46 protein-coding genes and 2 tRNA genes (1 of these 48 running past the window's edge) are annotated in these 57,671 nt (G+C 34.6%); 8 read left to right on the forward strand and 40 right to left on the reverse strand.

All coding sequences use genetic code 11. From position 1 onward, the window contains the following. From ftsA to murG, 4 genes are all read right to left on the reverse strand, one after another. A protein-coding gene (gene ftsA, locus HLK68_RS13445; protein WP_237701289.1) for a cell division protein FtsA crosses the window boundary here: on the reverse strand, window positions 1–311 show its 5' end (the start). It extends 1,015 nt beyond the left edge of the window; only the first 311 of its 1,326 coding nucleotides appear in the window; the start codon lies at window positions 309–311; the stop codon falls past the left edge of the window. A 177-nt stretch (window positions 312–488) separates the two neighbouring features. Beyond that, window positions 489–1,301, reverse strand: coding sequence for a cell division protein FtsQ/DivIB (locus HLK68_RS13450; RefSeq protein WP_006785440.1), 813 nt, complete (start codon window positions 1,299–1,301; stop codon window positions 489–491). Window positions 1,302–1,309: 8 nt separating this feature from the next. After that, a complete protein-coding gene (gene murB / locus HLK68_RS13455) occupies window positions 1,310–2,218 on the reverse strand; it encodes a UDP-N-acetylmuramate dehydrogenase (protein ID WP_006785439.1) in 909 nt (302 codons plus the stop codon). A 9-nt stretch (window positions 2,219–2,227) separates the two neighbouring features. After that, the gene (murG, locus tag HLK68_RS13460; protein WP_006785438.1) at window positions 2,228–3,322 is read right to left on the reverse strand and encodes an undecaprenyldiphospho-muramoylpentapeptide beta-N-acetylglucosaminyltransferase; all 1,095 of its coding nucleotides are present in this window, start codon (window positions 3,320–3,322) and stop codon (window positions 2,228–2,230) included. A 252-nt stretch (window positions 3,323–3,574) separates the two neighbouring features. On the opposite strand from murG, the gene spoVE reads away from it, so the two are divergent. Further along, window positions 3,575–4,675 carry a stage V sporulation protein E gene (gene spoVE / locus HLK68_RS13465; protein WP_009607330.1) on the forward strand — a complete coding sequence of 367 codons (1,101 nt, stop codon included), beginning with the start codon at window positions 3,575–3,577 and terminating at the stop codon, window positions 4,673–4,675. A gap of 196 nt (window positions 4,676–4,871) precedes the next feature. On the opposite strand, the gene murD is transcribed toward spoVE, so the two are convergent. The 15 genes from murD to HLK68_RS13540 all read right to left on the reverse strand — a co-directional run bounded on the left by murD (window position 4,872) and on the right by HLK68_RS13540 (window position 23,052). Next, window positions 4,872–6,221: a UDP-N-acetylmuramoyl-L-alanine--D-glutamate ligase gene (murD, locus tag HLK68_RS13470; RefSeq protein WP_006785059.1), complete on the reverse strand. Its 1,350-nt coding sequence runs from the start codon at window positions 6,219–6,221 to the stop codon at window positions 4,872–4,874. A 38-nt stretch (window positions 6,222–6,259) separates the two neighbouring features. Beyond that, window positions 6,260–7,228: a phospho-N-acetylmuramoyl-pentapeptide-transferase gene (gene mraY, locus HLK68_RS13475; RefSeq protein WP_006785058.1), complete on the reverse strand. Its 969-nt coding sequence runs from the start codon at window positions 7,226–7,228 to the stop codon at window positions 6,260–6,262. A 1-nt stretch (window position 7,229) separates the two neighbouring features. Beyond that, on the reverse strand, window positions 7,230–8,681 hold the full coding sequence (locus HLK68_RS13480; protein WP_009607284.1) for a UDP-N-acetylmuramoyl-L-alanyl-D-glutamate--2,6-diaminopimelate ligase: 1,452 nt from the start codon (window positions 8,679–8,681) through the stop codon (window positions 7,230–7,232). A gap of 24 nt (window positions 8,682–8,705) precedes the next feature. Beyond that, window positions 8,706–10,613 (reverse strand): stage V sporulation protein D, encoded by a 1,908-nt coding sequence (locus tag HLK68_RS13485; RefSeq protein ID WP_006785056.1) that lies wholly within the window; start codon window positions 10,611–10,613, stop codon window positions 8,706–8,708. 211 nt (window positions 10,614–10,824) lie between these two features. Further along, window positions 10,825–13,038 carry a penicillin-binding protein gene (locus HLK68_RS13490; protein ID WP_132942901.1) on the reverse strand — a complete coding sequence of 738 codons (2,214 nt, stop codon included), beginning with the start codon at window positions 13,036–13,038 and terminating at the stop codon, window positions 10,825–10,827. A gap of 51 nt (window positions 13,039–13,089) precedes the next feature. Further along, complete coding sequence (locus tag HLK68_RS13495) at window positions 13,090–13,443, reverse strand: hypothetical protein (protein ID WP_006785054.1); 354 nt, start codon at window positions 13,441–13,443, stop codon at window positions 13,090–13,092. Window positions 13,444–13,463: 20 nt separating this feature from the next. Continuing rightward, on the reverse strand, window positions 13,464–14,396 hold the full coding sequence (rsmH, locus tag HLK68_RS13500; RefSeq protein WP_006785053.1) for a 16S rRNA (cytosine(1402)-N(4))-methyltransferase RsmH: 933 nt from the start codon (window positions 14,394–14,396) through the stop codon (window positions 13,464–13,466). Window positions 14,397–14,408: 12 nt separating this feature from the next. After that, window positions 14,409–14,837: a division/cell wall cluster transcriptional repressor MraZ gene (gene mraZ, locus HLK68_RS13505; protein WP_006785052.1), complete on the reverse strand. Its 429-nt coding sequence runs from the start codon at window positions 14,835–14,837 to the stop codon at window positions 14,409–14,411. Between the two features lie 260 nt (window positions 14,838–15,097). After that, window positions 15,098–15,724 carry a ribosome biogenesis GTP-binding protein YihA/YsxC gene (yihA, locus tag HLK68_RS13510; protein WP_132942900.1) on the reverse strand — a complete coding sequence of 209 codons (627 nt, stop codon included), beginning with the start codon at window positions 15,722–15,724 and terminating at the stop codon, window positions 15,098–15,100. A 12-nt stretch (window positions 15,725–15,736) separates the two neighbouring features. After that, window positions 15,737–18,061, reverse strand: a complete 2,325-nt coding sequence (gene lon, locus HLK68_RS13515; RefSeq protein ID WP_006785050.1) for an endopeptidase La — start codon at window positions 18,059–18,061, stop codon at window positions 15,737–15,739. A 216-nt stretch (window positions 18,062–18,277) separates the two neighbouring features. Continuing rightward, entirely contained in the window at window positions 18,278–19,504 is a 1,227-nt protein-coding gene (clpX, locus tag HLK68_RS13520; RefSeq protein ID WP_006785049.1) for an ATP-dependent protease ATP-binding subunit ClpX, read from the reverse strand. 177 nt (window positions 19,505–19,681) lie between these two features. Continuing rightward, on the reverse strand, window positions 19,682–20,965 hold the full coding sequence (tig, locus tag HLK68_RS13525; protein WP_006785048.1) for a trigger factor: 1,284 nt from the start codon (window positions 20,963–20,965) through the stop codon (window positions 19,682–19,684). An 80-nt stretch (window positions 20,966–21,045) separates the two neighbouring features. Further along, a complete protein-coding gene (locus tag HLK68_RS13530) occupies window positions 21,046–22,014 on the reverse strand; it encodes a hypothetical protein (protein WP_006785047.1) in 969 nt (322 codons plus the stop codon). 82 nt (window positions 22,015–22,096) lie between these two features. Then, window positions 22,097–22,173, reverse strand: a tRNA-Arg gene (locus tag HLK68_RS13535). Between the two features lie 489 nt (window positions 22,174–22,662). Then, window positions 22,663–23,052: a hypothetical protein gene (locus HLK68_RS13540; RefSeq protein ID WP_006785046.1), complete on the reverse strand. Its 390-nt coding sequence runs from the start codon at window positions 23,050–23,052 to the stop codon at window positions 22,663–22,665. 333 nt (window positions 23,053–23,385) lie between these two features. On the opposite strand from HLK68_RS13540, the gene HLK68_RS13545 reads away from it, so the two are divergent. Together HLK68_RS13545 and HLK68_RS13550 are read left to right on the forward strand one after the other, a co-directional pair. After that, window positions 23,386–23,472, forward strand: a tRNA-Leu gene (locus HLK68_RS13545). A gap of 140 nt (window positions 23,473–23,612) precedes the next feature. Next, a complete protein-coding gene (locus tag HLK68_RS13550) occupies window positions 23,613–24,245 on the forward strand; it encodes a thioredoxin domain-containing protein (protein ID WP_006785045.1) in 633 nt (210 codons plus the stop codon). A 217-nt stretch (window positions 24,246–24,462) separates the two neighbouring features. On the opposite strand, the gene HLK68_RS13555 is transcribed toward HLK68_RS13550, so the two are convergent. From HLK68_RS13555 to HLK68_RS13580, 6 genes are all read right to left on the reverse strand, one after another. Then, a complete protein-coding gene (locus tag HLK68_RS13555) occupies window positions 24,463–25,197 on the reverse strand; it encodes a hypothetical protein (protein WP_006785044.1) in 735 nt (244 codons plus the stop codon). A gap of 85 nt (window positions 25,198–25,282) precedes the next feature. Next, window positions 25,283–25,786 carry a GNAT family N-acetyltransferase gene (locus tag HLK68_RS13560; RefSeq protein ID WP_006785043.1) on the reverse strand — a complete coding sequence of 168 codons (504 nt, stop codon included), beginning with the start codon at window positions 25,784–25,786 and terminating at the stop codon, window positions 25,283–25,285. Window positions 25,787–25,814: 28 nt separating this feature from the next. Further along, a complete protein-coding gene (locus HLK68_RS13565; protein ID WP_006785042.1) occupies window positions 25,815–26,870 on the reverse strand; it encodes a hypothetical protein in 1,056 nt (351 codons plus the stop codon). Between the two features lie 132 nt (window positions 26,871–27,002). Further along, the gene (locus HLK68_RS13570; protein WP_006785041.1) at window positions 27,003–27,569 is read right to left on the reverse strand and encodes a hypothetical protein; all 567 of its coding nucleotides are present in this window, start codon (window positions 27,567–27,569) and stop codon (window positions 27,003–27,005) included. A 92-nt stretch (window positions 27,570–27,661) separates the two neighbouring features. Next, window positions 27,662–29,011, reverse strand: a complete 1,350-nt coding sequence (gene dcuC, locus HLK68_RS13575) for a C4-dicarboxylate transporter DcuC (protein WP_229059691.1) — start codon at window positions 29,009–29,011, stop codon at window positions 27,662–27,664. Between the two features lie 153 nt (window positions 29,012–29,164). Beyond that, entirely contained in the window at window positions 29,165–29,545 is a 381-nt protein-coding gene (locus HLK68_RS13580; RefSeq protein ID WP_006785039.1) for a zinc-ribbon domain-containing protein, read from the reverse strand. A gap of 159 nt (window positions 29,546–29,704) precedes the next feature. Between HLK68_RS13580 and HLK68_RS13585 the strand changes: the two genes are divergently transcribed. Next, the gene (locus tag HLK68_RS13585) at window positions 29,705–31,885 is read left to right on the forward strand and encodes an ATP-dependent helicase (RefSeq protein WP_170837682.1); all 2,181 of its coding nucleotides are present in this window, start codon (window positions 29,705–29,707) and stop codon (window positions 31,883–31,885) included. Between the two features lie 43 nt (window positions 31,886–31,928). Here the strand turns inward: HLK68_RS13585 and HLK68_RS13590 are convergent, their stop codons facing one another. Next, a complete protein-coding gene (locus tag HLK68_RS13590) occupies window positions 31,929–32,084 on the reverse strand; it encodes a hypothetical protein (protein WP_006784928.1) in 156 nt (51 codons plus the stop codon). Window positions 32,085–32,334: 250 nt separating this feature from the next. Between HLK68_RS13590 and HLK68_RS13595 the strand changes: the two genes are divergently transcribed. Then, a complete protein-coding gene (locus tag HLK68_RS13595; protein ID WP_006784927.1) occupies window positions 32,335–33,429 on the forward strand; it encodes a glycerol dehydrogenase in 1,095 nt (364 codons plus the stop codon). A 45-nt stretch (window positions 33,430–33,474) separates the two neighbouring features. Here HLK68_RS13595 and hcp read toward each other — a convergent pair whose 3' ends face one another. The 5 genes from hcp to HLK68_RS13620 all read right to left on the reverse strand — a co-directional run bounded on the left by hcp (window position 33,475) and on the right by HLK68_RS13620 (window position 39,232). After that, a complete protein-coding gene (gene hcp, locus HLK68_RS13600; RefSeq protein WP_006784926.1) occupies window positions 33,475–35,109 on the reverse strand; it encodes a hydroxylamine reductase in 1,635 nt (544 codons plus the stop codon). A gap of 115 nt (window positions 35,110–35,224) precedes the next feature. Then, entirely contained in the window at window positions 35,225–35,878 is a 654-nt protein-coding gene (locus HLK68_RS13605; RefSeq protein WP_006784925.1) for a Crp/Fnr family transcriptional regulator, read from the reverse strand. 11 nt (window positions 35,879–35,889) lie between these two features. Next, window positions 35,890–36,885, reverse strand: coding sequence for a Gfo/Idh/MocA family protein (locus HLK68_RS13610; RefSeq protein ID WP_006784924.1), 996 nt, complete (start codon window positions 36,883–36,885; stop codon window positions 35,890–35,892). Window positions 36,886–36,967: 82 nt separating this feature from the next. Then, on the reverse strand, window positions 36,968–38,248 hold the full coding sequence (gene brnQ, locus HLK68_RS13615; RefSeq protein ID WP_006784923.1) for a branched-chain amino acid transport system II carrier protein: 1,281 nt from the start codon (window positions 38,246–38,248) through the stop codon (window positions 36,968–36,970). A 42-nt stretch (window positions 38,249–38,290) separates the two neighbouring features. After that, the gene (locus tag HLK68_RS13620; protein ID WP_006784922.1) at window positions 38,291–39,232 is read right to left on the reverse strand and encodes a TRM11 family SAM-dependent methyltransferase; all 942 of its coding nucleotides are present in this window, start codon (window positions 39,230–39,232) and stop codon (window positions 38,291–38,293) included. 153 nt (window positions 39,233–39,385) lie between these two features. Here HLK68_RS13620 and HLK68_RS13625 point away from each other — a divergent pair, with 153 nt between their 5' ends. Next, the gene (locus tag HLK68_RS13625; protein ID WP_006784921.1) at window positions 39,386–41,383 is read left to right on the forward strand and encodes an aryl-sulfate sulfotransferase; all 1,998 of its coding nucleotides are present in this window, start codon (window positions 39,386–39,388) and stop codon (window positions 41,381–41,383) included. Window positions 41,384–41,416: 33 nt separating this feature from the next. Here HLK68_RS13625 and HLK68_RS13630 read toward each other — a convergent pair whose 3' ends face one another. From HLK68_RS13630 to HLK68_RS13650, 5 genes are all read right to left on the reverse strand, one after another. Next, window positions 41,417–42,637, reverse strand: a complete 1,221-nt coding sequence (locus tag HLK68_RS13630; protein WP_039930851.1) for a cation:proton antiporter — start codon at window positions 42,635–42,637, stop codon at window positions 41,417–41,419. Between the two features lie 170 nt (window positions 42,638–42,807). Further along, on the reverse strand, window positions 42,808–43,848 hold the full coding sequence (locus HLK68_RS13635; protein ID WP_238843602.1) for a hypothetical protein: 1,041 nt from the start codon (window positions 43,846–43,848) through the stop codon (window positions 42,808–42,810). Window positions 43,849–44,006: 158 nt separating this feature from the next. Beyond that, window positions 44,007–44,570: a chromate transporter gene (locus HLK68_RS13640; RefSeq protein ID WP_006784918.1), complete on the reverse strand. Its 564-nt coding sequence runs from the start codon at window positions 44,568–44,570 to the stop codon at window positions 44,007–44,009. Further along, a complete protein-coding gene (locus tag HLK68_RS13645; RefSeq protein ID WP_006784917.1) occupies window positions 44,570–45,130 on the reverse strand; it encodes a chromate transporter in 561 nt (186 codons plus the stop codon). The genes HLK68_RS13640 and HLK68_RS13645 overlap by 1 nt, the downstream gene beginning before the upstream one ends. A gap of 124 nt (window positions 45,131–45,254) precedes the next feature. Beyond that, complete coding sequence (locus HLK68_RS13650; protein ID WP_006783757.1) at window positions 45,255–46,172, reverse strand: manganese-dependent inorganic pyrophosphatase; 918 nt, start codon at window positions 46,170–46,172, stop codon at window positions 45,255–45,257. A 167-nt stretch (window positions 46,173–46,339) separates the two neighbouring features. Here HLK68_RS13650 and HLK68_RS13655 point away from each other — a divergent pair, with 167 nt between their 5' ends. After that, on the forward strand, window positions 46,340–48,133 hold the full coding sequence (locus HLK68_RS13655) for a M3 family oligoendopeptidase (RefSeq protein ID WP_006783758.1): 1,794 nt from the start codon (window positions 46,340–46,342) through the stop codon (window positions 48,131–48,133). A 129-nt stretch (window positions 48,134–48,262) separates the two neighbouring features. Then, window positions 48,263–49,567, forward strand: a complete 1,305-nt coding sequence (locus HLK68_RS13660) for an MFS transporter (protein ID WP_055163668.1) — start codon at window positions 48,263–48,265, stop codon at window positions 49,565–49,567. Window positions 49,568–49,583: 16 nt separating this feature from the next. On the opposite strand, the gene HLK68_RS13665 is transcribed toward HLK68_RS13660, so the two are convergent. From HLK68_RS13665 to proS, 4 genes are all read right to left on the reverse strand, one after another. Then, complete coding sequence (locus HLK68_RS13665) at window positions 49,584–50,498, reverse strand: alpha/beta hydrolase (protein WP_055163665.1); 915 nt, start codon at window positions 50,496–50,498, stop codon at window positions 49,584–49,586. 117 nt (window positions 50,499–50,615) lie between these two features. Beyond that, window positions 50,616–51,365: a hypothetical protein gene (locus tag HLK68_RS13670; protein ID WP_006783761.1), complete on the reverse strand. Its 750-nt coding sequence runs from the start codon at window positions 51,363–51,365 to the stop codon at window positions 50,616–50,618. Between the two features lie 134 nt (window positions 51,366–51,499). After that, window positions 51,500–56,086 carry a PolC-type DNA polymerase III gene (locus HLK68_RS13675; protein WP_009607161.1) on the reverse strand — a complete coding sequence of 1,529 codons (4,587 nt, stop codon included), beginning with the start codon at window positions 56,084–56,086 and terminating at the stop codon, window positions 51,500–51,502. Between the two features lie 210 nt (window positions 56,087–56,296). Further along, window positions 56,297–57,559 (reverse strand): proline--tRNA ligase, encoded by a 1,263-nt coding sequence (gene proS, locus HLK68_RS13680; protein ID WP_006783763.1) that lies wholly within the window; start codon window positions 57,557–57,559, stop codon window positions 56,297–56,299. Between the last annotated feature and the right edge of the window lie 112 nt (window positions 57,560–57,671).

The raw sequence follows: 57,671 nt of genomic DNA on the forward strand, positions 1-57,671 counted from the left end.
TTAGCGGGACTAATTGGTTTATTAGCCTCAACTGATAACGTAGTTGTTATATTTTCAATATTAACATCTACACTTGGTATCGCTAATAATACACTTTGAATTTCTTGATGAAGATCTTTTTCAACCTTCTCTTTTAAATTTTTAAGTATTTCAACGATTTGATTCACATTAATGACATTTCCATTTTCAATTCCTTCAGCTAGAATTTCTTGTTGCGATAGGACATAAAGACGTTCTTGTCTTATATTACAGACTAAAATTCTAGCTTCCGAGGACCCTATTTCTAAGCAAGCATAAATATTATTTTTCACCTCAAACCACTCCACTAACATATGGTATTATTACCACAATATCATATTTTATTTTACTATATTTTTCACCCAATGAAAAGACTATTTGACAAATATCCCCCTGATAATAATGGTTATCTATCTAGCGAAACTCTATTTAAATTAGACACTGGAAAAAACCTGCCAAATGAATTGTTTTTACGACATTTCTCCCTCATTTTTAGCATCAATCGACATCTTTTCATAAGGTTCAAAATGATCCCCAACATCTAAGTGATAAATGCCTTTTACTTCCCCATTCAGACTTTGGACTTTATCTGCCATCGTTTGATAGTATTTTAACTTGTTCACCATGGTATAACTATTAACAATAATCGTATTCCCATCCATTAAAAATAATGAAAATCTATTATTATCTCCATATAAAGGGCTATAATGAATCTCTTTTATAATATTACGAAAAACAAGATCAACCTTCATCAACGATTTAACGAACAATTTTAACACAGATTGATTTTCTTCATAATCAGGTAATCCATAAATCATCAGCCCTTCACACTGCGCTTTGAGATTATACTGATTTTGAATCGTTTGACCATCACTTAAAACAAATTCAAATTGATTATTGATTTGCGCACATCCAACAATATCTTTTTCCGTTACATCAATCTTTAATCGATTCAATCCATCTCTCGTCACGTTAACTTCTTTAATCAATGGATGTGATTGAATCGTGTTTTGAATGTCTTTCAAATCCAAACTCAAAAATAACTCATCATAATTTAACTGTGTCATTTCAAGTAACTCAGAACGCTTGACATAATTTAATCCGTTAAAATAAATAACCGATAATCGACTAACTGGCGATGCAAAATAAAACATCCCTCCAATCACCATCATAATAAATAGACTAAAAAAGAAGCCTTTAATCTTCTTTTTTAGTCTTTTTTTCGGCTTATTCACCTTTTGATTTTTAATTCTTGAAAATTCAACAACCTTCCCTTTTTCCATCTCTCCACCTACCAGTTAAACATCTCAACTTCTGGGTGCAATTGTATACCATGCTTTTCAAATACGACTGCTTGAACATGTTGGATTAATTCATAAATATCTGTCGCAGTCGCCCCACCTACATTGACAATGAAATTACAATGTTTCTGTGAAACTTCTGCTCCACCGATACGAACTCCTCGTAATCCTGACTTTTCAATTAACTGCCATGAATAATGAGGCAGTGGATTTCTAAAAGTACTTCCTGCCGATGGTAGGTTTGTTGGTTGTGATTCGATTCGTCTTACTTTTCTTGCCTTCATTAGTTCCATAATCTCTTCATATGAACCCTTCTCTAACTGTAAGACTGCTTCTACAACAATCCAATTTCTATGAGTCTGCAGAATAGATTGACGATATGAAAACCCCATTTCCTCAACCGTTAACCACTTTAATTCTCCCGCTTCATCTAAAATTAACGCTTTAACCAAAACATCTTGAATTTCACGATTATATGCACCTGCGTTCATATAAATCGCTCCACCGACTGACCCTGGTACCCCTGAGATAAACTCTAACCCTGCTAGTTCACATTTTGCTACTTTATTCGCTAATAAAATAGTCGAAACACCAGCGCCTACGGTCACTTGTGTTCCATCAATTTCAACATGATCTAATCCTTTATCACATTTAACAATAATTCCTTCAAATAAACGATCTGAAGGTAATAAATTAGACCCTCTTCCAATGACTTTAAAAGGTAATTCATATTTGTTAATTAATTTCATCGTTTCAACCAATGATTGTTTAGAGTTTGGTATCACTAAGCAACGTGCAGGACCTCCTACACGAAAAGTCGTATGTTTTGACAATGGCTCATTTTCTAATAATAAACCAATATTCTTCCCTTTATACTCCTCTATAAAACTCTTAAACATTTAAAACACCTACTTTTTCTCAATAATTTCGTTCATAACTGTAATCATACGTTGTGCTGCATCTGGAATACCTAGTTGTTTTGAGGTGTTTTGCATTTGATAACGAAGTTCACTATTTTGCATAATGCGTTCAATTTCCTGATATAACTTTTCACCTGTCAAATCTTTTTCTAAAATTAAAACGCCCCCACCATGATCCGTTACACTTCTTGCATTATACTCTTGATGGTTTGCTGTGACATATGGCGAAGGAATTAATATACTTGGTACGCCTAGTGCGGTGATTTCTGACAAGAAAGTTGCTCCTGATCTTCCCACAAATAAATCAACACTCACTAAATATTGAGGCATATTATTAATAAATGGTAAAATGTGTACATTTTTTAAAGAATCAACGTTCTCAATTTGATTTTTAATACTGTCATAATGTTTATTTCCTGTCACAAACACAACTTCATAATCAGCCTTTTCATATTTTTGAATCATTGATACAACAGCCTCATTAATAGGTTCAGCGCCACGACTTCCTCCACTAATCATAACAGTTTTCTTATGAGGATTTAACCCTAATGCACCTTTACCAATTTTCATTGTTTTCACGACTTCAGAGGCACGTGGATTTCCAGTTAAAACAACTTTTTCTGCTGGAAAATAAGGTCTCGCCTCCTCAAAACAAATACCTACTTTATTGACATACCGAGCTAAAAACTTATTCGTTACCCCTGGTAAACTATTTTGTTCATGTATAATCGTTGGAATTTTAAGTTTTGCAGCTCCATATACAACAGGTCCACAAACATATCCACCAGTTCCAATCACCACATCAGGATTGAATTCTTTAATATACTGTTTTGAGACCGATACTGATTTAAAAAATTTAAAGATTGTTTTAAGGTTATCCAAAGATAACGATCGTTTAAATCCAGATATTTCAATATGTTTAAATGGAATCCCTTCATGAGTTACAATCTCTTTTTCTAGTCCATTTTCAGTTCCAATATATAGTACTTCTACTTGATTATCTAATTCTTGAAGTGCTCTAACCATTGCAAGTGCTGGGTAGATATGTCCACCAGTCCCACCACCAGTCACAAGGATGCGCATAATACCACTCCTTATTAGACTATAATTAGTCTTTTTTTTCATTTTATATTTTAACATACTTTAAACAAATTCCGTTAGATTAAATTAAAATAAGTCTAAATATTATCTAAATTTGACTCATCTCTCATTATTTCCAAAATATCTGCCTGTCATTTTAAATAAAAATTTAATTTTTTATTCTATCTAATGAAAGTTTATCAACTCACCTCATATATTTTATTATAGATTTTAAATAAAAAAAGGGGAGTTCTAATGAAAAATAAACAGTCTTCAATTGATTTGCTAACACTCCTATTAGCACTCAGTATTACAACTATTGGATTAATCTTTGTCCTATCTTCCTCTTATATCTGGGCTGAATATAAATTTGATGACGCCTTTTATTTCTTTAAACGTCAATTCCTATTTGCTTCAATCGGGGTCATTGGGATGATTGCTGTTTCAAGAATTGATTATCAAATTTATAAAAAGTATGCCACCCCTTTCTTTCTAGTGAGTTTGGTCTTACTTATTCTAGTATTAGTTCCAGGTATTGGTTTAGTTCGTGGGGGAGCAAGAAGTTGGATTGGAATTGGAGCTTTTTCACTTCAACCTTCTGAATTCATGAAGCTAGGATTAATCGTCTTTTTAGCACGTTATATGAGCAACTATGTCGAAGATGCTAAAACATTTAAAAAAGGCGTTATTCCACTCTTATTTTTAATTCTTTTAGTCTTTGGAGTCATCATGTTACAACCAGACTTCGGAAGTGGGATGGTTATTGTTGCCACAGGTTTTGTCATGCTATTTATCTGTGGGGTTCCCATTCGATACTTTGTCTACTTCATCTTAACAGGTATTGCTGGGATTGTCGTTTTAATTATCTCTGCACCTTATCGTCTTCAACGTATTACCGCCTACCTTGATCCATGGAGCGACCCTATTGGATCTGGATTCCAAATTATCCAATCACTTTATGCCATTGCACCAGGTGGATTATTCGGAACGGGTCTTGGAAATAGTGTTCAGAAGTATTTCTACCTACCCGAGCCACAAACTGATTTTATTTTCGCTATTGTTTCAGAAGAATTAGGATTTATTGGTTCTGTTGGAACTCTTATACTATTTATATTATTTTTTGCAAGATGCTCCTACATTATCCTTAAAACGGATGATCTTTTTGGGAAATATATCGTTGTTGGAATTATGTCCATGCTGATTATCCAAGTCATGATTAATATCGGAGTTGTCATTGGGTTAATTCCAGTTACCGGAATCACTTTACCCTTTATGAGTTATGGAGGTTCTTCTTTAACGATTACACTTCTTTCAATTGGTATTGTCTTAAATATCAGCCGTCATATGAAACCTTAAAGCCAATCCATGGATAGGCATTTGAGATAAAATGTTATAAAAATGTTGGCTTATCCCCTATTAATGTATTCAATCACTCTTGAAATGTCCTATCTAGTTAAACACAGACTCACCAAATGGGTGAGTTTTTTTCTTAAACACCTTCAGATTGATGAGTTCTGATTCATAAAAAAAATTAGGCATCGCCTAATTTTTTTTATTTAAGTCCTTCTACCAACCCTATAAAATGATCGCCTCTTTGTTCAAAGTTTTGATATTGATCCCAACTTGCACAAGCTGGAGCGAATAAAACAATATCACCTGCTATAGCCTGCTCATAGGCATCTTCAACTGCTTGATCTAAATGATCATAGACAGTACATGGCATTAAATGCTCATCTGCTAATGCTTTAAATCGATGCTTTGTCTCTCCATAGGTCACAATAGATTTGATTTTATTGAAATATGGGACTAATCCACTTAAATCATGACCTCGATCTAACCCACCAGCAATTAAAATAATAGGGCCATCAAAGGCTTTTAATGCCGTTTGCGTTGCAATAATATTAGTTGCTTTAGAATTATTATAATACTTAACTCCCTTAATCTCACCAACAAATTGAAGACGATGTTTAACGCCAGCAAATCGTTTTAAAACCGTTCGAATAGCTTCTAAATCACATCCATATAAGAGACTAACTGCAACTGCACCTAAAACATCTTGAAGATTATGATCTCCTTTTAATAAAATATCTTTAACATCTATAATCCATTCTTCTTTAAAATAAACTGCTCCCTCTAAAATATAAGCACCCTCTACTTTCTCTGATAAAGAAAACGGAATACAAGTGGCCTTTGTTTGTTTAATCCCTTCCACAATCACATCATCTTCACTATTATAAACACAATAATCATCACTTGTTTGATTTTTAATTAAATTTAATTTGGCTTGTCGATACTCATCAAGATTCAAATGATAATCTAAATGTGCTTCTGTGATATTTAACAACAATGAAATACGTGGTCTAAATAAAGGCATTCCCATTAATTGAAAAGACGAAAGTTCCGTCACTAAAACTTGATTTGCCTGAGCAACTTTAGCAACCTCTGTTGCGACTTCTCCAATATTTCCAGCAATTAATGGATTTAACGTACTTTCTTTTAACATTTCATAGATAAGGGTTGTCGTCGTCGTTTTACCGTTTGTTCCCGTAATACCGATAAACGGTGCTTCACAAATTTCAAAAGCTAACTCAACTTCCGTGATAATCGGAATCTTTAATTCTTGAGCACGTTTTAGAAGGGGCACTTTTAGGTAAGGGATTCCCGGATTCTTAACAATTAAATCAAAATCTCGATCTAACAATTCTAATGGATGACCACCTGTTATCACTTCGAATCCTTCTGCTACCATTTCTTTTGCATCTTCATTTTCACTAAGTGGCGTTCGATCATTAATCACAACCTCAGCGTTTAACTCTTTAAGCATTCGAGCCGCTGCTTTCCCACTTTTTGCTAACCCCATCACAAGAACTCGTTTATTTACATAGCTATTTATTTTATTCATATCAAATCTTCCTTTTATTAAAAGATAAGCCATCTATATTAGATGGCAATGATTAATCCTAAAATCGCACAGATGAAACCAACAGCCCAGAGGAAAGTCACAACTTTCCACTCTCCCCATCCGCATAATTCAAAATGGTGATGAATTGGAGCCATTTTAAATAATCTTTTCTTTGTGCGTTTGAAATAGGCAACTTGAAGAATAACTGATAAAGTTTCCATAACATAAACTAAACCAATAATAACAAGAATTAATTCTTGCTTTAATAAAATCGAAACAGCTGCAATAGCTGCCCCTAGTGCTAATGAACCAGTATCACCCATAAACACTTTAGCAGGATTTAAGTTAAACACTAAAAACCCAAGTAAGGCTCCTACCACTGTAAAACAGAATAATGCAATATCCGTTTGTTGTTGAGCTAACGCAATCATTCCAAAAGCTCCGAATGAAATAACACTAACTCCACCACATAATCCATCTAATCCATCTGTCAGATTGACGGCATTTGAAAAACCAACCATCCAGAATAAAATAAATAATCCATAAATCCAGTATAAATTTAAGTCAAATAAATTAAAGAACGAAATTGTTGTTGGATAGCCATTTCTTAAGTATAAATAGAAAAATACTGCTGCTAGAACAAGCTGTGCAAATAATTTTTGCTTTGGTTTCAACCCTTCGTTATTTTTACGAACGACAATAATAAAATCATCAACAAAACCAATAGCTCCAAATCCTACTAATGTTAAGAGTAGCATGATTAATTGATGACTCATTGTGGCATAGCCCGTAACAAATACCGTTACTAATACCGTCACAACAATTGAAGTCATAAAAATAATTCCACCCATCGTTGGCGTTCCCGATTTTTTACGATGAGACTTTGGACCTTCTTCACGAATGGCCTGTCCAAATTTTAAACGTCGTAAAAAAGGAATAAAAAATGGACCTATAATCGTCGCGATGAAAAACGAAACGATTAATACAAATAAAATTGATTTTAACATGTTAAATACCCCTTTTTCTAATCACTTCTTCAACGACTATTTTATCATTAAATGGAACAATTTTACCATTAATATTTTGCGTTTTTTCATGTCCCTTTCCTAAAATAACAACAAAGTCATTTGGTTTTGCTTTTTTTAAGGCTGCCTCAATTGCTTTTTCACGATCGACAATGACGGTATAATTAACACTACTCGTTCCTGATAACAAATCATAAATAATACTTAATGGATCTTCATTACGTGGATTATCACTAGTAAAGAAGACATGATCCGATAAATAAGTGGCGTGACGGCCCATAATTTTTCGTTTAGCTTTATCGCGATTTCCACCTGCCCCTAGCACCGTAATAATATTTCCTGTCGAAATAACATTTAAGCAAGATAACACTTGAAAAATAGCATCCGGATTATGGGCATAATCAATCACAACAGTGACCCCAGAAGGTGCCTGAATATACTCAAATCTTCCTTCAATGACTGAAACATTCTCAATAAATGGGACAATTTGTTCCGGGGCGTAACCTAATGAATAAAAATAAGCTAAGACAGATAACACATTATATACATTATACTTTCCAAATAAAGGGATTGTCATTTGACAGATAAACTGACCTTTTACATACAATGAAAAATTTGTTCTTTCTAAACTATACTCAATGTCTTTTGCAAAAATATCTGCTTTTGCTTGACATCCATAAGTTAATATCTTGCTATTTGTTACACTAATAAAGGATGAGGCATGCTCATCATCACAATTTATAATTGCCATTTTTTTATCATCATAATCACTAAATTGAATAAACGGTCGCATCTTTGTAAATAAATAATCTTCAAACGTTTTATGATAATCTAAATGTTCTTCTGTAATATTCGTAAAAATTAAGCGATCGAAGTCCAACTGATCCACTCTATTTTCTTTTATCCCATGAGAAGAAACCTCCATCACAACATATGGGAGGTTATGCCGAACCCCTTCTTGAAGCAACTCATTCAAATCTGGACTTAAAGGCGTGGTACGAGACGCTTTTTTCTTTTGTCCCACCCACGAACCATTCGTTCCGATTAAGCCACTATCAATGCCTAAACATTCAAAAACATGTTGAATTAAATACGTAATGGTTGTTTTTCCATTGGTTCCTATTACCCCTACTAAATTCATATTTTTAGATGGCTCACCATAAAACTTAGACGAAATAATAGCCAACGCTTTTTTTGTATTAAACACCTCAAAATATAAACACGCTGGATTTAAAGACTCTTCTCCAACAACTGCAATAGCACCATTACGAACTGCATCTTCAATATATTGATGCCCATCACTATCTTGCCCTTTGATAGCGAAAAACACACTTCCTTTCGTTACCTGCCGTGAATCATACACTAAATTTTTAATTTCCTGATTCTCATGTTCTAACGTATATCCTAACAGTTCACTCATCTGTTTTAAATCCATCCTCATTCATCCTTTCCTCAATTATTATTCACCTAAATATAATCGAATAGTTCCGCCCTCTATCGTTCTAGTGTATGCTTCGGGTTGCTGTGAAATGACTTTTGTTCCTTCTCCATAATATTCAATATTATATAAATATGATGTTTCGATATTTTTCTTTTCTTGTCCTACAAAATCTGGAATTGTTACATACTGAGTATCCAGCCAGTTATATTTCTTTTCAATCTGTTCTTCTCTTGGTTCTACCCCAATATAGGGTAGTGCTTCAGCTAAAATAGAACGTGCAATTGGAGCAGCCACAACCCCTCCATATTGAATCGTATTTTTAGGATTATCAATCGCCACATAAACAACTAACTGAGGATCATCCATTGGAGCAATTCCAACAAATGACAAAATATATTCCCCGCTAACGTAGGCCCCATTTCGAGCTTTTTGAGCCGTTCCGGTTTTTCCACCTACACGATAACCATCAATATAAGCTCCTTTACCACTACCTTGCGCGCCAACCATTTCAAGTGCATATCTCATTGTATCTGATGTTTCCTGTGAAATAACTTGTCTTTTAATCGTTGGCTGACGCTCATATAAAATTTCATTTGTATAAGGGTGAATCATACGTTTCACGATATAAGGTTGCATCAAATTCCCACCATTAACTGCTGCACTGACCGCTGTTACTAACTGAATTGGCGTGACAGAGTTCCCTTGTCCAAATGAAGAAGTTGCTAACTCAACATTTCCAATATTATCAGGATTAAAAATAATCCCTTGTGATTCTCCAAGCATATCAACCCCCGTTTTTTCATTGAATCCATATGCTTTTATATATTCAAATAATTTCTCTTTACCAAGTCTCATTCCGAGTTCAATGAATCCCGGGTTACAAGAATTCATAATGACTTCAAGCATCGATTGATCGCCATGACCCCCTGCTTTCCAGTCACGTATTCTGACACCATCAACCATTGCATATCCGGGATCAAAGAATCGATCTTCAAGAGTCATCACCCCTTCTTCTAGGGCTGCTGAGAACGTTACAATTTTAAATGTTGAACCTGGTTCATACGTTGACCAAATCGGTAAGTTACGATTAAAAATCTCTTGATCATAGTCCTGATAATTTTCTGGTTCATATGTTGGACGTGACGATAAAGCCAAAATCTCTCCTGTTTTCGGATCCATAATAATCCCAATCATTTGATCTGGATCATATTTTGCCACAGCATTATCAAATTCTCGATCAAGAATTTGTTGTAAATGCAAATCAATCGTCAATTCAATATCTAATCCACGAGATGCAGGGGAATAAGAATCTGAAAACTGTGGAAGTGGATTCCCTTTTGCATCTGAAAAGTATTGCCAGACCCCATTAGCTCCCATTAAATAATCATTATAAACATACTCAAGTCCTGTAATTCCTTGATTATCAATTCCTGTAAATCCAATGGTTTGAGCGAGCAAACTTCCATATGGATAACTACGTTTGACATCATTAACTAAGTAAACCCCATCTAAATTCGCTTCCTGAATCGCAACCACTTGCTCGTTTGATAACTTTCTTCCTTCTGGTTGAATTCTTTCGACTGAAACTCGGTGCGTGACATGTCGATTAGCCTCTTCAACCGACACACCTAATATTTCAGCTAATACCTCAGAAGTATGCTCAACATCTGTTACCTGCCTTGGAATAACAATCACAGATGGCGCTACTTCATTACCAACAATCACTTCGTGATTACGATCATAAATAATTCCTCTTTGTCCCTCTATCGGTAAATTCCGTGACCAAAGTTCTTCTGCTTTTTGTACCAATTCATTTGAGTCAAAAATTTGCAAGTAACCAAGTCGAATAAATAATGCTATAAAATAAATTAGTACAATTGATAAAAAGATAAGTAATCGTCGTTGTATGACTCCTGCTTGTTTCATCCATTGCTCCCCCTTCATGTAAAATTTAATATGACAATTATGATCACTTTGAACCTACATAATAACTATATGAGTCTTTTTCTTAGTAAATACGTAATCGTCTCTACACATTACTTTTTTATTCAACTTTATTACAATTCTATTTAATTTATGCAGAATTTAAATAAAAAAAAGCCTAATAACGCTATTCAAAGCGTTATTAGGCTAAAATTTAGTCATTTACTGGTTCATTTTCTTGAGATATTTCTATCTCGGCAGAAGAATCTTCAGATTCGTTTTCTTCATGCGCCTCTTCTGTCACATTTTGAGATGGGGTTTTCGTCAACTCAATCACAATCTCAGTAGTAGACTGAATCTTTTGTTCAGGAGCTAATGATTGCGATGTCACAAATCCTTCTCCATTAAAGGTAACCTTTAATGAAGCTAATTCAGCAAAACGAACGACTTCATCTTTCGTCCAACCTTCAAAATTAGGTAATTCATATGTTTTACCTGTTTGTAAAAAGACTTTACTCCCACTCACCACTATATTTCCTGCTGAAGGAGATTGTGCAAAAACTTGATTTCCTGATCCAATCACAATCGGTTGCAAACCAGCCTCAATCAAACGTTGACTGGCCACTTCAACATTTTGATTAATGTATTGATTCACTTCAACATTTTGATAGACATCTTCAATGTTTGAAATAGGTGTTTTTTCTGCTCCTAAATACGTTAATCCTGTTTGCATGACGTAACGGTAAATTTGTCCAAGTTGGTCGTGTCCACCTGTTTCAGGTCTTGACATGGCCACATACATCACAAGCTCTGGATCATCTGCGGGTGCAAATCCGATATAACTATACAAATATTCATTAGCAAGATATCCATTAGCACCATCCGCAATCTGAGCCGTTCCGGTTTTCCCACCACTTGTAAAACCATCTAAACTATAAGCAAGACGTCCTGAACCATCTTCCTCGGCTACAACACCAACCATCAAATCTTTTACTTGTTTTGCCGTTTGTGCCGTAATAGGATTATCTAGCTTAATCGGCTCAAATTGATAAACATCTTTTTCCTGATTAGGATCATAAACACGTTCAATCAGTTGAGGTTGAATTAACTGTCCTTCATTTAAAATAGCTGTAATGGCCTGAATATGTTGAATCGGAGTCGTTAAAATCCCTTGACCAAATCCAGCTGTTATTTTTTGTGTCACATCCCAATCAGTCGGTAATGTTCCTGCTGATTCACTTGGTAAGGGTAATCCTACTTGACTTCCAAAACCGAATTTTTCAAGATATTCAATATTCGTCTCAGGCGTAATTCCATTCGTTAAAAGATCGATAATTGCCGTATTTGACGAACGATAGAACCCCTGATCGTAGGTAATCGTCCCCCAAGTCTGGGTCCAATCTCGTATAGTAGAACCATTCACTAAGCGTGATCCCGATTGAAAGTACTGACTTCCATTATATTTTCCTTCATTAATAGCAGCAGCATAGGTATAAATCTTCATCGTCGATCCCGGTTCAAATGAATCAGAGATCACTGGATTATTATAATTTTCAATATCTCTTATATTAGGATCAAAACTTGAACGGCTTCCCATTGCCAAAATCTCTCCTGTTTTAGGATTAGCGACAACGGCAACTAAACTCTGTGGATTCGCACTTTCCCAAACATTATCCATGGCTTCTTCTAATAAGGTTTGAATCGTCGAATCAAGTGTTAAATAGATATCTAAGCCATCACTTGCCTCTTCTAATACAAATTCTTCTTTATTTGGTTGAACATATCCCTTTTTATCTCTTAAATATTGAATACGTCCATTTTTTCCTTGCAAATACTCATCAAAGTACGATTCAATTCCCATCTCGCCTTCAAGGACACGATTGACTTCATCCCACTTCGTATATCCAAGCGTATGAGAGGCAAACATCCCATTAGGATAAAACCGTTTGATGTTTTCCGTAAACTTAATCCCTTTTAAATTCATCTGTTCTATTTTTTCTTTTTCTAAATAGGTTAATTGACGACCGGCATTTCCAAATTCAACCTGTTTTCGATCTTTAGATAAAATTTCTTTTATTTCAACTGCTGATAAATCGATGACCGTACTTAACTTATTAGCCGTATCATCAATATCTTCTACCACATCTCCATAACCTTCATATAGGTTAGCATATAAGGTATATGACGTTAACTGTTCTGCTAAAGCAACACCACTACGATCATAAATGGTTCCACGTTTACCCTGCACTTGTTCTTCAACTAAATAGACATTAAGCGCATACTGATATAAATCATGACCTTTTTTCTCACCCGTGAGTGCCATCTCGATAAAATGATAGGCAATGGATAAAAAAAAGACCAAGAAGAAAGCTGTTATAATGACTAGCATCTTTCTTCCTGTGTGATTGAGTCGTCTTTCTTTTTTCATACTAATCATCCTCACCATACATTTGCTTCTTGATTTATTTCTATGAGGATTTTACTCTCCAATGTTTACAATGTTATTATAAGTCGAAAGTCCATTTTGTTTGGCAATTTCCATAGCACGTGAATAAGTTGAAAGTTCCGCAATTTTTGAATACAATTCTTCATTCACAACAATCTGGTTCGAAATTTTTAATTTTAACGCCTCTGTTTCATAATGAATTTGAGTCATTTGAGCGTCTAAATAGAGTCTCCCAGCAATCAAACAAAAAGCTCCAACTCCTGTTAAAATTGCTAAATTAGTAAAATTGTATAAACTTTTTTTCTTACGTTTAACGACTGTTCTTTTGACGTGTTGCGATGAATGCGAAACCTCAATTTGTTCTAATTGCTTAACCGCAGTATTCATGATTTCTCTTCCCCCTTATTCTACTTCATTTTCATAGCTACCCTTAATTTTGCTGAATGAGAACGATTATTTTCCGTTAACTCTGTTTCATCTGCCACAATTGGTTTGCGAGTAATTAATTTAAATTCTGGCTGGAATTCTTGTGGAATAACTGGCAATCCTCTTGGAAGATCTTTTGCTTCACTTCGTTCTTTAAACATATGTTTACAAATACGATCTTCTAAAGAATGGAAGGTAATAACAGCCACTCGCCCTTCAACATTTAACATATCCATGGCATCTTTTAATGCCTTTTCAAATACTTTCAATTCATCATTTACCGCAATACGTAATGCTTGGAAGGTACGTTTAGCAGGATGACCACCTTTTCGTCTTGCCGGCGCTGGAATCGCAGATTTGATAATTTCTACTAACTCAAAAGTCGTTTCAATCGGTTGTTTTTCGCGATAACGTTCAATGGCACGTGCAATTTGTTTTGAAAATTTTTCATCGCTATAAACACGGAAAATATATTCTAAATTTTTATATTCCCACTCATTGACAATCTCATATGCTGATAATTCAGCCTCTTGATCCATACGCATATCTAACTTCGCATCATGATTATAACTAAATCCACGTTCAGGTGTATCAAACTGTGGCGATGATACGCCTAAATCAAAAATAATACCATCTATTTTCATTACCCCACGTGCATTTAATTCTTCTTTCAAATGAACAAAATTACTTTTAATAATTGTAAAATTGTCTCCAATTTCTTTTAAACGTTTCGTTGCATTCTCAATTGCAAATGAATCTTGATCAAATGAATACAGATGTCCTGTAGTTAATCTTTTTAAGATTTCACTACTATGTCCGCCACCACCTAAGGTGCAATCAACATAAATACCATCTTCTTTTATCTCTAAATTCTCAATTGATTCACGAAGTAAAACTGAGTAGTGATTAAACATGGTTGTAACCTCCTATAAATCAAATCCTATATTTTCGGCAATATCTAAAATAGAATCTACAGAGAAATCAAAATATTGCGTCCATTTTTCTTTCTCCCAAATTTCAATTCGATTTGAGACACCAATGATAACACAATCTTTACTAAGCCCTGCATAATTCATTAAGGGTGTTGATAGATTAATTCTTCCCTGTTTATCAAATTCACATTCACACGCACCAGAAAGAAAAAAGCGTGAAAATTGGCGGGCATCTTTACGATTAACAGGTAACCCATTCACTTTTTCAAGCAATATCTTCCATTCCTCTATCGGATAAATAAATAGACATTGGTCAATCCCTCTAGTAATAACACAACATTCGTTTAACTGCTCTCTAAACTTAGCAGGCATAATCAAACGACCCTTAGCATCTATACTATGATGAAACTCACCAATAAACATTTATATTCACCACTTATCTCCACAATCTCTATCTAACTATCCACATTTCACCATTAATTATACATTATCTAAGGTTGATTTAAAACAAAATTAAAAATTTTTTAAGGAAAAAGTTCTATAATATTTCCTTTTTTCATATAATAAAGTTTTTCTTTTGATATTTCCAAAAAATAACGCTACTTTATCGTTTAATCTGTCATTTTTTGTTTTATTTTCTCACATTAAAAAGCTATCTCTTGTTTCGAGATAGCTTCTTTATTTTATTCTTCCTCATGTTCGATTTCTTGAATAATATCATTGTATTGTTGGATTAAGTCTAAGAAAATTTCCCAAACCTCATCACGACCTTCATGAGTTTCTGAAGAGTAAGCCACAAAAACATCATCTTGATCAAATCCAAGCGTCTCCTTAATGAGTTTTTCTTGTTTTTTATACTGACTACGGTTCACTTTATCCTTTTTCGTTCCAATCACAACACTTGGGATTTCATAGTATTTGTATAACTGATACATTGCAATATCTTCCGCTGTTGGTTTATGACGATAATCCACCAATAAAACACCTAAGATTAATTCATCACGTTCAACTAAATATTCTTCAATCATACGTCCAAATGACTCTTTTAACGAGCGATTCACTTTGGCGTAACCGTATCCCGGAACATCAACTAAATACATCATATCATTAATGTTATAGAAATTTAATGTTTGAGTTTTCCCTGGACGGCTTGAAACACGTGCTAAGTGTTTACGATTTGTCAGTGAATTGATAAATGAGGATTTTCCAACATTCGAACGTCCTGCAAAAATCATTTCTGGTAATCCATCTGTTGGATAATGTTCCGCTTTGACACAACTTTTTATATATTCTGCTTTTGTTATATGCATATTCTCAACACCTTATCGTAACGCATGCTGTAAAACTTCATCTATCGTTGAAACAGGAATAAACGTCATTTGACTTTTTACGCTTTGCGGTATTTCATCTAAATCTTTTTCATTATCTTTTGGCATAATGATAGTTGTTAATCCTGCTCGATGAGCTGAAATTGATTTTTCTTTTAATCCACCTATTGGTAAAACACGACCTCTGAGTGTCACTTCTCCTGTCATTCCCACTTCGCGTTTTACAAATTTTTGACTTAAAGCAGAGACTAACGCTGTAACCATGGTCACCCCTGCAGATGGGCCATCTTTCGGAGTTGCTCCTTCTGGCACATGAATATGAATGTCATGATCTTTAAATAAATCTGGGTCAATGCCATACTTTTTAGCATTTGCACGAACAAAACTAATCGCAGCCTGCCCTGATTCTTTCATAACATCACCTAGTTTACCTGTTAAAACCATTTTGCCCGTCCCTTTATAATATGTGACTTCAACAGGTAAAATATCTCCTCCAAATTGAGTATACGCAAGTCCTGTCACGACACCAATTTGATCTTCTGTTTCAATCAATCCATGTGTATATTTATGTTTTCCTAATAACTCAACAAGCATAGAAGAATCCACATGTAATGATTCTACTTTTTCGGCTAATAATTTTCTAGCAACTTTTCGACAAATAGAGCCAATTTGGCGTTCTAACTGACGCACACCAGCTTCTCGAGTATAATATTGAATTAACTCTAAAATCACCGCTTCATCAATCGAAAGCTGTTCCTTCGTTAAGCCATGAGCCTCTAACTGTCTCTGTAGCAAATAACGTTTCGCAATTTCCGTTTTTTCCTGTTCTGTATAACTATCTACATGAATCATATCCATACGGTCACGAAGTGGTGCCGGAATATTTTCTAAATAGTTAGCTGTTGCAATAAACAAGACATTTGATAAATCATATTCTTCTTCTAAGTAATGATCACTAAAATGACTGTTTTGTTCAGGATCTAAAACCTCAAGCATCGCAGAAGCCGGATCTCCTTTATAATCACTCGCCATCTTATCAATTTCATCTAACAAGAAGACTGGATTTGTCGTTCCCGCTTTCTTCATCGCTTGAATCATTCGCCCTGGTAATGCTCCTAAATAAGTACGGCGATGTCCTCTAATTTCAGATTCATCCTTAACACCACCAAGTGATATCTTGACAAATTTTCGTCCTAAAGCATCTGCAATCGATTTTGCAAGTGATGTTTTCCCAACCCCAGGAGGTCCAACTAAACATAAAATAGTCGAAGGATTTTTACCTGTCATCGTTTTAACCGCTAAATATTCTAAAATGCGATCTTTAACTTTTTCTAATCCAAAATGTTGATTATTTAAAGTTTCTTCTGCAAATAAAATATCTGTATTATCGGTTGTTTGAATCGACCATGGTAGAGCTAGAATCCACTCAATATACGTTCTAACCACACCTGATTCACTTGAATTAGAGGGTAACATTTCAAAGCGTCGAATCTCCTCTAAAGCCTTAGCTTTAACTGCTTCAGGAACTCCTAATGCTTCTAACTTTTCTCTGAATTCTTGACTGACCGCCTCTTTTGAGTAATCATCACCTAATTCTTTTTGGATTGCTTTTGCTTTTTCTCGTAAATAAAATTCTTTTTGATGAGCATCTACCGAACGTTTAACTTCTTGATTAATTTTCATTTCAAGATCAGCGATGTATTTTTCTTTCTCGATATCTTTTAATAATAAGGTTAAACGCTCCTCAACATTTGTTTCTTGAAGATATTTTACCTTTTCTTCTTCTGATATACGTAAATAGAAGGCAACAATATCCGTTGCTTGATCTGCATTCGTTGCACTCTCAACCAATTCTTTTACATCATTTGGATGAACAAATAAAGAACTTCCATGTTCAACAACCGCTTCTTTTAATAGACGCATAATCGCGATTTCTTGTTCTTCTTGTAAAGGAGTTGATGGCATCGTCTGAACTGTCGCCATGAAATAAGGCTCTAACTGAGTATATTCTTGTATTTCAACTCGTGTTAAAGTATTAAACTTTACTTTATAATGTCCATTTGGTAACTTAATTTTCATCGTTACCTTGGCAATTGTTCCGTATTGGAGTAAATCTTCACTTTGCGGAACTTCCACATTTGGATCAACTTGTGAAACTAAAATAACATAGTTTGAGTATTCTTCACAAACCTCTAACGCTTCGATTGATTGTGGACGTCCAATTTCTAAACGAATTTCTGTATTAGGTAAAGAAATCACACCTCTCACAGGTAACACTGGAAGTGTATGTGTCTCCACACTGTTTACATCTATTCTCATTTCCACTCACCTCACTAGTACTTTGCATACGACGTATCATGCTACATATCACAATATCGGATTGTGTCTGTCTTTGTTTGCTTTTCATGTTTATCATGGACGGACAGTTTCATTGATATAGAAAAGGAAGCGATTCGCTTCCCATTCTCTACTACTATTATAACATAAAAAACTTTTGATATTTTATACGAAATAAAATAATTACTTCTTCCTTCATTAAGCAACGCCATCTTTAAAGATAAGTGTTGGTTTTGTATTATCAACAATAACATCACGTGTGATGATACATTTTTCAATATTCTCAGTTGAAGGAATCTCAAACATTACATCTGTCATGATAGATTCGATTATAGAACGAAGTCCACGTGCACCTGTTTTACGTTCAACGGCTTTTTCAGCAATGGCTGTAATAGCTCCTTCGTCAAACACCAGTTCCACATTATCCATTTTAAAGATTTTTTCATATTGCTTCGTTAATGCATTTTTAGGTTCTGTTAAAATACGAATTAAATCCTCTACTTCTAACGGATTTAAGGCACCAATAATTGGGAAACGACCGATAAATTCTGGAATCAAACCAAATTTCAATAGGTCATCTGGCTGAATATGAGCATAAATTTCTTTTTTAGTTAAATTATTAGCTTTAGAATCAGCACCAAATCCAATAACTTTTTTACCAATACGACGTTTAACCACTTCTTCAATACCAGCGAAAGCCCCACCTGCCATGAATAAAATGTTCGTTGTATCAATTTGAATAAATTCTTGATTTGGATGTTTACGCCCACCTTGTGGCGGTACATTAGCAACAGATCCTTCTAAAATTTTTAATAAAGCTTGCTGTACGCCTTCTCCAGATACATCACGTGTAATGGATGGATTATCTGAACGACGTGCAATTTTATCAATCTCATCAATGTAGATAATCCCTCTTTGGGCCTTTTCAACATTGAAATCAGCTGCTTGTAACAGTCGAAGTAAGATATTTTCAACATCTTCTCCTACGTATCCTGCCTCAGTTAATGAGGTTGCATCTGCAATAGCAAATGGAACATCTAATACCTTAGCTAACGTTTGAGCTAATAATGTCTTTCCACTTCCAGTTGATCCAAGTAATAAAATATTACTTTTTGAAATTTCAACACCATCACTATCATCTTGATTAGATGTTAAACGCTTATAATGATTGTAAACTGCAACCGCAAGAACTTTCTTAACATCTTCTTGACCAATCACATACTCGTTTAATAAATCAAAAATTTCTTTTGGTTTCGGTAATGTTTTAAACTCTTCACATAATTCATCTGACTGCTCATTTTCAATAATCTCTGAACACATCTGGATACATTCATCACAGATATACACACCAGGCCCCGCAATAATTTTGTTTACTTCGTCATGGCTTTTACCACAGAACGAACACGTAATATCGATGTTATTCATTCTTTACACCTCCATATACAGATAACTGATATCATCCATGTATTAGTATATATATTCAGTAGCATTGCATTTTATTAACGTCGTTTTTAGACATTTTTTGCAAATGCTTAAATTGCAAAAAATGAGGCACGAAGGATACGCGCCTCATTAAGTACTATCTATTACTATAGACTGTTATTATTTGCAAATTGCTTTTTCAACGATGAAATCAACAGCTTTTTGTACTTTTAAATCTTCTTTTAACATGGCTAAGCTTGGTAACGCAGCTTTTAACTCTTGAACGTCACGTCCATAAGCTCCTGCAATTTCAACTAATTTAGCATCTACTTCTTCTTCTGTTACATCGATGTTTTCAGCTTTAACGATTGCTTCTAATGTTAAGTTATAGCTTAAACGTTTTTCAGCTTCTGGACGTAATTGTGCTTTGAATCCTTCTAAATCAGTTCCAGTGAATTGGAAGTATAAATCTAAGTTGAATCCTTGCATTTGGAAACGTTGTTCTGCTTCTTTAACCATTTGCGCCACTTCAGCATCGATCATTTCAACTGGAATGTCAAATTTAGCATTTTCAGTTGCTTTTTCTACAACTGTATCAATCACGTGATTACGTGCTGCTGTTTCTTTACGTTCTTTGATTACTTTTTCTAAATCAGCTTTTAACTCTTCAACTGTTTCGATTCCGTCACGATCTAAATCTTTAACGAATTCATCATCTAATTGTGGTAATTCACGAGTTTTCACTTCATGAACTTTTACTTTAAATGTTGCTTCAGCTCCAGCTAAATCTGCTGAATGATAAGCTTCAGGGAATGTAACGTTGATTTCTTTTTCTTCACCAGCAGTCATTCCGATTAATTGTTCTTCAAATCCTGGGATGAAAGAGTTAGATCCGATAACTAATGGATGGTTTTCCCCTTTTCCACCTTCGAATGCTACACCATCTTTAAATCCTTCATAATCGATAACAGCTGTATCTCCATTTTCTACTGCTCCATCTTTTACAACGATTTCAGCTTGACGTTCTAATAACCCGTTTAATTCTGATTGAACATCTTCTTCAGTTACGTCAGTTGATAATTTTTCAACTTCGATTCCTGCATATTGTCCTAATTCAACTTCTGGTTTAACTACAACAGTTGCTGATGCAATTAACTCTTGCCCTTTACCGATTTGTTCGATATCCCAAGATGGCGCAGCAACAGGTGCAATATTTGTTTCTTGAATTGCTTGCATATATGCTCCTGGTAATACAACCTCTAATGCATCTTCATATAATGCTTCTACACCAAATTTTTGTTCGAACATTTGACGTGGCATTTTCCCTTTACGGAATCCTGGTACTGCTAAATTTTTAGATACTTTTTTGAATGCTGTATCTAATGCTTTATCAAATGATTCTGCAGAAATAGTCATCGTTAATTTTACTTTATTTGTTTCTACTGTTTCAACTTTAACTGCCATAATGTATACCTCCATCTATTAACCTTGCGTTTACATCTTTGTAACAACTTTTAAATTATAACATAGGCTTTTCCTAATTTCTACATTAATGATGATAAACTTAGTATATACTGACTCAATTTACAAGTTGTGTAATTTATTATAGAGCTATTCGTCGAACTTAAATCATCTCTTGCTAAAAAATCGTCATTTTCTCCCATAATTAACGCTAATAACCGCTCGATGACAAGCGATAAATCTAGGGTTTCATAGTTAGGAAAACAAAACTGATAAAAGAGATTCACTTGTAAAGACAAAAGAACCTTAACCTCATCAAATAAGTCCATTTGTTCGATTATTTCATTCACTTGCTCTAATTTTTTATTAAATGGCATTAACGTCTGTAAATTAGTCAAAATCATTCCTTCAGATTCTCCTGAATCATTAGCCCGTGGCAAACTCCAATTCAATTCTTTTTTGGCTAACAACTCAAACAGAATCGTTTTCAAAATAGGAGAGGGTGCTTGTTCATAAAATGTGATTAAGGGTTGTTTAAAATAGCCTAATTCCTCATTTGAATATTGGGACAAATCCGAAAGAATTAACAAAGACTGTTCAAATGAACACCCTTCATTTAAGCGAACAACTTGTTTTTCAATGGATTGAACCCAATATTCTTCGTAAAATGTTTTAAGCTGAGCGATTAACTCCTGCAAATTTTTATAGGCAAAAACTGATAAGTTTTTTTTACAGTCCGCTTCTAGCTCAGTTAATAAAACATCATTCTGATCAAAATGATAAAGTAAAAAACGATGAGCAAGTATCGATAAGTCTCCTAAACCAACAGGCATTTGACTCAAAACGTCCTCAACACTATCAAACTCTTTTTTTATAAAATAACAGGTTAATAACTTTTTTTGAAGCAATTCCTTCCCTTGACTTGGATTCGATTGTTCAATAAAATCCTCAATCAGACAAATCGCTTGATCAATATATCCTTTATCAATCAATTCATCCGCCTTGTTTATTTTTTGTTCATAGTTTGTAGGAAAATCAATAACTCGAGACATGTTTCACCTCTGGATCTAGCATTTTTATTAATTATAATAAAAAAAAGAACTACTAATGCAGTTCTCAAAATTTACTTTTTAATGGCATCCCGGGAGGGATTCGAACCCCCGACCGACGGCTTAGAAGGCCGTTGCTCTATCCTGCTGAGCTACCGAGACATGTTGTTGTTTTCCACATTGACTATATTAAACCATTTCAACACTTTTGTAAATAACTTTTTGAATATTTTTATTAAGAAATTTTTTCCATTTAATCGCAACGACTCAAAAGATAATAAGGAATACTAAAGTTAGAGTATGATCTTCCTACTGATACGGATTCTTTATTCCTCAACATAGAGTTTAGCTTTCAATCTATGAATGAGTATCTTAATTTTTTCCTAACTAACGTCTAAGGTCTAGTTTATCTTCCTCTTTATAAACAATTACGATTGTTAGATCATCTACAGACTCTCATCGAGATTTTAAACCTTATTGAAGGTTAACAAACACTTCATTTCCTCTTATCTCATTTCAAGGTTAAGAAAGAGGCTTAAAGATAAAAAGATTTATCATTTTTAAATCAGAGCCTTTTCCTACTTAATCAAGCGACTCGCTAAAAAGGATTGCGCTATGAATCGCAATCCTTTTACTCTTGAATGAATTAAATTAGACTAAAGGTAATTCTTTATGATCAAGTAATTTACTTTCGACTCTGACACTTTGAATGTCGTATTCACCATAATGAATATTTTCAAGTTTTTGAACCCAAGCCCATCGATCATAAGGGAATAAGGAAATAATTTCCGAATGTTCTTCATAAAACTTTTCAAGGTACTCTCGACAAAACGCTTCCGATTCAAATGGTAAACTTACTTTAAGGTAGGAGCGTGTGTATTCTTCTACTTTATCAGTAACAAAATCTTCGAGTAACTGATTTTGTAAATGCAACTCATTTTCAGCCCAATCTGAAATTTTTTGTTTAACCCCAGCTTGTGACGCTAAAAATTCTTCTTCACTTACTATTTTATTTGATGCTGACTGCCAGTACATAATCATATAAAATCCCTCCAAATTATTTTTTGTGCTTTTTTCTTATGACACTCTACATCCCAACACACCGTCGTCCGACAAAATTCAGCTTTATTTTATTTTCGAATGTTTCAAGTGCTCTAAGAAAACGCTTTATATTCATAATATACGTTTAAAAAATTAAAAAATTCATCATTTTATCTTTTTTCTTGTACAAATTTCAAATAAAAATAATCATTGCTACGATTTTTCAATTTCCTTCTCCTTTAAACTTTGTAAATCAAAAAATCTTATTTTTAAAAATATATTTAGGAAAAATATTGAAATTTATAAAATTCATGCTATAATTAATTTTGTAAAGCCAGTGTGGCGAAATTGGTAGACGCAGTGGACTCAAAATCCACCGGAGTTTACTCCTTGCCGGTTCGAATCCGGCCACTGGTACCAACAAGCCATTCATTCATTTAAATAGATTAGACAACCTACTACATGTAGGTTGTCTTTTTTTTGTTTCACTTTAAATGATTGAATTTTATTCCAAAAAGTGGTAAAATTATCAATCATGTTTTATATTCGTGGGGGGAAATATGAACTACTTGAAAAACTATTCTTTATTAGCAAGTTTAATCGTCTTAATTTATTTTTTTTACACCTCATTAATCTATCAAAACCAGCCCGAAACCCTTTCAGCGCCTAATCTTCCTTTATTCAGCAATCATGAAGTTAAAAAATCTACAATTATTATTGAAAGCTTTGGAAGAACAGGATGTCCTTATTGTACGATTTTAAAAGAAAATCTATATCGGGAACTGTTTCATCCTAATTCTGACCTCTTAGGCATTTCAGCAAGATACTATAATATAAAAAATAAAAAAATTAAAAGTTATTTTAATGAGTGGCTAGAAAAATTCAATCTTCCTGAAAATCTAAAAGGGGCCGTTCCCGCTACCATCGTTAATGGAACTTACTTACTTCTTGGTTATAACGAAGAATCTACCTCTTTTTACCTGAATATTTTAGATCAAATCTCAAACGGTGAAACAATTGAGGAAAATCCGGATCAATATTTGTTTTTAATCAAAGATGAATATCGTCATTCATTAACGACTCCAACTTATTATTTACACTCATCCTTTCTTCCATTAAATCTATCGCTTCTAACTTATTCAGTCTTACTTACTATTTATTCCTGTCGAAAACCCAAGTCGTTAATAAACTAAATCTATCTTAAAAAGGTGAAGTCTAGCTATAGACTTCACCTTTTTAAAAGAATAGTTCACATAAAAGTAGATACGTAATACACATTTCAAAAATAGCACCAAAAATAAAAGCTTCAATTGTCATATTATTCACTCCAAGATTTCCTTTGCAATTTTACTTTTATTATTTGTCTTTTTTTTCTCTTTACTCTATAAATTGTTAGAATCTCTATTTTTTTTACTGAGAAACTAAAATCTTGTAAACATGATATTTTTCATTATCAAAAACTAGATAAGCTGAAACATATCCTAGCGTGTCATTGTGAGAACGCCCTAATATACGGTGAGTTAAAATCAAATCGCTACCTTGATCAAACATTTTACTCTCAATTGAATCCGCATCGCTAACATGTGCTACGATGCCCTGAATCGGTTCTTTTAACATTCCCTGTTCATCATAAATCACCTTTAAATATTCAGGTGATTTATCTTTTAAATTAATTAACCTTGTTTGTTCTGAATTTAAATTTTTGACCTCAACTTGGTATCGATCTAAATATTGAACTTGATACTTCATTTTTTCCTCATACATGTCACTACTAAAAGCTAAACAAAATTCATGATTATGATTGAGTAACAAGTAATACTTCAATTCATTTCCGGTTCCACCACTTAAAATATACACACCAATATCTAATTGTCCATCATGATTGAAATCTTCCACATGTATCCCGCCACCCATTCCACTTGAAGTTGGAATGGCGTAATAACGACGTTCTTTATCCTTTCCATTTTCAATCACTAACGTTATTTCATTAATAATTAAGTCATCATTATTTTTAATTCCCAATAAATAAATCGTTTCAGCAACTCCATCTCCGGATAAATCACTTTGATGTTTATCTAACTGGACAACAGTTTTGGTTCGATAATGATTCTGGCTAGAGCGGTAACCGCTAATTCCATATTCCATACTATCCCCTCACTTTGCCTGCTTACCTTTTTAGTATATGCCAATCCATTAGGAGTGAGACAGGTAACAGTTCAAAAATTTCAAACTAAACCCCAACCTTTAAACTTCTTCTTTCCATAAACAAAACATCTCTAAAGACGCCTTCTCTTGTTTTCCCCATCTTTTCGCGATATCCCACATATCTAAATCCACATTTTTGATGTAACCTAAGACTTGCTACATTTTCTGGAAATATACCTGAAATCAAACTCCAAATCCCATTTTGTTCAGATTCTGTAATTAAATAATTTAATAATTGCTCTCCAATCCCTTGTCCGATTACGTGTTGATCCAAATAAATACTGACTTCAGCGACGCCTTCAAAACAAGATCGCGAACTCGTTTGACTCAAGGCAGTCCATCCTATGACCTCTTCTCTTTCATTTAAGACCACAAACCGACAAAAGGGAAGATGGTTCGCGTCAAACCCTTCCCAAGTTGGGACATCCGATTCAAACGTACAATGATGAGAATCAATCCCCTGCTTATAAATAGTTCCTACTCTTTCATAGTGCTTTGGTTGCATGTTATGAATAGTAATTTGCATCATGAACTTCCCCCTTCTAGATCTTTAAATGTTAATTAAATAAATCATGATTAGCTTGAATAAAAAAACCTTCACTCATCATTAACCCCATTAAATTAAAAGGAGTAAATGAATCGTTATTATTTTTTTCAAAGAATTGATTTAATTCTAGAAACAACTGCTCTTGCCAAGTTTTCATTCCGACCTTTAGTTGTTTTTTATTTTTATTGATGAATCGCTCTAATTTTTCGAGTGTAAAAGCATCTTTTAAGATGACGAATTCAAACAAAATAATGGAACTCGGACTTAACTCCTTTTTTAATCTGATTTTTTGAAGTGGCATTAATGAATGATAAAATTGTCTCAAATAACCAAAATAACGAATTGACATTAAAGCATAAATAACATCCTCTGACGATGTCAGAGGATACTGATTTTTAATGATGACTTTCAAGGTAGACCTTTCAAAGTTTTTAATAAATTTCTTTAATGACTTGCCTCCCTCAATCAAAAAATCCGTTGATGAGTCTTTACGACCTTCGACCCAATTCGCATGTGGTAAGTATAATCCTGAATAGATTTCAGAATTTAAATCATACAACTCTATGATTAACTTTAAACACTCTCTTTTATAAAGCAACGTTCTAAATGGATTTTTTACTTTTCGACAACATTGTTGTTCTTTTGATGATTGAATCTCCAGTAAGTACTGCATTCTTTCACCATGTAATACCCCAATGGATTGAAGTGAATCAACCAAACAAATTCCAGCATCATTAAATAAAACATTTTCAATTTTAAAACAACCAAAATCTAATTGAGTCACATTATATAAAAAATTAGGTATCACCAAATCAAATAAATACTTAGGACTGGTGTACCTCAAGGATCTCATTTTTCTTTCAGCACCGTTTAAAAATCTTGGATACATACAGATTAAAACAATTAAACTAATCGACAATCCAAAAATAAAACAATAACTTAGAGCCGTTTTTATTTCAAACAGTAAGATTATTAAACTAATAAAAAAAATAAAACACAAGATTTGAATTTCCATCTTCCTTTTGTTTTTTAAATAGGTCAAACATGGATGACTATCTACCACCATGAGGATTCCTCCTAATAATAATTATTTCTATTATAGCTTATTTCCAAAAAATAATTCCTATTTTTCTAAAATTTTACATGCTGTTTGATTCTTTTTTATGAACCATAAAAAAAAAGACATTAACATGTCTTTTTAAATAAGGCCTTTAACCATCTGGTCAAATGTTTCTTTATCGCTATATTCGATTTGATCGACTTCCCAGTGATATAAAAACGCAATAAGCGGACTTTCTGTTTGTTTAATCAAATTGAATCGAATATATTGTTCATCAACCGTTTTAATAATAATTGAAATTTGATTAAATGTCTGTTGGCCTAAAGCTAATTTAATTTTCATCTGTCGATACTGATCGGTTTTTGCACAACAATTACCATAATAAAAAAATTGGTAATTAGCACTTTGAATAAAACGATTGGATAAATAAGTTTTATTTTTTTCATTATAATCTTCATCATTATTTTCATCAACTCGATGTCTCATAATGAGATTGACATGATAGGCAACAATTTCAAGTGGAGTTGGATGACAAAACGTCAAATAACTTAACCCAATCAAAACAACGGTTACCACCACTAAAGTTAGCCAAAAACACCAAGTTGAATTAAATAAAACAGGTCCTATTAAGATATATCGTAACATAAATGCAAAGGCTATTAAACTATCATAAACTAATAAAAATGTTCGATTGATTCTAAGCATCTCTTTCCCTCCTCTAGCATTTAGCTTCTTACTCACCCTTTACTTCATTATATGAAAAGAGGCTTGATATGCTACTAAGGAGAAAGAGAATCCTAAAGAATCACATACGTTAAAACAATCGATAACACCATTCCAACAAGGACTGGAACGATGGTTCTCTTAATGAGTCGCACGGGAGAAACATTCATCATCGACGAGATAATAATAACCGTTGGGGAAACTGGAGAAATACTTTTGACTAAATGAGAAACAAATTGCATTGGAATTGCTAAACTTATGGCTGAAATTCCCACAGACTCGGCAAAGGATGGCATTAGCTCAACAAATGCGTAAAAGATTGCTAATCCACTTCCACTTAATAACCCAACAAATAAAGCCAGTAAACAAAAAGCGAGAGTCAACATTAGACCAGCTGCATTTAAATGATTTATAACCTCCCCCATTAAATCGATCACGCCTAAAATCTTTAATCCCTCTACAAAGGTTAAAGCCGCTACAACCTGAGCCACAACAGTCGTTAGTCCAACGCCCATCCCATTAAAGAAGGCTTGAATCTCAGCGGTTCCCTTTTGAAATGAACGCATTCGAATCACTTCACACAATATACTCACCATCAATGAGAAAAAGATGACTTCAGAAATACCTAAATTCACATCCGATACAAAATAAAAAATCAGCATTAAGAGTAACGGTAACATAGGAAGGATTGCATAAAACATCGGTAGCTGATCCGTTACTTCCTTAAGTTTTGGCAATGTTGAAGTGATTTCACTTCTTTCTAAATGATCTTGACGTTTTTGCCAAATAAAATGAACGATTGCCATCATTAAGATAATAGGAATGGAAATTTTAGCATGATAATTAAACACATAGTCTGTAACAGGAAGACCAAGTGCTTCAGATGCTAGTAAATTATCAGCACCTAATGGTGTTGGGGCAATCGTTGCTGATGTAGCAATCACAGCTCCCACAGCTAAAGGGGAAACACCTGCACTCGTTAAGATAGGGAAGGCTGTTGCCATCAACATCACTGACAAACTCGAAGAACTTGGAATAATGATACACAAAAAATTTCCAATCAAATAAAATATAGGAATTAATAACGCTTTGATTTTAATGTGCTTTAAGGGGGCTGATAACACGCTAACAGTTTTTTCATCTGCCCTAATGGCCTTCATATACGCCGTATAACCAAATAATAATAACAGTGTAAAGCTAGCGCCACTTAATTGTTTGGTAAAGAGATTCCCCATCACCTTGAAAATATCAAAAAAAGGAACTCCACTACTACTTTCACTCGGTAGAATAACTTTATTCATCAATAAAGCACTCAACATCAACAGGATTCCACTACCGAACATGACTAATTTAATGTCATACTTTTTCTTAATTAAATAAGCTGCCAATATAATCACAATCAATGCAATGATTAACTCACTCATTTTCTCACCCTTTCCTTTACATGTTGTTAACATTTTGCTTCACGTGATAAAATCCTGTGTCATTATACTTTATTTTTAATTTTTTCGCCACCATTCGACAGCATTTACAAAAAAAAGTTCTTATGAAGTCAATTTCTTCATAAGAACTTTCTCTTAAATTCTCCAATCAATTTGATTGGATTGAGGAGCTGAACAATATGGACAATATTTCGTGTTAGCATCAATCTCAGCCCCACATTGCTCACAATGATACTTGCTCCTCATTTGATTAAGTTGTGCTTGAATTTCTCTTATCTTCATTTTTTGTTGAGACACTTCATGAAATAATTCTTGTAATTCATCACTTTGCTTCACATCAACTATTTTATTTTGGTAAACATATTCACCGATTCGCTCATAAAGATCATTCAAATCTAGTTTAGCCGCATTCAACGCCACATTTAATTTTCCAATTTCAATCCATTTACTCGTCGTTTTAATCGAAGCATTGGCTGTTTTATTCATATTTTTTTGAAAGTCATCCCAAAATGCCATCGCGCTCACCTTCCTTTCTACTGTATCATATTAAGAAGACGAGTGAATGGTCCTCATTCTCTAAATGAAACCAAACAAGCAATGAAATTTTTAGTCAAATTGGGACTCATCTTGTATAATAAAGATAAACAAAATGTGTCATTAGGAGGAATTTTCATCATGGACTTATATACCTACCTCAATCAATATCATCAAATTGTATTAACTGATGATCAATTAGCAGCGACTCAAGCCCTTGATGGTCCCATTTGTGTGATTAGCTGTCCAGGAAGCGGGAAAACGACAGTAACCGTAATTCGGTTAGCTAATTTGATTTTAAGTGGAAAGGTTCATCCTCAACAAATTCTAGCCTTAACCTTCTCAAAAGCATCGGCACGTGATCTGAATGAGCGATTCCAAGCATTATTCCCCAAACTCTCAAAACAAGTTCAATTTTCAACGATTCATAGTTTCGCTTTTCAACTGATTAAACACTACCAACAACTGAGTGGGGTAATGTATCAATTTATTGAAGGAAATCAGACGACTCTTCATAAAAAGCAACTCTTAACACAATTTTACATCGAAACAACTGAACGTTATCCAAGCGACGATGATTTAGAAACGCTCACTGGCCAAATCAGTTTACTTAAAAACTTGATGATAGAACCGCATCATACGAAAGAAATCAAACAATACGTCGAAACAGAAGTTGAGGAATTCATTCAACTTTATAAAAAATATGAAGCCTTCAAAGAATCGAGATATTTACTCGACTACGATGATCTACTCACTACAGCCTTCTCTATCCTTAAACATCACGATTACCTTTTAAATTTTTATCAAACCCGTTATACCCACATTCAAATCGATGAGGCGCAAGATACCTCAAAAATCCAATACGAACTCATCAAACTCATTGCCAGTCGCCATCATAACATTTTTTTAGTAGGAGATGATGATCAAAGTATCTATGCATTTCGAGGAGCTTATCCAAAACAGCTATTAACTTTTAAAGAAACCTTTAAAGAAGCTCGCATCCTCTATATGAATCAAAATTTCCGTTCAACAGCCTCTATTGTATCAACGAGCTCTCAATTCATCCAACATAATAAAAGTAGATATAAAAAAACGATTCAAACTCAAAATGAAACCGGAATGTCCCCCACTCTTCATCATTTTCAAACCGAACAAGAACAATTATCTTTTTTAATCACCACGCTAAAACAAGCAGAAGATTTAAACGATGTGGCGATTTTGTATCGTCAAAATGTTTCTGCTCTTCCCCTGATTGAACAATTCGAACGTCACCAAATCCCTTTCAAACTCCAAGAAGGAAAACTTTCATTTTTCTACCATCCCATTGTCAGAGATATCAAGGCCATAATCACCTTATCAAGATCACCTAACCACTTAGAATCCTTTCAACGCGTGGCGAAAATTCTCTATCTCTCAGCCACAACTCAACATCAAGTGACCTCTCAAACAGAAAGTGGCTATCTCGATTATTTAACACGACTGGTTACTTTTAATTCCACTTATCAACGTGAAAAAGTCCGTCTCTTTAAACAAAACCTCATGAAACTTCCAAGTCTACCTTGCAATCGGATGATGGCTTTTATTTTAAATACTTTAGATTATGAAAGTTATCTAATCAAAAAAGGATTCTTAAAAGATGAAAAAGGGGAACGCCTTTATACCCAAGGGATGGCAGTTTTAGAAACCTTAAAAATGATTGCCAAAGACGTAGATTCTCACGAAGCCTTTCTTGAGCGCCTTGAACACCTCAGGCTAATTAGTGAACAAAGCACCACACAAGCAAAAGGAGTTAACCTTTTAACTTTTCATGCCTCAAAAGGCTTAGAATTTAAAACCGTCTTTTTAATTGATTGTATGAATGGCATCACGCCACCCCAAACAGCAATCATCGAAGCCAAAAGTCAAATTTTTGACCATTATGAAGAAGAGCGTCGTCTTTTTTATGTCGCCATGACACGGGCAAAAGAGCAATTGACGCTACTAAGTGTTGCTAAAAAACATAATCTATTATTTAGTCGCTCAAACTTTTATAAAGAAGTTTCCAAGATTCTTAATCCAATTGACGAAGAACCCAAACCCGTCTCAAGTCGCCTCAGTCATGGAAAAAAAATTGAAGAGTTAAAAAGAGGCCTAATAACCTCAGAATCCGCTGACTTAACGCCTTTTAAAGAAGGTTCCGTGATTAATCATAAACGATTTGGAACAGGAACCATTATTGAAAAAGAAGGAGAAATTGCGACGATTCAATTCGAAAATGAAACCAAACGAATCAGTCTCAGAATAACTGTTTTAAATGGAAATGTCGAATTGGTTTCAAGTTAATCAAAAAAACGTTAACTCTAGTCTAGAGTTAACGTTTTTTTGATTAATGAATAGGCCCTGCTTTTTTATTCCCATGTTTTGCTTTTCCTTGGATTTCCGGTACAGGTGGCATATCATTTTTAGGATGTTTTTGTTTTTTGTTACTTTCAGTTCCATGTGGTTCACTTGGATCTGGACGTTTCATACCTGCTTTTGCCATATTTATCACCTTTCTTTCATTCTTATTATGAACTGATTTTCGGCGCATATGCTCGCTTCAAATTAAAATTTTTTTGAAAATTTTGCTACCCTCTTACACCCTTTCCATCTCTTCAATCTTGTCGAATTTTAACTTTTTAAAACTCTTTTTATCACGCAACTTGTCCCTTTATTTCGTTAGCGTTATGATAAATTTGAGAGATTAATCTCTGCTAATCTACGATGATTTTTAAGAAGAGGGGAATTGTGTGATGAAAAAAGTGATTTATTCACCAACTAAATACATTCAAGGGCCAAATGAGTTAGCACATATATGTGATTATGCAATGGATTTAGGCATTTCTGGCGCGTATGCCATTGTTGACCCATTTATTTTATCTCATTATGAAGAGACGATTCAAACCAGTTTCAAACGACAACAAATAGCTATTCACCTAGATGCTTTTAATGGGGAATGTAGTAAAACAGAAATTAATCGAATCATTGAAAATGTCAAAAAAGGAAACCTAAATGTGATCATCGGAATTGGAGGGGGAAAAACACTCGATACGGCAAAAGCCGTTGCTTATTTCTCAAATTTACCTGTTATAATTGTTCCAACCATTGCTTCTACTGATGCACCTTGTAGTGCCCTATCTGTTCTTTATACAGATGCAGGTCAATTTGACCGCTATTTATTCTTAAAAACAAATCCGAATGTTGTGATTGTTGACTCACTTGTTATTGCACAGGCTCCATCTCGTTTACTAGTTTCAGGTATGGGAGATGCCTTGGCCACTTATTTTGAAGCTCGTGCTTGTCATCGTTCCAATGCCTTAACGATTGCAGGTGGCACTTGTTCACTTGCAGCCTTAACGTTAGCAAAACTTTGTTATGAAACGTTATTAGTTGATGGTTATCAAGCAAAGTTATCTGCAGATCATCATGTTAATTCTAAAGCACTCGAAAATATCATTGAAGCAAACACTTATTTAAGCGGTGTTGGTTTTGAAAGTGGAGGACTCGCCGGTGCTCACGCGATCCATAATGGTTTAACAGTCTTAAAAGAAAGTCATCACATGTATCATGGTGAAAAAGTAGCCTTTGGGACACTCGTTCAACTCGTGCTAGAAAATGCGCCAAAAGAAGAAATCGATGAAGTGTTAACTTTCTGTCGTCAACTAGGCCTCCCAACCTGCTTAAAAGACCTTGGAATTACAAATCCAACAGAAGATCAACTGATGGCAGTTGCAACAGCAAGCTGTGACCCACAAGATACGATTCATCATATGCCATTTGAAGTCACTCCAATCGATGTCTATAGTGCTATTTTAATTGCAGATCGTCTAGGTGCTCAGTTTGCCTAACAATCATAAAAGGAACTCAGATTTTAACTTGAGTTCCTTTATTTTTTATTCAAAAAATTTAACTAAGTCTTCCTCAACAGATGAAATACCACCAATTTCAAACGTTTGAACTAAAAAGTCCACAATATTGGGTGATAAGAAAGCAGGTAACGTAGGACCTAAATGAATCTTTTTCACACCTAATGATAAAAGAGCTAATAAGACAATGACGGCTTTTTGTTCATACCATGCAATATTATAAACAATCGGTAAGTCATTAATATCTTCAAGTCCAAATGCTTCTTTTAATTTTAGGGCAATGACGGCTAATGAATAAGAATCATTACATTGGCCTGCGTCAAGCACACGAGGAATTCCATTGATTGTTCCAAGATTTAGCTTATTATAGCGATATTTCGCACATCCCGCTGTTAAAATAACAGAATCGTCTGGAAGGGCGCTAGCAAAATCTGTATAATACTGACGCTCTTTATGACGTCCATCACACCCAGCCATGACAACGAAATGCTTAATCTCTCCTTTTTCAACCGCTGAAATAATCTCAGATGCTAACGTCATCACTTGATGATGAGCAAATCCTCCTACAATTTCTCCTTGTTCAATCGCTTTAGGTGCTTCACATGTTTTAGCCAGTTCAATGACTTCACTAAAATCTTTGCGACCATCCACTAAAACCGGAATCACTTTAAATCCAGGATATCCCGTATTTCCCGTTGTAAACACACGATCTTGATAAGTGGCACTTTGACGAGGTGGGACTAAACAGTTCGTTGTAAAAATAATCGGTCCATTAAACGTTTCAAACTCTTTCGTTTGTAAATGCCATGCATTTCCATAATTTGCTTTTAAATGATCATATTTTTTTAATTCAGGATAATAGTGTGCAGGCAACATTTCACTGTGCGTATAAATATCAATTCCTTGATCTTTAGTTTGCTCAAGTAATTGAACTAAATCGTGTAAATCATGTCCGGTGATTAAAATTCCTGGACGTTCTCCAACTCCAATATTAACTTTTGAGATTTCTGGATGGCCAAATGTTGTGGTATTAGCCGTATCAAGTAAAGCCATTCCCTCTACCCCAATACTTCCAAGTTCAAGTGTTAGCGAAACATAATCTTCTAGTGTTAGTGATTCATTAATTAAGGCGGCCATCATTTTGTGCATTCCCATGTATAGTGATGGTTGAACATAGCCTAATTTTTGCGCATGTGATAAATAAGCTGCTAACCCTTTAACTCCAAATAACATCAATTCACGAATTGAACGAATATCTTCATTTTCTGTTTGATGAATGGCCACTTTTAAAGCTTTTTTAATCATCTCTTCTTTAGTTTTAGCAATGAAGTTCATGATATCATGCTTAAGGATGGGTAACTCACGACCAACTAATTGTTCTTTTAATTCCTCACGGTAGGTTAAGCTTTGCAGCGTGCGTGTTACAAATTCTTCTTCCTCAAAATTAGCATTCGTAATCGTTGCAAATAATCCTTCCATGACAAACTCATGAATCTCATCAGATACAGTTTCAACTTCTAAAGCAAGCGTCGATACACCAATTAATGAATAGATAAACGTATCCATTAAAGCTGTTAATTCAGGGGATTTTCCACATACACCAAAGACAGTGCAGCCTATCCCTTTCGAAGCTTCTTGACATTGATTACAAAACATTTCCATCTCTATCACTCCTTCTTCTCAACAAAGCTATTATATAAACCTCTTCAAGAACAAGATGTGAGGTAGGTCACATTTTTAAAGATTTTTTTAAAAAAAAGATGACCAAAGGTCATCTTTAGCTTTCAAGCCACTCTCGATTAACACGCATTTGTTTTTTGGAATACTCACATAATCCTTCTTCTTTTAAAGAGGACAATAATCGACTAAACGTTTCACGACGAATACTTAATAACTCTGCCATTTCCTGCTTTGTTAACGGCATCTCAAATACAATCATCCCGTCTTTTTGAAAAGATTTATGTTTCATAAATAATTGAATCACTTTTTTAAAGCGATCTCTTGCATCAATAAAAACTTGATCAGTCAGTAATTGTTGGACACCTTCTAATCGGCGATTCAAATGACAAAACCATGCACGTGTTGCCTGATGATTCGATAAGATAGCTTTTTCTAGTTCAGGAATCGGAATAGCGACCACCACCGTTTCCTCTAGTGCAACACCAGAAGCAGGATATTGGTGAGGGTCATTAAATAAAACACTTAAAGCCACTAGATTTCCTCTTGAATAAATTGAAAAAATCTTTTCCTGACCTTGAATAGATGTTTTTAGAATTTTTAAAATTCCTGATTTAATATAATAAACAACCGTTGCCGCATCTCCTTGAAAAAATAAGGGTTGTCCTTTCTCTAGTTGAATTTCATAACTTTGTTGTTTTAGCCTTTCAATTGACTCTTGATTAAAAGAGATCAATAACGGATGTTGATACATAGAATCACTTCCTATTTTAAATCTGCAGGATATTGAAGTCCGATTTGACGACGAACCTCATCTAAAACACTCATCACCTGCTTTGAGCGTTCCAATGTATTGACATTGGATTCTTTCTTTTGCTTTAAAATCGTTTGAATAAATTCTTCAAGCTCATACTTCATATCTGCTTCATCATGAGGAATCGCTAACTCCTCAATCTCACCATTTCGATATTTAATTTGAACTTGATGGAATCGATTAATTCGATCAATCATAACCGTTCCATCTTCTCCTTGAATCTCCGACGGTAAATAAGAGTTAGAGATTTTAGAATACATGACACAAGCCTCCATTGTAGGATATTTAAAGATGATACTCCCTTCTCCATCTACACCTGATTCAAGCATATAGGCACTTGCCTTTATCTCACCTGGAAGTCCAAATAAATGAATCATCGGAGCAATCGTATAGACTCCAATATCAAGTAAAGCACCATTTGATAACTCATTTTTAAACGCATTTAAGATTGTCCCGCTTCGATAGGCATCATATCTTGAAGAATATTGACAGAAGCTTGCACTGTATCGACGAATGGTCCCAATTTTATGAAGATGGTCTTTAAGCAGTTGAAAAGTTGGTAACACAGTGGTCTTCATTGCTTCCATTAAAACAACTCCATTTTTAAACGCTGCTTCGCACATGGCTTCAACTTCTTTTAAGTTAGAAGCCAAGGGTTTTTCACATAACACATGTTTTTGATGATTTAAACATAAGATAGCTTGCTTAGCATGATAGGCATTCGGTGAGGCAATATACATCGCATCGACGACATCATCTTTTAAAAGCTGTTCAAGGTTAGTATAAATATGCTCGACACCATACTTCGATGCAAATTCAAGACCTCGCTCTTCTGTTCTAGAATAAATGGCATTCAACTTAAAAGATTCAAGGCTCATCGCTGCTTTTAAGAATTGTTCTGTAATCGTATTCGTTCCAATAATACCAAATCGTATCTGTTGAGTCATTCCATTTCCTCCACCTCTTTAAACTACTATTAGCATACGCAGAAAAAAAACCTCTGTCAAGTTAGAGACAGAGGGTTTAATTTTAAGCTTTATGTTTCACAAAATAGTTGACGATAATAAATGTTATAACGGCTGGTAGCAACCATCCAAATCCTGAAGATTGAAGGGGTAAATAATTCAACGCAGACGTTACGGCTGTTAAATTCATGAAAGAACCAATCGTTGTTAATAAACTAATTGCTAACGTCACATAAACCGTCATGGCTACAGCAAAGTCATGTTTAACCATTTTTCCTAGTAACGTTAAAATAATTAAAACAATGACAATCGGATAAATAATATCTAAAGCTGGCCCTGCTAAAGCTACAATTTGATCAACATCATTGGTTGCCATAAAAAGACTAATCACAGTTAAAATAATGGCATTCACTGCGTATGGAATTTTTCCCTTAAATAATTTGGTGAAAAACTCTGCACTTGCCGTTAGTAAGGCAATCGCCGTTGTTAAACAAGCGACTGTTGTACAAATACTTAAAAAAATCGTCCCAAGCGAACCAAAGACCGCTTTGGCAATATACATAACAAGTTGTGTACGAGTAAAACTTACATCAACAAGCGAAGAAGTTTGGGCTCCTAACATCATTAACCCACCATAAATAATCGCCAATCCACCAATTGCAATTAAACCTGACATTAAAATAATTTTAGAAACACTCTTATGGTCTTTATAGCCTTTATCATGGACAGATGAAATAATAATCGTTGCAAAAATAACAGCCGCAATAGCATCCATCGTTTGATAACCTTCTTTAAAAGACGTTGTGAAAACTTGTGAAACATCCAGTGTTGCTACTTCACCAATTGGAAATAACATCCCCTTTGTAATGATCGCAATTAAGACAAATAATAGAATAGGAGTTAAGACTTTCCCAATCGCATCTACAATTCGTGTGGGTTTTAAGACAAAGAATAACGCAATAGCAAAATAAATAATCGTTGTTAACCACTGTGTTGCATTAGGTAATAACGTCACAATCCCTAATTCAAACGTCGTTGAGGCAGTACGAGGAATTGCAATAATCGGTCCAATCGCTAAAATTAAAATAATCGTCGCAACGGTAGCGAACGGTTTAGAAACGCGAGAAGCCATCACTTCAAATGATCCTCCTGCGCGTGAACACGCTAAAATTCCAAGTAAAGGTAACCCAATTCCGGTAATTAAAAACCCTAGTAAAGCTGGAATCACTTGATCTCCAACTGTGTTTCCTAAAAAGGGTGGGAATATTAAATTCCCTGCGCCAAAGAACATGGCAAACAAGGCAAACCCAATCACTAATGCATCTTTAAATTGTTTACTCTTCATTAATATCCTCCTTGATGTCTATAATTCTAGCTGTTTTCTCCATTAACGACACATGGTAATATACCGAACAAACTTCCCTTTAACCGCTTCACATTGTTCAATGACTTCAAACCCAGCAGCTTTTAATTGCTCATCCATTTTAACTTGTGTCACAATAATAAGTTCATCAGCAATACGACGTGCATTCTCAATAATCATTTGCTGAATCTCTGGCGAAATCGGATTAAAATGTCCATATGGAAGGTCAATAATCGCCGTATCATAATGAGTTTTTATCTCTTGAATATCTCCAATTTGAATCACATTCTCATATCCGTAGTGTTTTAAATTTTCTTCTGCTTTCCAAGCTACTTTAGGATTTAACTCATTTCCAATGATATTTCCTCCTACTGTGAGTACCTCAAGGACAACAGTTCCGGCACCACAACATGGATCAATTATTTTTTTATCAAATTGATGACCCACCGCTAAGTTAGCAACAGAGCGTGAAACACGAACACTTAATGAAAAGGAGTAAGAATGAGGCTTATTCTCATGCTTCACCCACTCATTACAATTGGGTTCAAGTGTGCCAAAATACCATTTGCCATTTAACTCCGTCAATCCTAGCAATTGTTTCGGTTCATACATATCAGCTTCGCCACCAATTAATGAACCAATCGCATAAAGACGTTTTAATCGCTCTTTATATTCAAGTGATTGATCTTTAAATCGCATAAATAATAATTTAAATGTTTCAAAACTCATCGGTTGCTTTAAAACCATTTCATGTAATGATTCAAAGGAATCAGCTTGGTAATAAATCGTCAGTCGTTCCTTAATAAAAACACTACGTGATGGATCAATCTCAATATCAGATAAAATCCATTTGTCTTCAAACGATTGATTTAATAAAATCTTCATTTCAAGTCGACAAAGGCTTTCTTCACCTTCAGCGTAATTAATGACATATAAATAACCTTTAATCGGTAACTGTTCGATCATGATTTCGTCGTCCTCTTCTATTTTAGTTTCATTACAAAAAACACTAGTCTTCATTATAATTGAAAAAATGACATTTTTCAACATCATCTATCTCAAGTTCACAATGTATAGTAAAATAAATATTAGAATACATCAAGGAGGCACACTTTTTAAATGATTAGATTATTATTACTTGCACTATTATGGCTCACTGGATGCCAAGCTAAACAAACACTTACTATTGATTCAACTCTATCCATTTTCAAAACGCAAGCCAATTTAGAAGAAACAATGAAACAAGAATTTAACGAAACTACCTATTCAATTGATTCTCCCTATCTCGTCCATGACCCCTACCAAAATTCTCCCCTTTCTTATCTCGTCATGTTTGAAACAGAAGAACCCTCAATGATTAAATATCAAGTCCTTGGACATACCGAACAAGCAACCTTAAGTTATGAAACCAACAGTTATGAAACGACACACCAGTTAACGTTAATCGGATTATATCCAAATGAATCAAACACCATTTTATTGAGTGCGACCAATGAAGCGGGACAAACGATTTCACATGAGATGCAAATTCAAACTCCGCCACTTCCAAGTGATAGCCTACAGGTGACACTTAATCAGTCAACTCCCTTGACGCATACAACTCGATTATTTTTAGCAACCGATGATACATATAAATATCTCATCGACGAGTATGGAGATATCCGTTTCATTCAAAATTCTACATCGGGTTCTATTACTTCGCTCCCAAATGGAAATTTATTAACTTATCACGGGCCTTATTATTTTTACTATCAACAACAACTAGAAGAAATTTCTTATTTAGGACAAGTTCAAAAACAACTATATATTCCCGGTTCTGGACATCATTCTCTAACCTTGACCCCAGATGGCAATTACATTATTAACTCAAGCGATAAAACAGATGAACGATATACAGAAGACCATCTTTATATCCTCGATGCTCAAACTGGAATTCCCCTTCAAACCATCAATTTAAGAGACTATCTTGATATTAATCGCTTTAAAGACACACTACCTGAATCCGTTAAAGGTGACTTAGATGACTGGTTTCATTTAAATTATGCGATGATAGATGAGAGTGACGAAACAGTCATCGCTTCTGGACGTTCTCAAAGTATGGTTGTAAAACTTGATCCAACCACTAAACAACTAAAATGGATATTAGGTGCACCTGATGAGGTTAATGAACAACTTAAACCGTATTTATTAACCCCAATTGGTGAAAACTTCACCTGGTTTTTCGCCCAACATTCTTCAAAAGTTCTAGAAGATCTTGATCAAAATCCAGATACAGTAGATTTAATTTTGTTTGATAATCATGTCGATATTGGCGTATTTCCAAGGGAATCTTACCCAGATTTGAATCAATACAGTCGAGCAGTTCACTATCGAATTAATGAACGCGAGATGACTGTCGAACAAATTTGGTCGTTTGGAGAAAATTTATCTCCAGCCCTAACCTCAACCATCATTAGTGAAGTCGATTACTTGCCAAAGACGAAGTCGATGCTTGTGTTATATGGCTTCATTCAACTTAATCAATCAATGGGTGGAAAGTTATTTGAAGTCAGTGCCACGGATTCGAATGATATTCTCATGGAGATGACCTTCAACAAAGAAGGTATCAATCACATTTACGCCATTGACACCTTAACCTTTGATGAATTAAATTTAAATTATTCTTTCACGAATTCTAATGCAACGTCACTTGCTAAAGAAAATTTAATGTCCTTTAAAGAACCTCTTAATCTAGATAATCCCACTCAAACAAAATCTTATGATTCTTCATTTTTATCGACGATTGAGTTAGTCGATGATGTTTTATATTTAGATGGCTACATCGAAAAAGCTCAAATCACCGATTCATTTGCGCTCGTCTTAACTAATGAATCTCATGAATCTTTTACCTATTCAATTCACAGTGCGGATTGCTATGCTGTCAAAACTATTGACGAACTTCCAACCGGTCTTCAAAATCGTCTTAAAAAAGCTGTAAAGAAGCAGACACTAGTTCAGTTTATTGATCGTACGGATCTTTCTAATCTTGAAAAAGGAACTTATCGTTTGTCATTCTATTTAAAATCAAATGACGCTTTAGTGTTGTATGAAACAGACTATAGCCTTAAATTACATTAAAAAGGATGCCTCGTTATTGAGGCATCCTTTTGACTATGATTTGATTAATTTAGAATTGGTTTTGGTTAAATTCCTTGAATCTTTTTTAGAACTAAAGACTATTTTTAACAAAATCGGTGTCACAATCGTTGTGATAACCACTACCACGACAATCGGTCCAAAATTCACGGCACTCATTAATCCAAGTGCTGCCCCCTTACTAGCCACAATTAAAGCAACCTCTCCACGGGAAACCATTCCAACGCCAACTTGAAGAGATTCTTTCGTTGAATAATGACACAGTTTAGCTCCAAGCCCACAGCCAATTATTTTTGAAATAATCGCAATCACCACCAAAACAACGGTAAATAAAAGCAAAGTCTGGTTCATCCCACTCAAATCTACTTGGATTCCGATACTTGCAAAGAAGATGGGTGAAAGCAACATATAAGAAATTGTTTCAAATCTTGACGTAATATAATGAACACATGACGTATTTGATAAAATTAAGCCTGCAATAAAGGCTCCCGTAATATCAGCGACCCCAAACCACTCTTCCGCTAAAAAGGCAAGAATTAAACAAAAAACAAATGAAATGACGACAAATCGTCTCATATCTCGGTTGTATCGTTGAACCCAATAAATGAAAAATTTATAGAAAAGCATTCCAGCTAAAATGGCAAATACAAAAAATAAGATGACTTTTCCAAGAACTAACACAATATTAACAGAAGAATCTGCGCAACTTGTAATAAGGGTTAGTGCTACAATTCCTAAAATATCATCGATGATTGCGGCTCCTAGTATCGCATTCCCAGCTCGTGTATTTAACTTTCCTAACTCCTTCAACGTTTCAACTGTAATACTCACGGATGTAGCCGTTAAAATAATACCGATAAAAATATTTTGTAAAGTATGACTAACACCCTCTGCTGTTGATGTCTGATTGAAAAATGAAGCGGTGATAAATCCAAATAACAATGGAACTAACACCCCAAAAACTGCAATCACAAATGAAGCTTTCCCTGTTTTTTTCAATTCTTGTAAATCAGTCTCAAGGCCTGCCGTAAACATTAAGACAATCACGCCAAGTTCAGCAATTTGTTTAATAAAGTCTGTCTCATGCAATACATTTAACATGGCTGGTCCAAGAACCAATCCCGCTAACAAGGCTCCTACAACCTGAGGCATGGAAAACTTCTTCGTCACTAATCCTAATCCTTTCGTACTTAATAGAATTAACGCAATATCAAACAAATAATTATAAGACAACATAACCTCATCTCCATTTTTAATATTCCCCTAATTTAGTGATTAACCAAGGTAATATAGCACGTTACCTTCGCACAGTCACACACCTTTTGTCGAAAAAAATACACTCATTAAAATGTTTACGTTTTATTTTTGAAGAATCAAAAAACACTCCGCTTTGGAGTGTTTTCTCATTATAACTTATGAATTTGTTTATAAGTCTCTAAAATATATGAATCCAATTCCTTTAAGACAGCTAAACTCTTAAAGGTCACACGGCTTGTATAAGACTCACTTTTTGATGGTGCTTCAAAATCAAGTCCGAGTCCTTCTACCTCTTCTTGTGATAAGTGAGTTAAAATATACTGCTTACGCCCCGTTAATTTGCATCGAAGCAACACCTTTTTATTCGTATAAATTGTAAAATAATTTCCCACCATTTTAACTGTTAACTCGTCCATTAAATCATACTCCGTTTTAATCATCTGAGTGACAGTCAATAAAATTTCATCTTCAATAGAAATCGGCTCTACAGAACCCGACACAACCTCATTTTCGTGTTCAAGCGGTGACCCTTCTTCGCTTACCTCAACTTCTGTTAAGTCAGTGATTTCTTCGCTTACCTCAACTTCTGTTAAGTCAGTGATTTCTTCTGTTACCTCAACTTCTGTTAAGTCAGTGATTTCTTCTGTTACCTCAACTTCTGTTAAGTCAGTGATTTCCTCTGTTGCCTCAACTTCTGTTAAGTCAGTGATTTCCTCTGTTGCCTCAACTTCTGTTAAGTCAGTGATTTCCTCTGTTGCCTCAACTTCATCTTTTGCTAACTCTGAGAAATCTTCAGGAGCTATTGCTTCAATCGATTCTTCATCTGAAACGAAACTATCCATTACCTCTTCAACTGAAGAGACACTCTCTTGAATACTGTCATCTAGATCATGAAAACCTTTTTCTTCTGAGAAATCTCTTTCAGGATCTATCATGGGAACCGTATTAACATATAGAGATTTAAATTCATCCATTTTAGCTAGACACCAACGAATTCCAATCACAGCAATAAAACAGAAAACTAAACATGTGGTACTTATTTTAACCGATGGTAAATTAAAAAAGAAAATAACAACACTAAGAACTAATAAGCCAATAAATAATGCAGCTCCTTTTCGATATAGCATATATTTTTGACTCCATTTATCTACTTCGCTTAACAACTTTAACACCTCAAACTTTCGGGCCATTCCTTACAACTATACCTTATTTTATCAAATTTTCCTATATGATGTTATATAAAATTCGACATTTTTGCACATTTTTTTGCATCAAATCTCAAAAAATTTATGAGTTTAAAATGAATTATTAAATAAAAGAGCTAACTTTTAAATGTTAGCTCCTCTTGTTATAATCCAATTAAAATTCCGACTAAAGCTCCCGCTACAATAAAAATAATTGGATGTTTATTGATTTTATTCGTCACAACATATAAGACTATAAATAAAATAAGTGCCTTTAGATTAAACAAATTAAAAATAGATTTAGTCTGATTAAAGGTATCAAGTGATAAAACTGAAATTTTAAAAACAGCAAATCCAGCAACCGCAATTAAACCTGTAACAGCCGGTCTTAAGGCATAAAAGACAGCCTGAACAGCCTGACTCTCTTTAAATTTATTTAAAACATGTGCCACAATGATAATAATAATAACCGATGGTGTAACCAACCCTACTGTTGCAAGGATACCACCTAATATTCCAGCGGCATTAAACCCTGCATAAGTTGCCATATTAATTCCAATAGGTCCAGGTGTTGATTGAGAGACCGCAATCATATTTCCAAGCATTGCTTCATCAAACCATGTGTATTTTCCCGCTAATTCATATAAAAAGGGTAAAGTGGCTAACCCTCCACCAACAGCAAATAACCCAATCTTAAAAAATTCAAAAAATAAAATAACATATGTCATTATGCTTTTTCACCTCTTCCACCTTTAACAACTAATCCTACAATAGCAGCTAAAATCACAATAAATACCGGAGAAATGTTGATGATAAGACCTAAAGAACCTAAAACTCCGATTAAAATCGTGATTATCACAATACTTAAACAAACTTTATCAATCACAGAACCTTTCCATAACTTGATTACAGCATTTAATACCAGAACGCAAACCGTTACACGTATTCCATTAAATGCATGCTGTACGATTTCAAACTCAGCGAAAGACTGTAAAAACGCGGCCAAAATCATAATAATCACTAATGATGGAAAAACAACGCCTGCTGTCGCAACAATTGCACCTAAAACTCCATGATGTTTATAACCGATAAAAGTGGCTGTATTAACCGCAATAACGCCTGGAGTACATTGCCCTACTGCATAGTAATCCATGACTTCCTCTTCGGTTGCCCATTTTTTTGTTTCGACAACCTCTTTTTGTAACATGGGTAACATCGCGTACCCACCACCAAAGGTTAATCCTCCAATTCGACAAAAAGTCCAAAACAAATCTAAATAATCGTGCATGTCTTAACCTCCAAAATCTTGTCATTCTTAACTATTATATCTCAAAATTTCCATATTAAAAGAAAATACTGTTTTCAAATAAAAAAATCTCTATTCTTTGAATAGAGATTTTTTTATTTGAAAATTAAGCATTACGATCCATGAAAGGAACAATTTGTTTTTTACGTGAAACAACACCTGCTAATAAAGCTGTGTTATCGACTAATTCAACATTAAATGCTTTTTCAACGATATCTGTACGATCTCCTAATGTGATAACTTGTGAGTTACTATTTAAGATATCCGTGATAACTGCCACAAATAGATTTAATCCTTTTTGTGCAATAATTGCTTTCATTTGTTCTTCTAACTCTGCTTTACGAGTCATCATATCCTCGATACTAACTGTGTTAATTTGAGCAATCTCAACAGTAGATGTTCCCATTGGGAAGACTTTTGAGTCGATTCCTAATAATTGTTCAGCAGAGTAATCAGATAAATCTGTTCCAGCTTTTAACATTTCAAGTCCATAAACTTCAACATCAAGTCCTGCAATTTCTGCTAACTCACGGCATGCTTTTTCATCTTCTGGAGTACATGTTGGTGATTTGAATAATAATGAATCTGAGATAATCGCACTTGCCATTAATCCAGCCATTGTTGGTTCAATTTCAATTCCATTTTCTTTATACATTTTATAAAGAATTGTTCCCGTACATCCAACAGGTTCCGCACGATAGAATAAAGGTTCAGATGTTTGGAAGTTTGCTAAACGGTGATGATCCACTACCATTTTAATGCGAGCTTTTTCGATTCCATCTGCACTTTGATTAAATTCATTATGGTCCACTAAAATGACTTCGTCATTTTCAGTTACAGCATCAATTAATTTTGGTGCTTCAATTTGGAAGTGATTTAAAATATATTGAGTTTCCTTGTTCACGTCACCTAAACGACAAGCCATTACGTCATGTCCTAATTTTGTTTGTAAGTCTGTCATGACTAAAGTAGATGTAATTGAATCTGTATCTGGGTTTTTATGTCCGAATACTAATGTAGCCATTGATTCATTCCTCCTTCTGCATTTTCACTTCTCTTATTTTACACTAAAACCGTCAAAAACTCATCGCCTTTTACACTAAATTCGTAACTTTTCAATTATATTTTATCAAATTCAGACTAGACTAAAAGTATTGAGGATTCATCTTCATCAAAAAAGGAGGACTAGTTTTGAAAACAACATGGGATTTAACCGCACTATACGAGTCATTTGAAAGTGAGAATTTTTTAAATGACCTCAAAAAAGTTGATGAATTAACCCAATCCTATAATCATTTTGCCAATCAAATTTCAAATTCAACACAAGAGACTAAAACGTTACTACTTCAATATTTAAATTTTCAACAGGAGCTTAACGACTTATTTGGCCGTCTTTTTTCTTATTGCTCGCTCACTTTAAGTACTGATACAACGAATAAATCAGCTTTAAAATATTCTGATGTGCTCAATGAAAAATCAAGCTCCCTTGCGAAAAGTGATACGGTTCTTAATCATTGGATTGGCAATTTAAAAGATCTTGATACTTTACTTAAAACCGATGCTAATCTTGAAGCCCACACCTTTTTCTTTAAAGAATTACAACGCTTCAGTCACTATTTATTAAGTGATAACGAAGAATCTATTATTGCGAAAATGCAAAATACAGGATCAATTGCGTGGGCTAAGCTAAAAGATACCATTACCTCGCAGCTCATAGTTGAGGTTGAATTAAATGGCGAAGTCAAATCAATGCCATTAGCCATGGCAAGAAATCTGGCTCATGACCCTAGTGCCGAAGTCCGAAAAAGTGCTTATGAATGCGAGTTAAAAGCCTATGAAAAAGTAGAAGATTCATTAGCGGCTTGTCTGAGTAACATTAAAGGAGAAGTCATTACAACTGCTACCTTACGAGGATATGAATCCCCTCTTGATGAGACGTTAATAAAATCAAGAATGACTCGCCAAACACTAGATGCCATGCTTGAAGCCATCGAGGAAAGTTTACCTAAATTCCGAGAATTTCTTCGCCTCAAGGCCTCTTTACTTGGACATAAAGGTGGATTACCTTTTTACGATTTATTCGCTCCCGTTTGTGACCAACCTCAAACCTTTGACTACGAAAGAGGAACTGAATTTGTATTAAAACAATTTAGCACGTTCTCTGATACATTAGCCAATTATGCCAAAAAAGCGATTGATGAAGCCTGGATTGATGTTTATCCAAAACAAGGAAAAGTTGGCGGTGCTTTTTGTTCAAATCTTCATTGGATTAAGCAAAGTCGTTTCTTATTAAATTATGGAGATCAATTTAGTGACGTTGTGACGCTTGCTCACGAACTTGGACATGGATTTCACGGCGAATGCTTAACAAAAGAAAGTAGCTTAAATTCAAGTTACCCTATGCCTGTGGCTGAAACAGCTTCAACGTTCTGTGAAACCATTATCAAAAAAGCTGCGATTAAAAATGGAACAGATGATGAAATTTTTAGAATTTTAGAAACTGAATTAACGGACTCAACTCAAATTATTGTCGATATCTATAGTCGATATTTATTTGAAACTGAATTATTTAAAGAACGAGCACAAGGTTCTATTAGTTCAAAAGAATTACAAGACATGATGATTAAAGCACAAAAAGAAGCCTATGGAAATGGCCTCGATTTTGAATCTCTTCATCCTTATATGTGGGCATGCAAACCTCATTATTATGATGCTTCAGCGAATTTCTATAATTTCCCTTATGCGTTTGGTTTACTATTTGCTAAAGGTTTATACGCTAAATATCAAGAAGTTGGAAGTGAGTTTGTAAAATCTTATGAACAGCTTTTATCTATTACTGGTAAAAATTCAGCCGAAGAGATTGCCAGAACCGTAGACATCGATTTAACGAAAAAAGAATTTTGGCAAACCTCTTTAAAACTTATTACAGATGACATTCAAACATTTAAAGAGCTTGCCAAAAAGAAATATCCCACTCTATTATAATTAAGCCGAAGCCCTATTTTTTATAGGGCCTTTTAATTTGTTAATTTTTGGAATAGACTACTTGATTTTTAAACCTCAATGACTGATAATGAATGGGTTATTTGATTTAGTTTTAAAAGGAGAATTCTAATGAGAAGTTATGAGTTTTACAAGTGGAGAATTTGGATTATTTTAGCCTTTTCTTTTGTTCTATCTCTGTTTCATCGAGGTGCAATGGGGGTTATCTCACCTTATTTAAGCTATGATCTAAATGCAACCGCATCGGAAATTAGCCAAATCGCATCGGTTACGTTCTACACTTATGCCCTCATGCAAATTCCTGCTGGCCTGTTACTGGATTACTACGGTTATCGTAAAGTAAGCGGCATCGGAATCTTCATAACAGGAATAGGATCCATCTTATTAGGATTGACGCCTTATTTATCCTTAGCCTTTTTAGGTCGCCTACTAATCGGACTTGGAACCTCTGTTATTTTTATCTCTGTTTTAAAAGCACAATCCATTTGGTTTTCAAAAAACGACTTTGTCAAAGTATCAGGATTCCTTTCTTTCATTGGCAATGCTGGTGGATTATCCGCTACCTTTCCGCTTTCGATATTAATTGGTTTGATAGGATGGCGATTTTCTATGATTGGGACAGGAATTTTATGCCTCATGATTTCCATTCTAATCTACTTCTTTGTTTCTAATTCCCCAACCAATTACGGATATGCACCACTAGTTTCACAGCCAGGACAAACCAAACTGGAACTTAAGGAGGCGATTTTATCAACTTTTAAAAATAAAGCGATTTGGCGTAACTTTTTCTCATTATTTACACTGGTTGGATGTACCACTGCTTTAAGTGGTGTTTGGGGAATTAATTATTTAACAACCGTCTATCACATTAATTCAACTCACGCTTCCTTTTATATTTCCTTTATTTTACTAGGTCTGATCATAGGCTCTCTTTTTATTTCTAAATTGTTAATATTATTTAAAGGAAATATCCCAGTTTGTCAACGTTTCTGTTGTCTGGGAATCTCGCTCATTTGGTTTTATTTTTTATTTTGGGTAAATGGTAACCCGCCTCTTTGGATTCTTCCTTTTTTATTTTTTTCAATGGGATTTTTGGCGACCTCTCACATCTTATCCTTTACCGATATTACCTCTTATTGCGATTCAAAACATAGTGGTTTAGCCAGTAGCGTCATCAATGCTGGTGAATTTATTGCTAGTTCCCTTGTGACACAATTTATTGGGTTCACACTAGACTTTAACTTTAATGGAAGTATCGTTAATAATATTCGTCATTATAGCGCTGAACAATTTAAATTAAGTTTTAATATCTTTTTTATTATTTCCTTAATGGGGATCTTAACGAGTTTTATCGGTTATAAAAAAGGGGGAAAACTAAGTCTCTTCTTAAAATTCAAACATAAAAAAGTCGTCTAGAATTAGACGACTTTTTTTATATATTTGTTTCTAACCAGTTATAGATATCTTCATAAACTTCTAACTTATTTTTTTCATTTAAGATTTCATGAAGCATCTGTGGATATAATTTTATCTGAACATTGATTAGCTGTGCTTTTTGCATTGCATGAAATGCTTTTTTTACCATTTTACCTTCTTCACCTACAGGATCATCCTCACCCGAGATAAATAAAACAGGTAAATCATGTGGCATTTTTTCAATGTTTTTATCATCTGTTATATACAATAATCCCGTAAATAAATCATAAAATCCGGCATTGGTAAAAATAAATCCGCAACTCGAATCGGCGACGAATTCACGTACGACTTCTTCATCATAACAAATCCAGTCACTAGCCGTTTTAGCATTGGGAAGATTACGATTAAATGTTCCATAAGATAACTGATTAATTAATTTATTTCGATGTTTAGATCCTTGGTATCGTTTTGCTAGGCGTGATACAAATTGGCCTATCTTAAGCAAAAATTTCGGATTATGTGCCGTCCCAGATAAAATCAATCCATTAATCGTTTCACCATAATCAATCGCATAATGTCTTGCGAGAAAAGATCCCATACTATGTCCAAGCATGACAATTGGCAATTCTGGATTGTGAGCATGAATTAAATCGTTAATACTCTTTAAGTCATCCACCATCATCTGCCATCCATCTTCCTCTCCAAAGTAACCATAGTCCTCTGGTGATGAAACAGATTTACCATGACCTCGATGATCATTCGCATAAACGATGTATCCTTTATCTGTTAAATAATTAATAAATGCTTCATAACGACCGGCGTGTTCGCATGAGCCATGTACGAGTTGAATCACTCCACGTGTTCGAATATCTGCATGTGGTTCATAAATATAGAGTTCTATATCCTGACCATCTACCATTTGAACTTTCAAGAAATGTGGCCCCTTTCATCTTTCATATCTATACTGTACCATATTTCTTGACGTATTCCAACTACTTAAGACGTTCATAATAGATGAATCAATTGTTTTATACCCTTTTCATACACTTTATTTAAAAAATTGATGATCTCCCACCACAATTTCATATGGATTAAAACGTTGTCCTTTAAACGTTAAATAGGTTTCAATCACACCAAAATCATCAACTGTTGCAATTCCAATTATGCGTTGCGAAGCCACTAAATCGTAAGTTCCATTCCCTAGTGGAGTAATGATCGGTGCCAATCCCCCGAGCGGTAATACCTCGCCTTTAATCGTTCCCTTAACGCTTCCATCCGGATTGTAGTACTTAGATAATAATTGTAAATCTTTTTTAGATACATCCAATCTAAACGTTTGATTAAACCCATTGGTTAATTCGATTTTAAATCCGTCTTGGAACGTCACTTGCCATTGAGTTTCTTCATTAAATTTTTCATAATCAAACAATTGAATAGGCGTTTTTTCTCTAAAACTATATAAATAATAATAGTTAATATTGCCACTTCCACCAGAACTAACCGATACATAGACATCCTCAATAAAATCTTGATTAAAATCCCCGACAAAAAGCATTCCCCCATATCCTCCTTTTAATGGTAAAACTTGTGTGATTGTTTCATTCGTAATCCCATCTACAATAAAAAGTGTCAAATCCTCTTGATAAATCGCATCTGGACTTGATTTACTTCCTGCTAAATAAATAAAATCATCAACTTGATCACCTGTTACATCTCCAAGCTTCATATCGAAGATATAGGGGGTCTGTACTTCTATATACGCCTCAATAGCTGGAGGAGTCATCGTATCCATAAACATCCAAATCTTCTCCTTTCATCATTTATACGGTTAGTATGAGTTAGAATCGGGAATTTATGAGCAAGGATGAATATATTTACAATATATTTTTCTTTAAAAAAGAGACTAGATTTAATATCTAGTCTCTTTTGCATTTAAAATAAAGTTAATTGATTGCTTGGCGGTTGCGTTGCTGCTTTAGCTGGTTTATCATTTCCAAGCTCCATATCTCCAAAAACATTCATTAATTGTAATTTTTCAATTAAGGCTTTAGAAACTTTTCCACGTTGTTGGACTTCTTTTATGGTTACAAACGGCGCTTCTTCCCTTGCAGCCACAATTTGTCTTGCCACGTTTTCTCCTAAACCATCTAATGCCGTAAATGGCGGAATGAGTGATTTTCCATCCTCAGAAATTTTAAAATCTACGGCATTTGATTCTTCGATATTGAAGTTTTGGAAGTAGAAACCACGCTCTGTCATCTCCAATGCAATCTCTAAAATGGTCACTAAGTTTTTCTCTTTTGGTGTTGCGTCAAACCCTTTTTCTTCAATTTCATCTAAACGTTTACGAATGGCATCAGGTCCTTTAATCATGGTTTCCATTTCAAAAACATCTGCACGTTTTGAGAAATAAGCACAGTAATAATAAATAGGATGATGAACTTTAAACCACGCGATACGAATGGCCATTAAAACGTAAGCTGTCGCGTGGGCTTTTGGGAACATGTACTTAATTTGACCACATGACCAAATATACCATTCTGGAATCTTATGCTTACGCATCTCTTCTTCAAATTCTTTCCATCCATCTGGATTTTTACTCGCTAATCCTTTACGAACAAACTCCATGATTTTAAACGCTAAGGCAGGTTCAAGTCCACCATACATTAAGTAAACCATGATATCATCACGACATCCGATAACATTTTTGAATTCAACTTTTCCAAACTTATCATATTTTCCGGAAACTAAATCTGCCGCATTATTTAACCAAACGTCAGTTCCATGTGATAGCCCTGAAATTTTAACTAATTCGGCAAATGTCTTCGGTTTGGTATCTTCTAACATATTACGAACAAACGGTGTCCCAAATTCAGGAACCCCATAAGAACCCGTTGTCGAACGAATTTGTTCTGGCGTTACCCCTAATGATTCTGTTGAATAGAATAATTTATAAACTTCAGGATCATCCGTTGGAATATCTTTTGGATCAATACCTGAGATATCTTGTAAATAACGAATAACCGTCGGATCATCGTGCCCTAGAATATCGAGTTTTAATAAATTATCATGAATTGAGTGGAAGTCGAAATGTGTGGTTCTCCATTCTGCTGTTGGATCATCAGCTGGATATTGAATCGGTGTCACATCATAGATATCCATATAGTTAGGAACAACAATAATCCCACCCGGATGCTGTCCTGATGTACGACGAACCCCTTCACATCCTTTAGCCATTCGTTCAATTTCAGCCGTTCGCATTTCACGATTGGTATCTTCAAGGAACCCTTTAACATAACCAAAGGCTGTTTTTTCAGCAACGGTACCAATCGTTCCAGCACGGAACGCAAAGTCATCACCAAACACTTCACGACAATATAAATGGGCAACTGGCTGATATTCACCAGAGAAATTTAAATCGATATCAGGTACTTTATCTCCTTTAAATCCAAGGAAGGTTTCAAACGGGATATCATGTCCATCTTTTCGCATCTTAGTGCCACAATGTGGACAAGTTGCATCTGGTAAATCAAAACCAGATTCAGCATTTGCTAAAATGTCTTGGAATGCTTCTTCCTCTGGTCGGATTCCATAGCGTTGTTTCTCCTCTTCGTTCATTTTAAAAGCCGCAAATAAACAGTTTGGACAACGGTAATGCGGTGATAGCGGATTAACCTCTGTGATATCTGTCAAAGTTGCAACAAAAGACGATCCAACCGAACCACGTGATCCTACTAGATAACCATCATCCAATGATTTTTTTACAAGCATGTGCGAGATATAATAAATAACGGCAAATCCATTTCCGATAATACTATTTAACTCTTTAATTAAACGATCAAGCACATATTGAGGTAATTCTTCCCCATACCACTCATGTGCTCTTTCATAACACATTTCAGTTAAACGGTCCTTGATACTTGGAATCCCTTTATCTTTTAAGAAATCATCAGCAGGCGTGAACAATTCATCTTTAATCGCTTTTATCATTTCACAAGAATCAGCAATTGCATTTGGATTAGTGACAATGATTTCTTTTTGTTTCGCCTCATCTAAAAAACTAAAATCATGGTACATTTCATCTGTTGTTCTAAAATGCATACTTGGAATTTCTTTAATATCTGGATGATTTAGAGGATGGCGTCCTCCTCCAATCATTGGTGTGCGCGTATAAATTTGACGATAAAGTTTATCTTCACGATTTAAATGGTGAACATCTCCGGTTGCGCACACTGGAATATTTAACTCTTCACCCACTTTTATAATCGTTTTAATCGTCTCGATAATGGACTGAGCCATCTCTTTTGAGTTTTGATCAATGAGATGTGAATAAACTTCGGGTGGCTGTACTTCTAAATAATCATAAAATTTCGCCTTTTCTTGTAAGTCTTCATATGGCTTATTTAATGCACTTTCCCAGACCTCACCATTTACACAACTACTACCAATTAACAATCCTTCTCGATGAGCTTGTAAATAACTTCTTCGAATACGTGGCTGTCCATATAAATCGCACGTCATCGATTGCGACACAACTTTGAATAAATTTTTAAATCCAACTTGGTTTTGCGCCAAAATCGTCACATGTGTTGTTCGATCAAGTTTAAACGAGGTTTCTTTATCGACTAACTGATTGACTTCATCATGCGTTTTAATGTCTAATTTTAAAATATCACGAAGCATTAGAATAAATGCCTGACCCGTTGCACGCGCATCGTAAATGGCACGGTGATGTTGGGTTAAATCAACTTTAAAGAATTTTGATAAAGCTTTTAAGTTAAATCGCTTCATCTTACGTTTAAATTTTTCATCAATGGTCGCATCTGTTGCATAGTTCCAATACACTCCATATTGATGGTGATAAAGGACACGCGCTAAAGCTAAGGTATCCAGAACAGGATTGTCACAAACTCCTAAATTAAAACGTTTATATGTTTGCTCTAAATGTCCCATGTCGAATGCCGCATTATGAGCGACTAAAATACAATCTTCCGACCATTCTTTAAAGCGTTTCATGACATCCTCAAGCTCCGGAGCATTATCAACATCACTTTGTAATATATGCGTTAATTCGATCGTTTTTAAAGATAATTTTCGATGTGGATTAGCAAAGTCAGAAAACTCATCAATAATCGTTCCGTTTTTAATTTTGACAGCTGCAATTTCGATAATCACATCATAGTTCGTTGAGAACCCAGTCGTTTCGACATCATAAACAACATACGTGGCATCATTTAACGGAATCGATTTCTCATTCCAAGCTAATAAGGGTTCATCTTCAACTAAATATCCTTCCACTCCATAGATAATTTTAATATCATTTTTTTTCGCGGCATGATAGGCATCTGGAATGGCTTGAACGACTCCATGATCCGTTAAGGCAATCGCTTTATGACCCCATTTCGCAGCTTGTTTAATATAATCACCAATATCTGTTACGCCGTCCATGGCACTCATCTTAGAGTGAACGTGTAATTCAACACGCTTTTCACCCTCCGGCGCCAAATCTTTTCTCGGCTCTGTTTTGGCATCAATGACATTCACCGCATTTACCATCATTGATAACTCTTTTGAGAACGTATCAAATTGAATTTTCCCACTGACACGAACCCAGTTACCTTTTGCTAAAAGTTTAGGTACCATTTTCTTTGTTTCAGCTGACTTGGCAAACATTTTAATATAAATGGAATCGGTATAATCCGTAAACTTCGCCGTCACGAGTAACATTTCACCATTTCGAATGTCGCGTGATTCTGCATCAAAAATATAACCTTCTAAAATACAGCGACTCATTTCATCGTCAATTTCTTTACAACTCATCGGATTTCCATTAATTGGACCACCGATTGAAGTATCTGTCACTTCAGGTTCCTTACGACTATAACCTCCACGGCTTCCACTATAGCTTTCACTTCGATAGCTTGGTTTAGGCTGTTCCACTGGTGGGGCTTCCACTGGTTTAGGTACTTCAACAATTTGTGGCATCGTCGTTTCTCGTTCTGCTAATATATCAGCGTCTGACTTGGCATTAGCAGAGTAAACAGGTTTTACTGTCTGTAATCCAAATCCAAAACGCTCATACGCCTTTAAAATGTTATTGGCATACTTTTGTTCAATTTCGTTATAATAATGCTCATCTTTCACTTCAATGTGTAACTCATTTGTCTGAACCTTAACTGAAAAGCTTTCTAAACAACGAATTAATAAATCTTGACGACTTAAATATTCAATCATAAGTGGCCAATATTCTAATATTTGTTCTTCAGTCGGCTGACTTAAATATCTAATTAAAAAAGAAGCTTGATTTATCGTTTGAATTTTACTAAACGTTTGATCAAAACGGGAATAAAATTCATAAAAAGCTGCTGGAACTAAGGGTGTATCAAATACTAAGTGAAAAATCAGTTCTTGGTTTTTTCGTAGGGCATCCACCTTTTCAATCATCTTTTGCTCAAATAAAAAAAGCTGATGATCAGGATATTGAATTTGTTCTAGCAAAATTTCCATTTGTTTTTGCATGGGTTTCCCCCCTTTTAAATCATTACTTTCAATTTATCTTATAAATTGCAACTTATTCATTTTATCATTTTTTCTAACTATTTTCACTAAAAAAATCGTTATGTCGAATGGCCTTAACCGCTTACTAACTCCTATAATTTCTGCCATTACTTCATTATTATACCTAAGAATATAAAAAGCCCTCTCAAATTCTTTTGAGAGGGTTTCTAACTAAGCTAATGTTTCATATTTTTCTTTAACGAATGTCATTAAGTCAGCCACTGCTACTTCAGCAACTTCACCTGTTTGACGGACTTTAACTTCAACAATTCCATCAGCGATTCCACGGCCAACCGTAATACGAATTGGTAACCCAATTAAATCAGCATCGGAGAATTTAACCCCTGCACGCTCTTTACGATCGTCTAATAAAACCTCAAATCCAGCTGCTTTTAATTCAGCATAGATATTTTCTGCTGCTTCTAATTGATCCGCTTTTTTCACATCAACTGGAACAACATGAATATCAAATGGAGCAATTCCTTTTGGCCAGATCATTCCATTTTCATCATTGTTTTGTTCAATAACCGCCATCATCACACGGCTAACTCCAATTCCATAGCATCCCATGATAATTGGTTGTTTCTTTTGATTTTCATCTAAGAATACCGCATTCATTGGTTCTGAGTATTTTGTTCCTAATTTGAACACATGTCCAACTTCAATTCCTTTAGCATGTGCCACAACGCCTACACCATCAGGAGATGGAGCTCCCACCTCTAAATCAGCAACTTCAATATTAGCTGCAAACGAACCTGTTGTTGAATAAACAATAGTATCTTCACCAACTTCAGCTAATGCCATGAACTCAGCAGATTGAGATCCGCCAATTTGTCCACTATCAGCTTCTACCATACGGAAGTTTAATCCACAACGAGTAAAAATATTTGTATAAGCTTTAACAAAGTTGTTATAAGCTTCATCTAGAGATTCTTGTGTGGCATGGAAAGAGTAGGCATCCTTCATAATAAACTCGCGACCACGCATTAATCCAAAACGAGGACGTGCTTCATCACGAAACTTCGTTTGAATTTGATAAACTGTTAATGGTAATTTTTTATATGAATTTAAGAAATCTCGAACTACATGAGTAATAACTTCTTCATGTGTTGGACCTAATGCAAATTCACGATTATTACGATCTGTTAATCGCATTAACTCTGAACCATAGACATCCCAGCGTCCTGATTCATCCCATAATTCTTTTGGTTGTAACGCTGGCATTAATAATTCATTTCCGCCAATGGCATCTAATTCGTCACGAACGATTCCTTCAACATTATTTAAAACACGCTTTGCAAGTGGTAAATAAGTATATACTCCCGCTGCTACTTGTTTAATAAATCCAGCGCGAAGTAAAAATTGATGAGAACGAATTTCTGCATCACTAGGAACTTCACGTAATGTTGGAATAAACATCATCGATTGTTTCATTGTTTGTCCTCCTAAAGAATGCGACATTTACCATAATTAATAGTAAAATTCGACATACATATACTTTCAATGTTTCATTATCGCATCTTTTACCCTTCATTTCAAGTTAGTT

Origin of the sequence: Turicibacter sanguinis (assembly GCF_013046825.1) — a bacterium.
Taxonomy (GTDB): domain Bacteria; phylum Bacillota_I; class Bacilli_A; order MOL361; family Turicibacteraceae; genus Turicibacter; species Turicibacter sanguinis.

Coding starts and splice junctions, on each gene's coding strand:
- HLK68_RS13650 (WP_006783757.1), bottom strand. CDS start 46,172: ATGGCTACATTAGTATTCGGACATAAAAACCCAGATACAGATTCAATT.
- HLK68_RS13640 (WP_006784918.1), bottom strand. CDS start 44,570: ATGACATATGTTATTTTATTTTTTGAATTTTTTAAGATTGGGTTATTT.
- HLK68_RS13450 (WP_006785440.1), bottom strand. CDS start 1,301: ATGGAAAAAGGGAAGGTTGTTGAATTTTCAAGAATTAAAAATCAAAAG.
- murG (WP_006785438.1), bottom strand. CDS start 3,322: ATGCGCATCCTTGTGACTGGTGGTGGGACTGGTGGACATATCTACCCA.
- HLK68_RS13565 (WP_006785042.1), bottom strand. CDS start 26,870: ATGGTGGTAGATAGTCATCCATGTTTGACCTATTTAAAAAACAAAAGG.
- rsmH (WP_006785053.1), bottom strand. CDS start 14,396: ATGTTTAATCACTACTCAGTTTTACTTCGTGAATCAATTGAGAATTTA.
- dcuC (WP_229059691.1), bottom strand. CDS start 29,011: ATGAGTGAGTTAATCATTGCATTGATTGTGATTATATTGGCAGCTTAT.
- HLK68_RS13670 (WP_006783761.1), bottom strand. CDS start 51,365: ATGTTTATGGATACGATGACTCCTCCAGCTATTGAGGCGTATATAGAA.
- brnQ (WP_006784923.1), bottom strand. CDS start 38,248: ATGAAGAGTAAACAATTTAAAGATGCATTAGTGATTGGGTTTGCCTTG.
- HLK68_RS13540 (WP_006785046.1), bottom strand. CDS start 23,052: ATGATTATGTACTGGCAGTCAGCATCAAATAAAATAGTAAGTGAAGAA.
- HLK68_RS13480 (WP_009607284.1), bottom strand. CDS start 8,681: ATGGATTTAAAACAGATGAGTGAACTGTTAGGATATACGTTAGAACAT.
- HLK68_RS13660 (WP_055163668.1), top strand. CDS start 48,263: ATGAGAAGTTATGAGTTTTACAAGTGGAGAATTTGGATTATTTTAGCC.
- HLK68_RS13570 (WP_006785041.1), bottom strand. CDS start 27,569: ATGCTTAGAATCAATCGAACATTTTTATTAGTTTATGATAGTTTAATA.
- murB (WP_006785439.1), bottom strand. CDS start 2,218: ATGTTTAAGAGTTTTATAGAGGAGTATAAAGGGAAGAATATTGGTTTA.
- lon (WP_006785050.1), bottom strand. CDS start 18,061: ATGAGAATAGATGTAAACAGTGTGGAGACACATACACTTCCAGTGTTA.
- HLK68_RS13495 (WP_006785054.1), bottom strand. CDS start 13,443: ATGAATACTGCGGTTAAGCAATTAGAACAAATTGAGGTTTCGCATTCA.
- yihA (WP_132942900.1), bottom strand. CDS start 15,724: ATGCATATAACAAAAGCAGAATATATAAAAAGTTGTGTCAAAGCGGAA.
- mraY (WP_006785058.1), bottom strand. CDS start 7,228: ATGTTAAAATCAATTTTATTTGTATTAATCGTTTCGTTTTTCATCGCG.
- murD (WP_006785059.1), bottom strand. CDS start 6,221: ATGAATAAAATAAATAGCTATGTAAATAAACGAGTTCTTGTGATGGGG.
- clpX (WP_006785049.1), bottom strand. CDS start 19,504: ATGAATAACATCGATATTACGTGTTCGTTCTGTGGTAAAAGCCATGAC.
- HLK68_RS13530 (WP_006785047.1), bottom strand. CDS start 22,014: ATGTCTCGAGTTATTGATTTTCCTACAAACTATGAACAAAAAATAAAC.
- HLK68_RS13555 (WP_006785044.1), bottom strand. CDS start 25,197: ATGGAATATGGAATTAGCGGTTACCGCTCTAGCCAGAATCATTATCGA.
- HLK68_RS13645 (WP_006784917.1), bottom strand. CDS start 45,130: ATGCACGATTATTTAGATTTGTTTTGGACTTTTTGTCGAATTGGAGGA.
- HLK68_RS13585 (WP_170837682.1), top strand. CDS start 29,705: ATGGACTTATATACCTACCTCAATCAATATCATCAAATTGTATTAACT.
- HLK68_RS13590 (WP_006784928.1), bottom strand. CDS start 32,084: ATGGCAAAAGCAGGTATGAAACGTCCAGATCCAAGTGAACCACATGGA.
- tig (WP_006785048.1), bottom strand. CDS start 20,965: ATGGCAGTTAAAGTTGAAACAGTAGAAACAAATAAAGTAAAATTAACG.
- HLK68_RS13550 (WP_006785045.1), top strand. CDS start 23,613: ATGAACTACTTGAAAAACTATTCTTTATTAGCAAGTTTAATCGTCTTA.
- HLK68_RS13630 (WP_039930851.1), bottom strand. CDS start 42,637: ATGTTGTCTTATAATTATTTGTTTGATATTGCGTTAATTCTATTAAGT.
- HLK68_RS13635 (WP_238843602.1), bottom strand. CDS start 43,848: ATGGCCCGAAAGTTTGAGGTGTTAAAGTTGTTAAGCGAAGTAGATAAA.
- mraZ (WP_006785052.1), bottom strand. CDS start 14,837: ATGTTTATTGGTGAGTTTCATCATAGTATAGATGCTAAGGGTCGTTTG.
- HLK68_RS13675 (WP_009607161.1), bottom strand. CDS start 56,086: ATGCAAAAACAAATGGAAATTTTGCTAGAACAAATTCAATATCCTGAT.
- HLK68_RS13560 (WP_006785043.1), bottom strand. CDS start 25,786: ATGATGCAAATTACTATTCATAACATGCAACCAAAGCACTATGAAAGA.
- HLK68_RS13485 (WP_006785056.1), bottom strand. CDS start 10,613: ATGAAACAAGCAGGAGTCATACAACGACGATTACTTATCTTTTTATCA.
- HLK68_RS13605 (WP_006784925.1), bottom strand. CDS start 35,878: ATGTATCAACATCCGTTATTGATCTCTTTTAATCAAGAGTCAATTGAA.
- HLK68_RS13490 (WP_132942901.1), bottom strand. CDS start 13,038: ATGAAAAAAGAAAGACGACTCAATCACACAGGAAGAAAGATGCTAGTC.
- HLK68_RS13620 (WP_006784922.1), bottom strand. CDS start 39,232: ATGATCGAACAGTTACCGATTAAAGGTTATTTATATGTCATTAATTAC.
- HLK68_RS13610 (WP_006784924.1), bottom strand. CDS start 36,885: ATGACTCAACAGATACGATTTGGTATTATTGGAACGAATACGATTACA.
- spoVE (WP_009607330.1), top strand. CDS start 3,575: ATGAAAAATAAACAGTCTTCAATTGATTTGCTAACACTCCTATTAGCA.
- HLK68_RS13625 (WP_006784921.1), top strand. CDS start 39,386: ATGATTAGATTATTATTACTTGCACTATTATGGCTCACTGGATGCCAA.
- HLK68_RS13580 (WP_006785039.1), bottom strand. CDS start 29,545: ATGGCATTTTGGGATGACTTTCAAAAAAATATGAATAAAACAGCCAAT.
- proS (WP_006783763.1), bottom strand. CDS start 57,559: ATGAAACAATCGATGATGTTTATTCCAACATTACGTGAAGTTCCTAGT.
- HLK68_RS13595 (WP_006784927.1), top strand. CDS start 32,335: ATGAAAAAAGTGATTTATTCACCAACTAAATACATTCAAGGGCCAAAT.
- hcp (WP_006784926.1), bottom strand. CDS start 35,109: ATGGAAATGTTTTGTAATCAATGTCAAGAAGCTTCGAAAGGGATAGGC.